We start from the raw sequence: 49,449 nt of genomic DNA, 5'->3' as shown, positions 1-49,449 counted from the left end.
TGACTCATGCCGCAGGACTCAACGGCCACTTCACAGTCATCTGTACGGCTCAGCGTCGCCAGCTTCGCTAACACCTTGTTGCTGCGTAGCTTTTTATTAAACACTTCCTGCTCATTTTCATCCAGCGCCAAAACCTGAATAAAATCCTTTGCCAAATCCAGGGCAATTCTGTTTACAATAGCCATTGGTCCTCTCCACTCTGTTTCTATAGAAGCTTGAACCTCTATATTGGCACATTGCGATGCCGTAAGAGGGAGGGGACCATCTCATCAGGCTACACCATATAACGGAAACGATGGGTTATAGGTAATCGAATAAGCTTAGACGACTTACACGAGTAAATACTTGTTGGGCGGCTGAGTAAATGGTTTCGTTTTTGACTAAATCGGTTACAGCTTCTGAGTAGTCGACGTCGGAAATATCTGCACGCGCTTTTTTATTCACTATTTCTATATCAGCGTTGCTGAGCTTTGCGTTGTCCATAACATTTAATCGAGCGCCGACAGACGCTTGCGTGTCGGTTAAGTCGCTAATGACGGTATTAAAGTCATCTAGCGCAAAAGCAATTTCGCTTTCATGAAAACCTTTGCTTTCAGGACCCGACTCTTCCAGTGCAGTGGCCAAGTCTCGAATTTGCGTTAACAAATTACGCGACACCGGTTCACCAATAGAGTAGCTAAACGAGTCACCAGCAACTGGCATGTTGTCTGGGTTTAATTCTAATGTCATACCGTTATATTCAACTTTGCCATCGGTGACCGTTCCTGCCACTACTGGGTTAACGCCGTCATCAATTTCATAAGTGTCCGGTCCGGTAAAGTTAACCGTGAAGTCAGTCGGGTCACCAGCATCAATACGTGCTTCCGTATCCGCGATTAACGCATCACGATTGGTAACTTCCACTTTCTCAATAAAATTATTACCACCAGTTAATTCAAAGTCGACGCGCTTAGACACATTAGAGAACGCTCGACTGCCCGGGTCATTTGCTGGTAAATATAACGTTGGTGACAACTGAATCGTACGCTGCCCCTGGTCGCCTACATACTCATAAGCTTGGTCTGCGTCATTAAACTCCATGGGCTGAATACGATTTTGGTAGCCAGCAAATATATATTCGCCTGACTCGTCCTGTGCATTGGTTAAATCAAAAATAGAAGTCTCGATATTGCGTAACTCTGATGCTATCGCTTTACGGTTCGTTTGATCATAGCTTGCGTTACCTGCCTGAACAGCCAGCGTCCGGGCCTTTTGAATAGAGTCAGTGATGCTATTTAACACACTCTCCTCACGGCGCAGGTTGTTCTCGAGTGTTACCGAGTTACGATCGAACTGTTCGTTCTGGCCAATTTTTTCATTCAACGCCAGTACCTGCGAATTACCAATAGGGTCATCCGCCGGACTTAGAATTTTTGTCTGCTTGGTCAGCATTAGCTGAATTTTATCCAACCGACTCTGTGAGGTTTGTAAGCTGTCCAGCCCACGCTGGAAAAATAAGTTAGTACTTAGTCGCATAATTCTTACCTCAATGACGTCAGCAAGGTGTCAAAAATAGTCTGTGATGTCGTAATAATTCGGGCCGACGCTGTGTACGCTTGCTGGTACTGAATAAGGTTCGCCGCTTCTTCTTCCAGGTTCACACCGGCTTGCGAGTCATACAACGTTTCTGTTTGTGACTTTATGGCTTCAGCAGAGTCTCGTAATACACGGTTTTGGCTCACTCGGCTGCCCACGTCCGACACTAAACGACCGTAACTTTCGTTAAAGGTCATAGTCGGCTCTGCTTCTTCGCCGCCAGAGCGGCGGACGAGTTGCTGACGCTGCAAGTCAGCCATTGCCTGACCATTGCTGTTATCATCAAAACCATTGGTGTTGTATTCGATAGTATATTCATCACCAACGGCTGGCTCACCATTAATATCGACTTCGTAGTCCGGATCGGTTAAACCCGCCTGACCTAAAATGCCATTAAGATCGGTGGTTCCGGTAATGGAGTTTATAAGATTACCGTCTTTATCGAATACATCCAGGTCATAAGCATTTCCTGTCTGTCCCGTCACCTCGATGCGCGCAGGAGCAGTACCTAGTAAAGTATTATTCGTAGTATCGTAATAGTCGTCAGGGGTATTAATAGCCGCTATTTCAATACCGGCTGCACCTTGGTTATCCATACCATCTTTCACCCGAATAGGATTCGCTAATGCAATGTCTTCTGGGCGGCGAATGGCCAGGCTAATTTCTGAAGCTGCCCGGTCAGCTGGTTTTGCAAGGAACTGGTCACCTGCATTGGCCGCGCCAGTTAAGTCCAAAGAAATACCCAGCTCACTAATATCAATAGTTCCCGGCGACGCTTGCGTCACAGTTATAGTATCGGCTCCGCTAACGACAGTACCGTCTTCGTTCACCGGTACTATTTCGTATTCGTCCGGGTTAGCTGTTTTAGTAATACGTAAGTTTTCCGAAGGGAAAGACTTACTGTCCCCTTCCAAAATACGTACGGTCATTTCACCTGTGCCGGTGTTGTCTGCGTACTGTAACGCTTGCGACTCAGTTTGTGACAAGTCGAATATTTTGCGACCTAGTTGGTTGTCTAAGTCCATGCCTTTCTGGTTTTGAGTATTCATGGAGTCTGCAATACGCACCGCCAGTTGTCCCAAGCGCTTTTGCGTTGGCACTAAAACTTCATCACGGTACTCAAGGTAACCACCTATAGAGCCGCCCAACTCGTCTGTCGGCACATAGAACTCGCTGACACTACCACCGCTGTGCTCTTTTTTTAGCACCATTTCCAAACGTTCGGTATCGGGGTTGCTTTTCATAGCAACAGCGTTGAAACGACCATTCTCAAGCACAATGGGTTGACCGTTTTTTAAATTTACACTTAACGCCCCACTTTTTTGTTCCACGGTGCTGAATTCTACTAACTCGGCTAGCTCTCTTAATTGCTCGTCGCGCTTATTCAACAGCGCATTCAAATCGCCGTTGTCGTTATTTTTCCCAGCCGAATTCTGAATTTTTGAATTCAATTCCGCTAGGTTTTTTGAAATTGAGTTAATTCTGTCTGTTGATAGCGTCAGGCGATCGTTAATAATGCCTTTCTGATCATTTAAGTACTGCGAGAAGTCATTGAACTTAGTGACCATTGCATCAGCCTCTGCCAACACCAGCTGGCGAGCGGTGACTGACCCTGGGTCGTTATTCGCGTCTTGCAGTGTGTTGAAAAAGCTCTCTACTGACGAAGCGACGTTTGTGGTGCTGTCACCTAGCAGGGTGTCTAACTGCTCTGCCTGCTCTAAATTCGCTTCGTAGTAGCTCACATTGGAAATGTCGTTTCGTAACTGGCGATTCGCAAACTCATCGATCATGCGCTGCACACGCAAGCGCTCCAGGCCTCCGTATTCGCTTTCCATATACTCGGTGCGTTCACGAACGTAGCTCGGAGTGTTTGTATTATTAATGTTTTTACCGGTAATTTGCAGGCTCTGTTGATGAGCCAGTATGCCGTTCTTACCGATATTTAATAAGTCAAAACTCATCGATGTTTCTCCAGTAACTCTGTGCCCTTTATCGGCACTGAGTGAATAATGTTTAGTTTAGGCGGCAAATTTTTGCCGCCCGTTGCAGGCGCTTTATATCGCTTTGTCTGCAAATGCCGGGTTATTTAACACCGACTGAATTTTCTGTGCGTATTTAGGGTCTGTCGCGTAGCCTGCTGACTGCAGGGCCTCAGCGTACTGCGCCGGGTCATCGGCCACTTTTAGTGCCTGCTGATAACGCGGATGCCCTTTTATAAAGTCAACATAGTCCTGCAAGCTCTGTTCCACGTTAGAGTAAGAACGGAACGCGGCGCGCTCTTTGCGGGCAACATCACCGTCAAACTCCAGTGTACTGACATGAGATTTATCCCCTGCCCAGCGCTGGTCGGCTTTTATATTGAATAAGTTATTACTTGAGCCGCCATGCCGCCCCGGTACTAATCGCTGACCCCATCCGGTTTCCAAAGCCGCTTGAGCAATAAGTGCATTCGGGTTCAGTCCTTCCTGTTTCGCTATTTTCTCAGCATGCGGCTTAAGCGCCGCTACAAAGCTTTCAGGGCTATTAAAATGGGCTTCGCCGTCACTAAGCTTGGCGGTATTCACCCGCTTATTGCCGTAATAAAGTCCGGCATCGACACCACCGTGTTCACTCAGTCTTTCCGCTCTGTTTTTCATGCGCGGATCATCTAAGTTCGCACCGGAGCGGTTCTGGTGCCCATGTTGATAACTGTCGTCACCACCAAGCTGCTTAACCATAAGCTCAGCCAAGCCTAACGAGCCTTGATTAGACAATTCCGACGTCAGCTGTTGGTCGTACATATCGCGGTACATCTTGGTGTAGCGACTGTCCAGCATGTTGCCTTCTTCGAACACAGCGTTGGCTTTGCGCATACTGCCCATGACCATATTCAGGAAAATGGCTTCGAACTGCTGCGCCGCCTCCATTAAGGCTTGCTTGTCATCCGGGTTAAACGCACGCTCACGCAAGCCATTCAGGCTGTGCGTGTCCATGGCTAATTCAGCTTGTTTGAATTGTGCGTTTGAGCTTGTCATATCAGCCTCGGCTTAAATAACAATGAGTTCGCCGCTAAGCGCGCCAGCTTGTTTCAACGCTTCTAGCACGGCAATAATGTCGCCTGGTGCCGCACCAATTTGATTCACAGCACGAACCAGATCATTCAGCGTTGTGCCGGGCTGGAATACAAACATACGAGCATCGTCTTGGTTTACGTCGATAATCGATTGCGGTGTCACCACAGTTTCACCGTCACCAAACGGATTCGGTTGATCGACGTTCACGTTCTCGGAAATAGTCACCTGCATGTTGCCATGTGCAACGGCAGCTGGTCGTAGCTCAACATTCTGACCAACAACAATAGTGCCAGTGCGCGAATTCACAATAACTTTAGCCGACGCAGACGCTTGCTGCACTTCTAAATTTTCCAGCGTGGACATATAACTAACACGCTGGTTTAGATCCCGCGGTGCACGAACACGAATCGAAGTTGCATCCACAGCCTGCGCAGCGCCTTCACCGACTAAATTATTAATGGTCTGAGCCATACGTTTGGCCGTTGTAAAGTCGGACTGATGCAGGTTAAAGGTAAAATAGTCTGACGAACCAAAAGACGTGCGCACTTCACGTTCCACCGTTGCGCCTCCCGGTATACGACCGACCGTTGGGGTGTTAATAACAATACGAGAGCCGTCGTTACCCTCTGCCCCCAAGCCGCCGACAATCAGGTTGCCTTGAGCGACAGCATAGACTTCACCATTCGCACCTTTTAAGAAGGTTTGAAGCAGGGTACCCCCGGTTAAACTGTCGGCACTGCCCACGGAGGACACCGTCACATCAATTTTCTGACCGGGTTTCGCGAAGGCCGGCAAGTCAGCATGCACCGCAACGGCCGCCACATTATCAATTTTGGGTCGCTCATTAGCGGGGACATTAATACCAAAGTTACCCAGCATAGTGCGGAAAGTTTGGTCAGTAAACGGGGTTTGCTCGCCCGTTCCCGGCAAACCAACAACTAAACCATAACCTATTAGCTGGTTGTCACGAATACCCTGCACCGATGCAATGTCTTTAATACGAGATGCCTGCACGGGCGCTACCAACATCGAGACTAAGCACAGGGTTAAGGTAATTAGTTTTGCTACTTTCATGCCCAACTCCTTAGAACGGCCAAATTGGACTGTTGAAGAAACGTGTTAACCAGCCCTGCTCCTGCACTTGGGCAAGGCTGCCCGTGCCTGAGTATTCAATACGTGCATTGGCAACACGAGTCGATGGAATTTGGTTAGCTGCAGTTATGTCCCGTGGCCGGATCATGCCGGTTAAACGAATGTACTCGTCGCCGGTATTAATGCGCATCCACTTCTCACCACGCACTATTAAGTTGCCATTCGGCAGTACTTTTATCACCGTCACAGTAATTTCACCGGTAAGTTGATTGCTTTGATCCGAACTGGCGTCGCCATTAAAGTCCCGCGTTCCGTTAATGCCAGCAGACAACGGGTTGCCTCCAACGGTAATATCCCGTCCAAACATTGTTGGCGCACCAAGCTCTGCCGTGCTTTCTTTAGAGGTTTCAGTCGTTGCCGTTTTACTGGCGGTTGTCTGCTCCTGCAGGGTCACCGTAATAATGTCGCCTAAGCGACGCGCTTTTATGTCTGAGTACAGGTTGTCTGCGTACGCATCCTGAAATAGAGACCCCGTTGGCACGACCGGCTGTGCACGCTCTTCCGGCAATACCGGTGCGTAGTAAGGGTCATCCGGCATTGGCTTATGCGGTGAGCTTGCACAGCCCGTCACCGCTAAAATTGCTAAAGTTGCTAATAAGTAACGCATCACAGCCACCTGTTATTGATTATTAAAGTTGCTGGGTGACGAAGCTCAGCATTTGGTCAACCGAGGAAATCACTTTTGAGTTCATCTCGTAACCACGCTGACTCTCAATCAGGTTGACCAGCTCTTCAGTCACGTTGACGTTAGAGGTTTCCAGAGCCCCCTGAATGGTGTTACCCATACCGTCAACACCCGGCACAGCCTCAAGTGGTGCGCCGCTGACCGCTGTCTCGCGATACAGGTTTTGACCCATAGGCTCTAAACCCGCTGGGTTAATGAAGTTGACCAGGTTAATTTGGCCGACCACAACGTTATCCGGGTTACCGGGCTGAGTTACCGTCACTTCACCTTCCTGAGAAATGCTGACTGACATAGCGTCTTCAGGAATTTGAATAGCCGGCTCTAACGTATAACCGTTACCCGAAGTCACCATCTCCCCCTCTTCGTTCAGTGAAAACTGACCGTTACGCGTGTAGGAGATAGTTCCGTCCGGCATCAAAATCTGGAAGAAACCTTTTCCGTCAATCATCACATCCAGCGAGTTGTCGGTCGTTTGCACATTACCTTGAGTATGCGATTTTTGCGTCGCGACCACTTTGGTACCGGCGCCGACCATAAGGCCATTCGGTAACTCGGTGTCCTGAGCAGACTGGCCGCCCGGCTGGTTAATGTTTTGATACAGCAAGTCTTCGAATACTGCCCGGCTTTTCTTAAAGCCAACCGTACTTGAGTTCGCCAGGTTATTTGAAATTACCGAGATATCGCGTTGCTGCGCATCCAGTCCGGTTTTACTGATCCATAATGCTGGGTTCATGTTATGTCTCCTCTATACGCCATTAATGAAATTTCGACTAACTGATGCGCATCAGAGACTCTGAGCGCTGTGCGTTTTCATCGGCGGTTTTCATTAATTTGACGTTCATTTCGTATTGGCGCTGCAGAGCAATCATGCTTGTCATTTCTTCGACGCTGTTGACGTTACTGCTTTCCAGAGCACCAATTTGTAATCTAACGTTGGCATCGGCTAGCGCAACTTGGTCATCTTTCAGTTTGAACAAACCATCCGTGCCTTTCTCGATATTGCCGTTTGGCGGGTTCACCAACTTGATACGGCCTATCACTTCCATAACATTTTCTGGTGCGCCCATAGGACGAACAGATACATTACCGTTAGCTCCAATCGTCAGCTTGTCGACAGGCTGGGGTACAAAAATAGGGCCGTTGTCACCAACAATGGTGTTACCTTTTGAGTTTTTCAGAAGGCCGTCGGTACCCACTTCCAGGCTGCCGTTTCGGGTATAGCGTTCATTGCCATTTTGGTCCTGAACGGCTATCCAGCCCTGGTCTTGTATGGCAACATCCATATTGCGGCCGGTGGTTTGCAGCGCACCTGCGGCAAAGTTCTGCCCAGGACTTTCGGTCATGGCAAACACACGGGTTGGCAAGCCTTCGCCAAACGCCTGCATAGATCGGGCTTGTTCCAAATCCGCCTTAAAACCGTCAGTGTTTGCGTTGGCCAGGTTATTTGCCCGCACCGACACCGCGTTCATGTTTTCTTTGGCGCCGCTCATGGCAACCCAGAGCATTTTGTCCATAGCTGACCTCCAGCCAAAATTTTGTCGTTTTCGATCGTTACCCTAGACAATGCAGATTCCGTGCCAAAAACGAAAAAAGACGCCCGAAGGCGTCCTTTTTTACATTTCCCAGCTAATTCAATTATCGAATCTGCAGGATAGTCTGGTTAATGGTGTTGTTCACTTCCAGCGAACGCGAGTTGGCCTGGAAGTTACGTTGCGCGGTAATCAGATCCACCAGCTCTTTAGTGAGGTTTACGTTAGAGTTTTCTAACGCTGATGCTTCTATAGAACCAAAAGTTCCGGTATTCGCTTCACCAGACAATGGTTCGCCGGATGAGATACTCTCACGCCACTTAGTGCCACCTATTTGAGTTAGGCCTTGCTCGTTCGCAAAACGAACCAAAGCAACCTGCCCTAAGTATTGCACATCACCATTAGAATAAGTTGCTGCAATGGAGCCACTTTTACTAATATCAACATTTGTAAGACGACCTACAGTTGTTCCATCCTGGTCAAGCGTTGTTACTTCAAAATCAGAAGCAAACTGTGTGGGCGCTGTTGTGCCCGTTTCATCCTGAAAGTTGAATTGAACGGTTTGCGTATCATCCGCACCATTTGTTAGATAAGGGTCACCATTTGGATCACTGCCGTTTAAATCAATAATTGCTTCCGGAAATGTGATATTCGGAGCCGCTACATTAGGCGTCCCATCAGGGTTAAAGGCAACTCTACGGCCTACCGACCCGGCTGCGGACTCAGCACCTCCATTAGCATTTGCGGCAGTACCCATGTTAATTTCTTTGCCGTCAAACGTCGCATAAACATCCCATTGGTTTGAGCCTCGTTTCACGTAATAAGTTGATAGAATATGTGACTCGCCCAAAGAATCGTAAACTGTCGCAGACGTTGATGCGTTATAAGTCGAAGGCGAATCCGGATCAAAGTTTGACGTCGGAGGTGGGCCACCGCCATTATCAGGAATGTTCGTTAAACGCGCATCAACGTTAAAGCTTGTAAAAATATTTTCGGTTTGTTGAGGAGCTCCTGCCACATCAGGTACACGGATAGGTTGCGTTGTCGCTAAACTCGTCGAAGTGGTTGCTCCGCTATTACGATTAACTTGGTAACCCTGTAAAAAGTTACCTTGGTTATCCACAATAAACTTGTCATCGTTTAGCTTAAATGCACCCGAACGCGTATAAGTCATGTCACGAGAGCCCAAACCGTCTGTCGTTGCAAAGAAACCGTTGCCTGAAATCGCCATATCCAATGAGTTTTCAGTGAGTTCTAGCGCGCCTTGACTAAACTGCTGAGCTACCGATGAGGTCAAAACGCCGTCCCCAACTTTGGTATTACCGGCATTAAAGATGCTTGTCGCATAAACGTCAGCGAATTCAGCTCTAGATTGTTTAAAACCCGACGTCTTGACGTTTGAAATATTATTAGCAGTTACATCTAAATCTTTTTGAGATGCATTGATACCGCTGAGTGCAATACTAAATGACATAAGTCACCTCACTTGTTAACTAATTTCAGAGACATCAGAAAGCTTGATGCCACCTAATCCTTTAAGGTTCAAAACAACGCCTCGCTCACCGCCCGTACTGACGCTCTGGACACGCGCATGCATTTGTAACGGAAGCTCCTCGGCTTGACCTCCAACGGTCGCGTTCACCGAAAATGAGTAATTGCCCGCCGGTGCCTGCTCGCCAGTCGTCATGGTTCCGTCCCACTCAAACTCTTTAGTACCCTCTGGCATGTCACCCAAATTCAGGGTTTTCACCACCGCACCGGTCGAGTCTTTAATACTAATCTTTACATTCTGAGCGGTTTGCGGCGTGGCTATCATGCCCGACACACCAGCCCCCTCTTCCAAGTTAGCTTGATCAGTTGATACTAACACTTTACGCCCAACCATAGTCGAAGCCTGCAATGCCTGGTTTGATGTCATGTCTTCCGCAAACTGGTCAAAACGCTCAGACATTCCGGTAATACCTTCCGCCATGGTGAAGCTGGTCATTTGAGCAATCATCTGATCATTCTCAACCGGCTTGGACGGATCCTGCATATTTAACTGCTGCGTCAACAACTTGAAGAAGTCTTCCTGCTCAAGCTTTTGCTGCTCGTCAGGGTCAGCGTATTTCGCGCCTTCGTCCTTCTTCCATTTCATGCTGTCGATGTAGGAGTTATTGCTTACGCCTTCCATTTGTTATCTCCTGCTTACCCTTGACCCAGGCGAAGTAAACGCTGCGTCATTGTTTTGGCAGTATCCGCCACCTGAACGTTGGTCTGGTATGAGCGGGATGCCGAAATCATGTTGGCCATTTCTTCCATAGTGTTAACGTTCGGCTTATAAATGTAGCCGTTTTCGTCCGCCATGGGATGGTTTGGTGCATATTCAATTTGCAGTGGGTCATCGCTTTCGACAATACCCAGAACTTTTACGCCCGCCGCTTGTCCAGCTTGCGTCTGGTTCGTTAGGCTGTTGCCGCGATAATCACCTTTAGCGTCAGCTAGTGCGGTCGCGAAGACCGGGTTACGCGCTTTGTAGGTTTCATCGATACTGCTACTAACTGAGTTTGCATTGGCCAGATTACTGGCTGTGGTGTTCAGTCGTACTGACTGGGCACTCATTGCCGAACCGGTCACATTGAAAATATTAAATAGGCTCATTGTTTTTCACCTCACCTACTGTCCGCCGCCAAGGGCTTTCTTAACGCCACTAATTTTTCCGTCGAGGAAATTCATGGTCATTTCGTATTCCAGTGCGTTTTGTGCATACAAGTTTTGTTCCAACTGCACATCAACGGTATTACCGTCACCGGTATCCGGTTGATTTGGCACGCGGAATTTTTCCGTACCCTGTGGTTTTATTTCAACGCTAAAGTGCTTCTCGTGGGTGCGCGCCATTTTGTGTGTTTCGATGCCGCGCTGTGCTTGTTGCAACGCTTGCTGAAAATCCAGCCCTTTGGCCTTGTAACCGGGGGTATCTGCGTTAGCGATATTATTGGCAATAAGCTCTGCACGTTGGGTGCGTATACCCAGCGTGTGTTGCTGTATTCCCATAATTTTATCCATGGAAAGTGCCATTTTTTTGTCTCCACAGTGTTCGATGGTGAAGACAATGCAGATATCGTGCCAGAATTTCCGACAGATATTTTTGAAAAGTAGGCTAAGGGGCGTCGTTACTTACGACGGTAGATAATACCGGGGTTGCAGCGAATCATCTCGAAGTCATCGGTTAAGCCTGAAATAGACTCCGATGCGCCAAGAATGAGGTAGCCGCCCGGGTTTAACGATTGCCGGAATTGGGCAATTATTTTCCGCTTTACTTCCGGGGAGAAGTAAATAAGCACGTTGCGGCAAAAAATAACGTCGAATTTGCCGAGTAATGAATAGCTGTCCAGTAAGTTCAGGTGTCGAAAGTGGATATGTGTTTTCAAGTTATCTCTGACCTTCATCGAACCTGGCTTACTGCCGTCAGTGAAATACTTTTGACGACGCTCTGCCGATAAACCGCGTGCTAGTGCCAAACTGTCGTATTCACCAATACCACACTGCTCTAATACCTTATTGGAAATATCCGTGGCGGTCACTTTAATGCCACCTTTTAGAGCACCCGGATTTTTGGCCTTAAATTCGTCATAGGTAATGGCAATAGAGTATGGCTCTTGCCCGGACGAACAGGCCGCTGACCATATTTTTAAAGGTCCGGTGTGGTTTTTGTATTCGGGTAAAATGCGATCGTGCAGAATTTGAAATGGGTAAGTGTCGCGAAACCATAAGGTTTCATTAGTGGTCATGGCGTCAATAACCGCCGCCCTCACTGCGCGTTCACTAATTTTCATAGAGCGCTTTACCAACTCTGACAACGAGTCAATATTAAAGCGCCCCATTAACGGGCTGAGCCGGCTTTTAACCAAGTACAGTTTACTCTCGCCCAGTACAATACCGCACTGGTGCTCCAGGAACTGACGAAACTCTTGGTATTCCGATAAACTTAATTCGCGATTCGACACGTTATATTAACTGCTACTCTTTAAATGGTTACTTCGGTATTAAGCCATTTTTGAACGGCTGTCGCCAGCTCATCGGGATGAAATTTTGCAATAAAATCATCGGCGCCGACTTTCTTCACCATAGCCTGATTAAAGACGCCACTCAATGATGTATGCAAAATAACATGAATATCGCGTAAATCGGGGTCAGCTTTTACCTCAGCGGTTAATGTATAGCCATCCATCACCGGCATCTCTACGTCAGACACCATAACAGGTACGTGGGTATGTACATTGCCGCCCAGCTCTTTTGCTTTCTCTTTTAAATACTCAAGCGCTTCTTTACCGTTTTTCTTCACTTCCAGGTTAATACCCAGCGACTGAAGCGCGCGCTTAATTTGGTTGCGTGCTACTGAAGAGTCATCGGTAATAAGAAGAGTGAGGTCTTCTTTGGCCACATTGACTTCTGCATTGGCCACTTCTTCACTAACGTCCGAGTTAACCGGCACTATGTCAGCCAAAATACGTTCAACGTCAATTATTTCAACCAATTCATTTTCGATTTCGGTTACCGCTGTCAGGTAAGCGTCGCGCCCGGCCCCTTTCGGCGGTGGCATTACGTCTTCCCAATTAATATTCATAATGCGATCAACACCACCCACCAGGAAGCCCTGAACAGTTCGGTTGTATTCGGAAATAATGACGAAGCGGTTTTCAATGTCGGTGATAGCCGGCCCGCCGGTTGCCATGCTCAAATCGATAATGGAAATAGCCTGGCCACGAATATGTGCAACACCTCTGACTAACGGGTTGCGCTGCGGCATTGCCGTTAACTTAGGACAAGGTAAAACTTCTCTGACCTTAAACACATTAATTCCGAAGCGTTGTTTCCCTGTTAACCTGAACAACAATAACTCCAGTCGGTTTTGTCCGACCATTTGTGTGCGCTGATTCACTGAATCGAGAATACTGGCCATGCTTCACTCCTGTAATATGGCAGGCTACCTTTGTTCGGCACGGTATTTGCTTAAACTACTATTAGCAAATATGTATTGGTCGAGCCGCCGAACTTTTGACGTTATACCGTTTTTTTTCGGCAGGCAGCCAGATAACCTTAGTAGATAACGTCAGGATATTTTTATGATAGTACGTAAATCGCTGTTGATCAGTTCGCTTTTTGCAATAACGATTTTGCTCTTGGGCTTTACCCCAAATAATGCGCTGGCACAAAGTAATGACGTACGCCTCGATTATAAGGCATTACAGACTCTGGCGCATGATTTTGTTCGCTCTCAGGTCAGCGCACCTGAAAGTGGTCGCATTGACGTTGTTGCGAATAACCTGGATCCCCGAATGACAGCAAAGCGATGTTCAGCGGCACCAGAGGTTGGCTTAGCGAGCAACGCAAGGTTAGATGGCTACACAACCGTAGAAATTAAGTGTGCTACCGCAAACGGTTGGCGAACCTATGTGCCGGTCAGAATTTACCGTTATAAAAACGTGGTCACCGCATCAGGTCCTATGTCTCCGGGCCAAATGATCAGCGACAGCGACTTAACCTTTGCCGAAGTCGATTTAAACCAAATACGCTCAAACGTTTATACAACAAAGGAACTATTGATTGGCGCCCGCGTCAAAAAGCGCATTGGCGCCGGTCAGGCAATTCGACCAAGCGATACCTGTCTTGTTTGTGAGGACCAAACGGTTACAATAGTTGCTAAAAATAAAGCATTAAGAATTACCGCTGACGGAAAAGCGTTAGCTGACGGCTTAAAAGGCGAATCCGTTGTCGTGAAAAACGCCCGCTCAGGCAAGTCGATAGAAGCGGTTGTGACAGGGCTGAACGAGGTTACCGTCAACCTTTAAAATACTTTACAAAAAAGTGGATTTTTTAGTTAAGTTTTTTCGGATATGGTCGATAAGTAACCGAGACTTACTATCTAGCGAGGCAACACAATGGCTATTAACATCAATAATGCTGGATTGAAAAACACCAGTATCGATAACAAATCAAGCAATCGCCAGGTTCAAAACGGCCAGGCGGGTAATTCTGCATCGGTTTCTCAAAAAGGTGGTGACGCGGTTTCTTTAACCAGCGAAGCGCAACAACTGGGCGGCTTGCAGGAAAAAGCCATGAACAGTAGTGGTATCGACCAAGCTAAAGTGGACAGAATTAAAGCAGAAATTGAAAGCGGCTCATACAAAATTAATGTTGAGCAGTTAGCCTCAAAACTTGCGCAGTTTGAATCTGATCTTTTCGCTGGCGGTAACGACGAATAATGACAGAAGTCGCGTCGGTCAACCAATTGCTTGATGACATGGCGGAGTCGCTAGATAGGCTGGCTTTGCTGCAACAGCGCGAGCTAAATGCCATTGTCGATCGCGAGCATGCAGACGTTCCTGCTATTACTTCCGAAAAAGAAAAAGCTCTGGCCGAAGTGACACGCCTCGACACTTTGTTGTCAGAGCACCCCGATAAAGACACGTTGAAAGAAGACCCTCAGTTAGCCACTGCAGTTGAGTCTATCAAGCAAACCCTTGCCAATATCCAGCACCAAAACCAAGTCAATGAGCGTGTGGTTCAGTCCACTCTGAACAGCATTGATCAGCTCAAGCAAAGTATTTTACAGTCAGCCCGCAAAGACTCTCTTACCTACAACAGTAAAGGCAAAATTCGTTAAAGAATTCTGCGTTTCAGCCGTTATAACGATTAGTACGTTTTAGTCCGTAGGGGTCGTTATGACAAAGCAAATTTTGACACTGGGTATTGTCCTTTCATCAATGCTGTTGAGCGGTTGTGCCGCTTACAACAACTTTGTGTACGATCAAAAGCACGTCGAATGGGAAACTCAAACGCCTGACACCTTTCCGGTATTAAACGCGGTTGGCTATGCGCCTATTGAAAAGCAATCAGGTGATTCGGCTCAAGTGAAAGATCTAAACGCTATGCGCGCCTCGAAACTCGCTGCGTACCGAGAGCTTGCAGAGCAAGTTTACGGACAACGGATTGCCGGTAGCAGTTCGGTGGAAGACTGGGCGTTAAATAACGACAGCTTTCAGGCATCGGTTGACGGTGTTATTCGCGGGGCCGAAGTCGTGAAAACCTACACTGTTGGCGAGTATTACGCGACAGAGTTGCGTTTAGACTTTGAGAAAGTGCACCGCTTGTATCAAAGCACCAACCGCCAGCAAAAAGTAAAACGTGTTGTTTATTATTAAGCGGCGCTTTTAAGTCATAATTTGGCAGGGTTCTTGCAGTTTATTTCAGAGAAAACCACAAAGACCGACAATAAATCGACACTTTGGATAAGACTGGGATACGACACATGAACTGGAAGACCTTGCTTTTACTCGCGTCACTTATTTTTCTTGCGTTTCCAAGCGACGCCCGCTGGATTGAAGCTCAGGGTACGGCGCGTATTGTTAACGGCGATGTCGAAAAGGCGCGCCAGCAAGCCATTGAAAACGCTCTTCAGCAAGCCCTACTCTCCACCGGTGGCAGTATCAGCAGTATTCAGCAAGTTGTCGACGGTGTATTAAGTAACACAGAAACCCAGTGGACCAGTCGTGGCAATGTTGATCAGGTCAGTATTGTTCGTGAAGAGGTTCGTGATGATCGTGTCGTGGTTCTATTACGTGCTGATATCTGGAACCGTGAAGGTGACTGCACCCGCAGTAGCTACAAAAATTCCGTCACTATTGTGCCGTTTGAGCTTCGTGATCGAGCCCATGGCACCTGGGGCCAAATTTGGGACATTGGTGAAGTTGCCGCTGAGCGCTTTTCCCGCACTCTGGGCGGTGTTGGCAGCCAAATTCATATTGCGCATACCTTGCAGCGTCACGCCGGTCTAAACAACGCTTTAAGTGGTCTGAACCTTGAAGAGTTAGGTCGTATGGCACGAAGTCTTGGGCTGGCTAATGACAGTCAGTTTGTGGTGTTTGGATTATTTGACGACCTGGCTATGATGAATACGGATTCAGGCTGGTTATGGTCATCAACGCCTGACCGCCATTACGCACTAACCCTTTATTTATTAGATGCAAGCACTGGCCAGCTGGTGACGCGTGCCCGAGTTGAAGACACTCAACCCTGGACGTTTGACCGCTCGGCAGCCGTTGATGTGGCTACTGCTAACTTCTGGGACGAACCTTTTGGCGCCGCTCTCGACAGTGGCTTAGAAGACCTGGCCGGTGGCGTGAAAGAAAAGCTTGTTTGTAAGCCAGTGCGAGGTCGGGTCATTGCGGTCGATGACAAAACCGTCCAGTTTAATTTGGGCGAACAGCATGGTGTGAACGTCGGCGATAAGTTAAAAGTTCTCCACCCAAGCCACTTTACCGACGACCAGGGCCGCTTCCGCCAAAAATGGGAAGTCAGCCAGTTTGAGGTGGAAGTTCAGCAAGTTCAACAAAGCACAGCTGTCGCTCGGCTAACCAGCGGCAAGATGTTGCATAACGTGCAGGTGAGAGACTGGGTTGTCCCCATTGACTAGGGGATGAAACCGTCTGCCGGTTCTGGCATAATTCGCGGCACGTCCCCGTAGCTCAGCTGGATAGAGCAATTGCCTCCTAAGCAATAGGTCGCAGGTTCGACTCCTGCCGGGGACGCAAGCCAACTCAGCCACGAATAAAAGGTATTTTCAGTAGGCCCCAAATTTTAGTTGTTACTGCCTGGTCACGGTATTCCTTCAGGCCAATATCAATGTTTTCTGAGCCCGCTTTAGGTGCGGGAGTGAAACTTTTGAAGAGGTGGTCCCACCAAGTCACACTAAACCCGTAATTGCTGTTGGTTTCTTCCTTTTCGACACTGTGGTGAATGCGATGCAATTCTTGCGTAATTAGAATTTTTCGCACCGCTTTTTCTAACGGCTTGGGCAGGGCCACATTGCCATGGTTAAACAGCGAACAGGCATTCAGAATAATCTCAAACACAATAACAGCAACACCCGGTGCACCTAGAGCGATAACCGCAGCGGCTTTAATAAAAAAGCTCAAAACAATTTCTACCGGATGGAAGCGCAAACCGGTCGTCACATCGAAGTCAGGGTCCGCATGATGCACCCGATGCAGCCGCCATAACAAAGGCACCCGGTGAAACAGCCGGTGCTGCCAGTAAATAGCAATATCGAGCGCAAGAATGCTTAATGTCACAACCAGCCAAAACGGCGCACCGCTTGCTATTGCGCTATGAAATACGCCCCAGCCGCTGTTTTCAGCCCATACCGCTACGCCAGTTAAACCAATGGGGGCAATAATTCTTAAAAGCACGCTATCAATAACCACAATGCCTAAGTTTGCCGGCCAGCGCTGCTTTCGACTGTAACGCGACCGGCGTTTAGGCAATGCATACTCCCACAACACCATGAGAATAAGCACACCCACAAATACGCTCAGTCGCCAGGCTGTTTCAGACATTGTCAGCTGCTCCCTTTTTTAAGGTTCGGTAACCCGCCACAATGCGGGTTATTGCTGTTATCCAGCAGGCCACCGCAAATATATACGCCAACACAGCAAAATGCTGAGGCCACAGACAAAATGCGACAAATGCCAGTATGGTTTCAAAACCTTCCGTTAAACCGCCCATATAGTGCAGTGACTTATTGGGGTAGGAAGGGTTCTCGATTCCCCGCTTCCCCGCCACGCTGGCAAATGCCAAAAACGTAGACCCCGTGCCCATAAAGGTCACCAGTAGCACTCCGGCTGCTACGGCGTGCTGCTCTGGAGATGCCAGTAAAAAACCAAACACCACCGCACTATAGAAAATAAAGTCGAGCACAATATCGATATAACCACCGGCATCGGTCAGTTGCGTTCGTCTGGCAACTGCCCCGTCGAGGCCGTCGGCCAGCCGGTTCAGTAAAATAGCAATAAGCGCAGCCGTGTAGTGTTCCAAAGCCAATAACGGCACAGCCAGTAACCCAACCACAAACCCGGACACCGTGACTTGGTCAGCCGTTACGCCCAGCCTCACCAACAGTCGGGCCGGAACATCCAGCACAGCACGAGTTATGGGTAATAATTTAGGATCAATCATCCACTATCTCTTTGTCTCCATTCACCGTTAAAATACGCCCATGAGCATCGGTGCGATCATGCGTGACCAACAGCGTGGGTATCTTGTTTTCTTTCAACTGTTGGAAGGTCCAGTCTCTTACTTCTTCCCTCAAATTAGCATCAAGTGCCGAAAACGGCTCGTCCAACAACATGGCTTTTGGCTCTGCCAGTAACGCGCAAAGTAACGAAATTCGGGAATACTGGCCGCCACTTAAGCTATGCGGGTAATGGTCCCATTTGTCGTTTAACCCCAGCGTACTCAGCATGGACATTGCTTTTTCAGCTTGCGCTTTGCGATTGAGGGTTGAGCGAGGCTTTTGTGCGAACAGGCAATTCTCGGCAACCGTCATATGCGGAAACAAGCCGCCTTTTTGAAACATCATGCCCATTCGCCGTTGCGCTATTGATAGCTGACCAATGTCGTTGTTGTTCAGCGTCAGTTCACCCTTTACGCAAAAGTCCGTTAACGGCTCACCGAGAACCCAGCGCAGTAAGGTCGACTTACCCACGCCGCTGGGACCCATTAACGTCACCACTTCTCCAGGTTTTATGTCCAGGCTATTGAGTCGAAGCAACAGCCTGTTTGAGGAGCCTGTCGTTTCGGAAAAAATAACCAAATTACGAATAGTCAGCATAGCGTTTCACTTTTGTTTTTTTGCCTTTTAAGCCTGTACTCAGCAGACCTACACTAATAAACACAATAAGTGGCAATATAGTTTGCAGCAACGCATAAAGGCTGCCAATACGCCAATCCCCGCCGCCGGCAACGCTGACCGCTTCTGTCGTTAATGTCGGTGTCAGCCCCTGCCCCAGCCATTGAGTCGGCAAATACTGCGCAATGCTCACCGAAAAAGCGATCGCAAACGCCGTTGCCAACGGAGTTCTCAACATAGGTAGCATGACTTTCCACCAAGCTTGTCTGGCGGAATACCCTAAGCTTTGCGCTTTTACCAGCCATTGTTCGTCAAACTGCGTATAGGCACCGTGTAACACTAAATACGCATAAGGCACTGTGTATACCGTATGTGACCAAGCGATCCACATAACATTCCAGCCCTGATTTAAGTACTCACCAAGCATCATCTGCCAGCCAAGAACTAACGGCACTTGTGGAACGAACAAAGCAATTAGAACCCAGACGTTTAAGGAGCCTTTCTGTTTTTGTTCGCGTTGATGTTGAAGCAGCACGACCGCAAAAATAACACCCAGTAAAGCACTGGTTAAGGCCAGCCAAATACTATTGAATGAAGGCTCCGTGAGGTAATGCCATTCGCTCTGCCTGCGGTTCAAACTCAGAGTTTCTGGCATGAGTGTCGGATAAAACCAACTTGATGCGAGACTTTGCAGTATGAGCACAGCAATTATCGCGAGTGACAAAAAACCAAAGGTTATCCAAGTGATTTTTGCGGCTTTATCGGAAAATGTCGTTTTCGACCATTGTTTTCTTAGCGCTTTGGTAAGCGCCCACTTACGATACAAACCAGAATGTAATCTATTAAGAAACAGCAGCAGTACCGCGATAACCATAAGGATCCAGGCGCCGGCGACTGCCTTACTTTGACTTTCCGGTGAAAACTGGAACGTCCATTCATAGACGCGCTGCGCCAGCAATGCTTCGGTGTTACTGCCCACCAGCAGTGGAATGTCAACCACCGACAACGAATAAATAATAACGGCAGCCATAGGCAAGGTTAAGCGCTTTAGGAGCTCTGGCGTAACAACCCGCCACCACGCCTGCCGCTGACTGTAGCCGTAGCTTTGTGCCTGAGTCAGCCAGGAACCGGCAGGCACTTGTTTTAGCTGGGCAGCTATCATCAGCAGCAAAAATGGCAGCTCTTTTAATACCAGGACTACCATAACGGTAATCACGGATTTTTCCGGTAAGGGCCAGCCTTGCGGTGGAAACGGCAACAGGCCGGTGACGCTCTCAACCAAACGAATAAGCCAGCCGGAAGGACTGAATAGCAGCATAAGTCCAACGGCAAACGCCACATGCGGTACCGACAATACCGGTGAAAGCAGCTGTTGCAGTCTGGGGCGTTTTAATAGTCCAGGCGCCAGCCACAACGCCAAATAGCAAGCCATTAACGGAGCCACAACAGCGACCAATAGTGTCGACACTAACGTCGCGCGCTCATTCAAAATAGTATAAACAGCGTTGTTGGTTATGCCCGAGTCCGCGCTAAAAGACGAAAGCAACAGCAGCATTAAGCCACCGCCGACCGGTAACACAATGAAGGCAAACTTAATAGCTACTGATAGCGCTCGGACCATTGCTGCTCCAAATACGACTGCCAGCTGGCGTGAAAGTCATCGGTTGACGGTAACAGCTCTGTCTGCTGACTGGCTTCTTGAGTTTGCAGTAATTGCGGCGCTAAAACAGAAGGGTCTCCCCAGCGGTTAGTATCTGCTTTGCGAAGCTGCGCTTGCACAGACAATAAAAACTCAATGACTTGTTTCGCGAGCTTTGGATTCTGTGCTGTTTTGGGAACGGCTAAATAATGCGTGTTGGTCATAGCTCGGTCAGATAAAGTGTACCGCTTAACTCCAGCTGGCAAACGCCCCTGGTTGACCAAAGTTCTGTAGTCATTGGGATTAAAGCTTACCGCCATAACCAGCTGCCCATTCGCTAAATACGACACCTGCTCACCGGCAGATGACGGAAAGTTACCGCCCTGCTGCCACAATAAAGGATGAAGCTTGTTCAGGTAATTCCAGAGCGGTTGAGTGATTTCTTGCGCGTTAACTGACGCTACCGGTTGCTGAAATACTGACCGCCTCTCGGGGTAAAGAGATAATAATAAAGACTTCAGAAATGTTGTACCATGAAATTCCGGCGGTTTTGGGTAACTTATTCGGCCTTTATAGTTCTGTGCGGCACGCAGTAGCTCATGTGCACTCACGGCTTCTGTTTCAAACACTCCGGGCCGAGCTATGAGGTTAAACTGACCTACCCCCCAAGGGACCTCCAGTCCATTAACTGGCTCTCCAAAGTCGGTTCGCCAATTGAGATCTGGGTTAATGTGCTGCATACCTTTAATATCGTCAACAATGGGCAGCAGAGCATTAGCTTTTTTTAGGGCGTGGAAATTCTCACCGTTAATCCAAATAATATCGGCATTGGAATAACCATTAATTAACTGCTTAACCACTTCTGAGGCGTCAGCAATTTTGTTGTGTCTAAGCTGAATACCTTCGGCTTTTAACTCCTGTTGCGCCCAGCGTAAGTAACTGTTTACTTGCGGTGAACCGCCCCAGGCATAAAAGTTCACTACCTCGGCTTTTGCCAGGGGTGTACCAAATAGAGTTGTGCCAAATAAAGTCAAAAGAACAAGAGTAATTAAAGCGAGTACCCGCATATTAACTCCGGCGCCAGCGATGGAACTTCTCCACCCATGCTAACAGCTTCTGCGGCGCATTGGCGCGTTTCCACTCGCCCGCTACATACTTATTAGCTTCCGCCAGTGTCGGGTAACTGTGAATGGTACCCAGTATTTTATTCAGCCCAATGCCGTGTTTCATAGCCAATACGTATTCCGCTAAAAGCTCACCTGCCTGAGGCCCAACAATGTTTACACCTAATATTTCATCTTTGCCCGGTTTGGTTAGTACCTTCACTCGACCATAAGCACTGTCATCAGCAATGGCGCGATCGAGCTCACCAATATCGTACTCCGTCACTTCATACTCTTTATTCGCTTTTTTAGCCTGCTGTTCGGTTAACCCAACGTTAGCAACTTGCGGCGACGTATAAGTCACCCAGGGAATAACGGAATAGTCAGCTCGGAAGGTTTTGAACGGGTCAAACAACGCATTAACTGACGCATACCAGGCTTGGTGCGACGCAACATGAGTAAACTGATAAGGGTCGGCGACATCGCCACAGGCATAGATATTCGGGAAATTCGTTTGCAACAATTGGTTGGTGCTCACTGTTTTATTGGTTTGTACGCCGAGTTCTTCAAGCCCGAAACCGGAAATGTTGGGTCGGCGGCCGAGAGCTATAAGCACTTTGTCGAAGGCTATCGCCACCTCTTTATCGTTATGTTCAGCAATAAGAACAGATTCATTCCCTTTCTTCTCAAAACGAATGGCCTTGTGGTTTAACTTGATATCAATGCCTTCATGAACCAGACGTTGCATTAATAACTCAGCCGTGTCTTCATCTTCCGGTCCCATTAAGCGATCAGTCATTTCCACCTGCGTTACCTGGCTGCCTAGCCGTTGAAAAGCTTGGGAAAGCTCACAACCAATAGGGCCTCCGCCCAATACCAGCAAGCGTTTAGGCAGCTCTTCTAAGTCCCACAAGGTATCCGACGTTAAATAGCTGACTTTATCCAAGCCCTCAAAGTTAGGGACTAACGGCTTGGCCCCAGTAGCAATAATAATGCTGCGAGTGGTTATGCGCTTGGTTTCACCGTCAGCCGTTACTTCAACCTCCCACGGCGAAAGGATTTTTGCAGTGCCTTGTTCGACACTCACCCCAAGCTTGGTATAGCGCTCGACTGAGTCATGCGGTTCTATGTCGTTAATAACTGACTGCACCTGATGCATCACCTGCTTAAAGTCGACACTCACCTCACCCACACTGACCCCCGCATTGCCTGCATTGCGGGCGTTATGCGCCAGCTCTGCAACGTGCAATAACGCTTTAGATGGCACACACCCTGTATTTAAACAGTCGCCCCCCATTTTATGCTTTTCAATAAGGGTCACTTTGGCTTTTACCGCCGCCGCTATGTAAGCACTGACTAACCCAGCCGAGCCCGCACCAATAATCACCAAGTTATTGTCGAATGACTTCGGCTTTTTGTAGCCTTTAAACGCTTTACGACGCTTAAGCAAACTGAGAATAAATTTAGCAAGAATAGGCATTATGCCTAGGAGCACAAAAGCACCAATTAAGTCAGCCGATACCACATCGCCTAAACTGTTGATTTGCGCTAACTGCGTACCGGCATTGATGTAGACTGCCGCGCCTAGCAACATTCCCACCTGACTGACCCAGTAGTAAGTCCAGGCTTTTATCGGGGTAAGTCCCATAACCAGGTTAATGACAAAAAACGGGAAAATAGGCACTAGTCGTAGACTCAGAAGATAAAACGCCCCGTCGCGCTCAATACCGCGGTTTATGGCGTCAAGGCGCTCACCAAACTTATCCTGCACCCAGTCCCGGAGAATAAAGCGAGCACTTAAAAACGACAGAAAAGCACCGAGCGAAGCGGCAAAGCTAGCCAACAACAGGCCCCAGCCAAAACCGAAAATAGCTCCTGCCCCCAAAGTTAAAACGGTCGCCCCCGGCAGAGAAAGCGCCGTAGAAATAACGTAAATGGCGAAGTAAATGGCAAATACTTTGAACGGGTGCTCTGCAAAAAGGTGATTCAGTTGTTGCTGTTTTTCTTTAAGCACATCAAGCGATAAATACTGGGTTAAATCGAACGCAAATGCGCTGATAAACAGCGCAACAATAACCAACAGCAACAACAGCTTTTTCAATGACATAAAAGTTAATCCAATCGCTTACGTGCACTCACGTACACTTGGTTTTTATCCCGTTTGCCAACAGCTACCACCGTAACCACAAGCTCGGAATCTCTTACTTGGTAAACCAGTCTGTACCCTAGTTTGCGTAACTTAATTTTGTAACAGTTATCCATCCCCTTCAGACGAGAGGATAATATGTGTGGCGACTCAAGCCTCTGTTTTAACTTAACTTTAAGTTGTGCCTGAACATCCTTGTTCAACTTCTTCCATTCTTTATAAGCTGAACGTTTAAACGTCAGCTTATAAGTCATCGATATTCACCTCGACTTCATCCTCGTTTTGACGTTTTTTAACCAACTCAGTCAAATATCTGTCATCCAACTCTTCCATTAGAGCCTCATAGGTTGCTGCCGGAATACAGTAAAACGCTGGCTGATTCCTATTTAACACTGCCACCGGCTCGCCATGAGACTCTTCAACCACCGCCATAGGGTTCTTTTTCAATTCGCTAATACTGGTTGAATTACGTGCGTAAATGGGTCTGACCGCTCTCATAAGACCTCCTAAAAGACCATTAACAGGTCTTATTATAGGTCTTCACGTTAATTTTTCCAGTTTTAAAATGTATAATTAACACTCAAACGTGCATGTGCCGGTTGTGATGGAAAGGCCAGCGTTGAGCCAAAATAACCACCTTCAAATACTGGTGACCAGTTGTCTTGATCAGTCGCATTAAATACATCCAGGCGGAGGTTCAGTTGCTCATTAAAACGGTAGCGAGTATTCAGGTTTAATGTGTGCTGATCGCGAATAAAAACGGTCTGAAGATAATCCAATGGATAATGTTTGGTATAGCTTAAATCGCCGCCAACCGACCACTTATCCGTAATATTCCAGCCCGCAACAACCGACACCTGAACTTCTGGTACTCCCTGCAATTGCTGATTCGACGCCGGGAATAACGTAAAGTTTGGCGAGCCTACTCCTGTACCTTCAATAATATCGGGACGCGAATTGTCAAACGCATCCGCCACCTGCCGGGTTCCCTGCGACGCGGCGGAGTCATCCCAACGAGCATCAATATAACTGGCTGCCAAAGTCACCCAGTAGCCAGCTTCGCTCGCGTAATGCAGCTGAGTTTCGACACCCTCCGTTCGAATACCGCTATTCGAACCATCGCGATTACGCAAGCTTCGTTTTTGGTCGAAAAGCACCGCATCCGCATACCAGCGGGCTCCGTCAGGTGCGTACTTAACGCCAACTTCGTAAAGCGTGTTTTCAGTCGCGAAGTTCTGTGCATCAATTTCACCGGCAGCGTTTAATACCGTACCGCCGGCCATGGAATTCGAGGTTGAGTCACTTTCATAAGCCGTTGCGTATAGCGTTAGCTCCGGTGTCCAATCGTATTGCGTGGACAAACTTATGGCGCTTAACCAGTCATTGTAGGTATCGCTTTTAGCTTTTACACCTTGCGGGGCTATAGGGTCCTCAGCCTTAACATCATAATAGTCAGCTCTTACACCGCCGGTTACACGCCACTTGTCGGTAATACGTAGCTCATGCTGAGCGAACATGCCCCACTGATAGCTGGTTGAGTCGGTGGTATCGGATAGGTTGAAATCCCCCGCGCCGTCACCGTCTAAATCGTACTGCGCACCCGGCGAGACAAACAAACCGGGCCGCAACTCTATCAGTCGCGCTTGTTGGCTTTGGTTTAACGGAATTCGGCGATTATCTAAAGGACCCGTTAAGTCGATAGGGTTGTCTGCTTCGGTGGTAAATTGACTGTATCCCAGCACGTCGTTTATACGAAGGTTAACACCAACCACCGTCTTCTTATTGATGTGCAGTTCTGTACGATTCTCGAAGGTGTGCGCGTCATCGATAATTTCTACAAAACTGTTCTGGTTGATTCCGTCACGCGTTAGATATTGATAATAAGTGCGGTTTACCAGGACCAGTTCATCATTTAGCCAATGCTGAAATTTCGCATGCAGAAGCGCTGTTTCTGCGGTGTTGGTATCAAGCGGATCGGTTAAGGTTGTACTACGGTCTATGCGTACTTCACTGGTTGGGCTAATCACCGCACCAGCCCCCGGAACGCGTGAGCCATTCGGTTGCACGCCCTGTCCGGTAATGTATAAGTTATTATCAATCAAATTTTGAGTCGGGCGGTTAATACCAGCGTTGTCTGTCCATTCGACATCGTAATATTCCAAAGAAACATCCAGCTGTGTGTCGTCGTTTGGCGCAAACTTGTAAGCTAACAAAACATCGTCACTGCGATGATGGTGGTAATCGTAGAAACTGTCTTCGTCGACGTATTCGGCGCTAATTCTTAAACCCTGCTCGTTTTCTTTTAATATCCAATTATGGTCAACCTGAAAACGATACTGACTCCACTGGCCTAGCTGCGCTTTTACCTGGGTGTCCATGTCATTCAGGCGCACTGTTTTCGGCTGTAAATTGACGAAACCACCAACACGCTGCGAAGTCCCCAACATAACCGGCGGAGCGCCTTTAACAACCGCCATGCCCTCTATGGCATTAAATGACATAGGAATACCCAAGCCGTTATTACCTGCCTGACGGCGCATACCCGCTTCATACAGCTCACCTAGCTGACCGCGCAACGTTGGCAATGACGGATTCCCAAACCCCGCCGCCGCAAAGCTGTTAGGCGCAAAACGCGCAATGTCATGTAAGTCATTAATCGCAGCTTCTTCCATTAAAGACTCATTAATGACGGTAGCCGCACGCGGAATTTCCTGCAGACTTTCTGCCAGACCGAAAAGGCCTTCTGTCGAGTCCTCAGAAGGCAGCACAACCGCTGAGGAATCGCGGCCAATCACCTCTATGATTTCGATTGGCTTTTCCTGTGCTGAAGCCTGAAAGACAACTAGCGGGAATGCGGCAAACCACCAGGTTTTCATCGGTTTTGTCCTTGTTTTTTATTATTAGCTAGATACTTCATGTTCACTACTACGAAGTTTACTACTTTTTCGTTTAACTAATATCGGTATTTGTTGACCCAAACCGTGGTTAGTGACGTAATAGCAGGCAACATTATTAAGAGGGTTACGTTATGAAAGCGTTACACGGTTTGTTTATTCTTCTTGGTTTTCTGTCAGTTATATTACTAGCAGTGTCCGGACCTTTGTATAAAAATGGTATCGCTGATTTAGGTACCGCATTCTTAATACTGCGCTGGGCGTTTTATATTGGTGCTGCGACGTTCGTACTGAATATTATTTGGTATTTTATTCGTCGTCCCCAGGGGTTAGTCGCAGGTCTGAGTGGTTTAGCCATTGTTGCCGGGGTCATTTCTGTTTACATGCCGTTTAGCCAATATTTGAAGGCTCAAAGCGTACCCCCTATTCACGATATTACTACCGACACACAAAACCCACCGGAGTTTGTCGCCATTGCCCCACTTCGCACTGATGCCCCTAACCCAGTTGAGTACGCCGGCGAAGAGACGGCAAAACAACAGCTGAAAGCTTACCCTGAACTGACCACTTACGAAGCACTGGTGTCACCTGCACAATTGTTCGAAGCCGCCCTGGAAGCTTCTAAAAGCATGGGTTGGGAGATGGTTGAAAGTTCCAAGACAGACGGTCGCATAGAAGCTACCGCAACAACCACTTGGTTTGGCTTTAAAGACGACGTCGTGATACGGATACGACCTAATGCAGACGGCAGTGAGTTAGATATTCGCAGCAAATCTCGCGTCGGTCGTAGCGACGTCGGTAAAAACGCCGAACGTATTCGAGAGTTTATGAGTGAGCTGGAAGCTCAATTGAAGTAGCGCCTTGTGAGTTAAGGCGCTTTTCTAATAACCGGCTTGCCGTGGTCTTCGCTTAATTGATGAACCACGTGAGCCGGAATAAATACCTGAGCCACACTAGCAACATCTTTGGTGTTGATGTCGACCAAGCGAGCGTTTGCCATAATACCATCACGATGATGCGACAAAGTCCCCACCATCACGTGCGTTATTGGCATGATCTCGTCAAGTTCCATATAGTCACGCGTTAATGCAAAATCACCGTTCGATGTAACGCGAATAAAGTCCGTTGTTTTGAAGTCCAATACACTCAGCTCGCGGCGGTGCAGCTCTTGCACTAATTGCTCAGACAGCACCTGGCTGAGAGCGGAGCTTTGATTGTACTGACCCGTTACACCGACAAGGTTGGTAATACCCACTTTAACACCACTGAGTCGAATACTGGCGTTATCAACTAGTTGCTCCGCAAGTTGAGCACTGTATTGTGCGCTGTAGGGCTGCGAATAAGTTTCGGGTGGCTGCTCTTTTGCTACCTGCTGCTTCGCTGGCAAGACGGTACAGGCCGAAACTAAACTTAACGCAGCTGCCGATATAAATACTTTACTTAATACATTCATAATGACTGTCCTATTCCTGCGTTCTTAATGGCGTTGTAGTCGGCCATCGACTATTTCAGTTTGCTTATTGGGCCAATACAAGTGTTTCGGCACGTAGCGATTTGCCGCTGCCAGCACTTCTTGGCTGCGGCGGTCAATAATACGCAAGTTCACAATGGCACCATCGCCTTTACGCGAGAGAGTCCCTACTAGCACCCAGTCAAGCTTTGGTTGCGCTTCTAGTTCATCGACATTACGCGTCATATTAGTAGAGCCTTCAGCTGTCAGTGTCACATAGTCCTTCGCTCGAAACTCGACTAAGTCCAGATTACGCTCCTTCATATGTGCGTAGAGGCTTTCACTAAGCTGATGGCTGAGCTTGTGCATGGAGTCGCCTTGCTCTGGAAGCTCTAACGTTTCAGCTAGCACCCAGCGCGTAACACCAATATTTGAATAACCGTAATGCTGGTTAACTCGCTGTAGTTGACTCGCAAGCTGTGCAGCTAAATCATCGCCAATTTTTTCATGAGGGTTACTAACGTGAGCTAATGCTGAGCTACTGAGCAGCAAAGCTATTATTACAAAAAGAGTCGAGCGAAGAGCCATAAACGCACCTGTATTTAAAACGCTGATGCTTTTGTATCGGCAGGTGTTGGGGAAGGTTTAGGGGAAATAAAAAGCCCTCCACAGAGGAGGGCTTTGAATCGCTTATTTAAATGAACTTAAGTTCCAGGGTAAGCCCATTTAATTAAAAGCGGTGAGTAAGCTCTAATGAATAGCTTGCTCCGCGCGATGCTCCCGGATATGCGAACACGTTATAGAACGGCCACGAAGTTTCCGTTTCATCATATGGAGGACGCTTATCAGTGATGTTTACACCAGAAAACGTGATTTGAGTATCATCTGTTATCTGATATTGCGCTGATAAGTTAAAGCGAACCCATGGATGAAGGCGAGCAACATTTTCGTATTGTTCGCTATCTGGATCTGAGAACTCAGCCGGCTGAATATTGCGTGGTACAGAGCCAGTTCTCAACGCTGTTAAATAGACTGAAAAGTCTTGATAATTATATCCAACAACCGCTGTTAGGTTCGTTCTTGGATCTCCAAAACTAGCCAAGTTACGGTAGTCGATATAATCGTCTTCAGGGACAGACTGATACTTATACTCTAAAGTGTTTGTGTACTCCAAACGACCTGTGAAGTCACCGAATTCAGTAGAAGTACGGTAATTCAACGTAGCATCGATACCAGAAATTTTCTGTTTAGATGCGTTTGTTGGAGTGATGTTTACAGAGTTGATTTCTCCAGCATTTGGTTCGCCAGGACCTGCACGGTTAATTTTACTGTAAACATTTTGGCAGAATGCACTGTCAGAATCTCGACCGTCTAGACCAAAGTTACAATCATACTCGTCAGCAATCAGTCCAGTGATACTCTCGTCAGTTACGATGTTTTCAAGTTCAATTTCATAGTAATCAAGAGAGAAGTTCAAACCATCAATGACTTCGTAAACCAAACCTAAACCGATATTGGTTCCTTCTTCTTCCTCAAGAGAGGTTGAGCCCGCTCTTAAGCCATTAATATTAGTAGTGTCACAATTAGCAGGGCTTGGAATGAAGTCATCTGCGTTGCCACCGCCAGCAACGAAGTCATTGCGGCAAGTTGTGTAATCTCGCACGTTAGTAAAGAACCCACTAGAATCTGCAAATACATAGTGCATATCAGGCGCTCGGAAACTCTTACCATACGTAGCTCGAACGAGTAGTTCTTCAAATGGTCGGTATTCTAAACCAGCCATTGGAGAAATTCGCCCACCGACATCAGTCGTGTCATCATCGTAGCGGTCATAGCGAGCAGCCAAGGTACCAGTAAGAGTCTCGGCTAAAGGAATAGAAGTTTCTAAACCAAGAGCCCAGCGATCTCGATCGCCACCACCTTCAGTACCGGTCAAGCCATACCAGCTGACATCAGATGTACTTAATGTGCGCTCATCTTGCAGTAAGTCATAACCTTGCTTGTTATATTCAGCAACGGCTGCGAACTGTACCATTCCTGCCGGCATTTCAAATAAATCGCCAGAAATAGAACTGAACAAAGTTCTAGAGTATGAGTCAGCATTAATAACTTGAGTACCTAGCAAGTCATTTGCTATCTCATCAGTGATTGGATCATATAAACCAATCGAGCCTAAACCAGACGGTAAGCCAAATGCAAAAGATTCAGTGCCTAAAAAGTATTCGTTCACTTTCTCATTTTTTAACCAAGAACGTTTACTCGTAAAGTCTGCAGTGCTGTGACTATATGATACCTCCCACTCATAAAGATTTGGAAGCGTTCCGCGAGCACCAGCAGTAACGTTCATATTCTTTTCATCAAAGCGAGATGACTTAGGGCCTAACTCGTCAAACGAGAACAAACGTTGGTAAAGTTGATAATCTAAACTAGGTGCCCCTAAAGAAGCCAGGTTACCAGTATTGTCTGCGTTAGGGGTCACTACATAATCTGATACAAAATGTCTAAACCCTCTGTTTTCAGCTTCTTGGTCTGCAATTAGTGCGTCCACAAATAGCTCTACATCTCGATTCAGTTCATATGCCCCGCTTACGAAGCCAGATATTTTTGTTCGACCATTTTGGATAGAATAGTCACCGGTAGTATCTGTTCCACAATAGTACCCAGAACCAGGTCTGAACGTCCGCTCATAACCACTTCCTGAAGCTTCACAGGTTCCTTCACCTGGATCTATATACGCAGCAGAGAAAGCATCAAGTTTTAAAATACCTCTAGCCAAGACTGCATCTTCACCTTCGGGACCATCATCGTAAGAATCTAGCCACTCTCTGTCTGTCGCGTAAATAGGATCAATTTTTTGATACTCAAGCCCGTAAGTAAAAGAGTAATTTTTCTCAGTCACACCAGAAGTTATCTGAACTCGATACTCGTCACCACCACCATCTTTGGTCGTACCACCAAGAACAGAGACAGTTGTATCATCTACATCATTTTTCAAAATGATATTAATAACACCTGCAACGGCATCAGAGCCATAAATTGCAGATGCCCCATTGGTCAGTACCTCAATACGCTCAATTGCCGCAACAGGAATTGATGACAAATTAACGAAGTTACTCTGACCATTATAAGGGGTTGGGTTTTCCGACAAACGGCGACCATTTAAAAGAATCAACGCTTGCCCAGGTGCTAAGCCGCGTAAGCTGATAGTTTGAGCATTAGGTGTAAAGCCACCTTGCGAACCAAACTCATCGCCTTGAATAGTACCGGTGTTTTGACTTAAGTTTTTCAAAGCATCGAATGCTGTAGTAAAGCCCCGATTTTTAATATCTTCAGCACCAATAACCACGACTGGTGCTGCACCCTCAACATCAGTTCGTTTAATACGCGAACCAGTCACTGCTATACGTTCAACTTCTTCCTCTGCAGCTTCTTGCTCTTGCTGCTCTTCTTGCTGTTGTTCTTCCTGCTGGAAGGCATACGCGTGATTACTCACTACCGCTGCTGACGTCAGCATCGCAAGCATCATCGCTTTATAAACTTTTGACTTTTCCATGAAAGCTCCCTGAACAAAGTTATTATTTTTATCCCTTCTGAATTAACGGGTTGATTTTCAAACAACCATAGTTGTATAACCGCTCAAAAGGACTAAAAAATTTAACATGTAACATTTATTTTAACAATATTTATGATTAAAATGGCTGGTAAATCCTTACTCAAATAAAAATACTCTTTTAAATCAAACAATTAAATAATTTTACTCTTAACATAATAATAAAGTAGGTTAATAATGATAAAGCCAATGAAAATTTGTATAGCGTTTGTCGCGTTATCCTTATTGAGTCCGCTCACTTTTGCAGACCAAAGTCAGGTCCCTTTGTCTGCATTCGCAGCTAACCCCAGTTTCAGTCAAATGAAAATTTCACCTAATGGAGACTTTTATGCAGCCACGTTCCCGGTTGAAGACCAAGTCCGTTTGGCTGTTTTAAAGTCAGATACCTTTGAGTTAGTTCATCAATACTACTTCGGAGAGGAAGATAAGATAGCTCAGTTTTGGTGGGCTAATAATGACCGTTTGCTTATGCGTACGACTCAGAAGTCCGGGCAATATGCGCAGTCCTTTCTAGACCCTAGACTTTACGCTGCAGATATCGGTGGCAAAGTAGAGATGATCTTCAAAGAATATGCAAACCTATCCATTGCAAGCATGCTTCGGGAAGACAAAGAGCATATATTAATTCGTTCTAATCATGAGAAGAAGCAGTTTCAGAACATATATAAACTGAATGTTTACACTGGCCGTATGCAAACTATTGCCCAAAGCCCTTTTAAATATTCGAATATTATTCTGGATAACGACGATGAGCCAAGAGTTGCTTTAGAGCAAGACGAAGATACCGGTGAAACTCGTGTTTGGCTTAAAGAAGATGATGACTGGACAATGATAGATAGCTTTCCGCCTTTCAAAGGGAAGTCTTACAAAGGAAGTATTAGACCAATAAGCATTGCAGAGGATAATAAAACCCTTTACTTATTATCAGATGAGGAAACATCGACACTGTCTTTGTATGAATATGATTTAACGACAAAGAAAAAAACTTTAGTTTATGAAAATCCAACTGTCGATATTTCACCAGTTTACGAAAAAATGCCAGGCTGGAGTGCAAAGCGTCTCGTAGCTGTCACCTATGATGATGGCAAGCGCCGTAGAGAGTATATCGATGCAGACGGAAAAGCGGCTATAGAATTCCAACGACTCTCAAGCGCTTTTAACGGTGAATATCCATCTGTAACTAGTCAAACTAAAGATGCTGATATAGTAGTAATTAAAGCTTCATCAGACAAAAACCCTGGTACATTCTACGAGTTCAACAGAAAGACAAATGAATTAAAGTTTTTGGCTAAAGTCCGCCCTGAAATTGATCCCAGTAAAATGGCCAACGTTAAACCAATTGAGTTCGAAGCTCGGGATGGTCTTAAAATCCATGGGTACCTTACTATCCCCCCGGGTAAAGAAGCCAAAGACTTACCATTGGTTGTTTACGTGCACGGAGGACCGCACGGCCCGAGAGATTACTGGACGTTTGACCCATACGCACAGGCAATAGCAAGCCGAGGCTATGCCTTACTTCAAATTAACTACAGAGGTTCTGGGGGCTACGGCAAAGAATTTGAGCAAATGGGATTCGGTAAATGGGGTCAGGAAATGCAGAATGACCTAACAGATGGAACAAAATGGGCCATTGAACATGGCATTGCGGACGCTGATCGAATTTGCATATTCGGTGGTAGTTACGGCGGTTACGCGTCACTTATGGGGGTAGTAAAAGAGCCTGACCTTTACCAATGCGCTGTCGGCTATGTTGGAGTTTACGACCTGCTACTTATGAAAGACACCGGCAATGTTGCGGAAAGACTTGATTGGGGGCTCGATTACCTAAACGAAGCTTTAGGCGAAAGCGAGGAAAAATTGAAAGCGATATCACCTCACTACCACGTGGATAAGATAAAAGCCGACGTATTTATTGTTCACGGTGGACGCGATGAGCAAGCTCACTACGATAATGCACTTAATATTCGCGAGCAGTTTAAAAAACATAACAAACCACTTAAGTGGATGTGGAAAGAGACGGAAGGACACGGTTTCGCAGCCCCAGAAAACCGTCTGGATTTAATGGAAGCTATGATTGAGTTTTTTGATAAAAATCTTAAGTGAAATAGCGGAGCCCAAGCCAAGGTATGTGGCTTGGGCCTTTGCGTATTTCGGTCTATCCGGAAAGCGATTCCGGCATCACTCGGACAAGCGGAGACTGTAAAAATATCTGTGTAAATGGCATTCTTATCAACTCCTTAGAAGGATATCAGAATGCCAATATCAGACAAACTCATCGATCAGCTGCTTGATGGCTGTGATTCTCCAGAAGACATTTTAGGCGAAGCAGGCCTGCTCAAACAGCTAACCAAGAAAGTGGCTGAGCGGGCGTTAGAAGCCGAAATGGAAGCCCACTTAGGCTATGGCCCTAACGAGGTTGCCGGCAACAACAGCGGTAACTCCCGCAACGGCAAAACGAAGAAAAACGTTCGCAGCACCAACGGTGATGTTGAGCTCGATATTCCCCGCGATCGCAACGGCAGCTTTGACCCGAAATTAGTGCGCAAAGGCGAACGTCAGCTAAACGGCTTTGATGAGCGCATTGTCGCGCTGTATGCAGCGCGGCATGACCACTCGTGACATTCAGGCATACCTTGAGGAGGCCTACGGTGTTGGGGTGTCACCCACCTTCATCTCGCAGGTGACCAACGCCGTGATGAACGAGGTCAAAGCGTGGCAGCATCGGCCGCTGGCAAAGCTATACCCGGTTGTTTACCTCGATTGCCTGGTGGTTCGTAGCCGTGACTCTGGCGTCGTGCAGAACAAATCGGTGTATTTGGCGCTGGGCATTAACACTGACGGCGAGAAAGAGCTTCTAGGTCTGTGGATGGCTCAAACGGAAGGCGCTAAATTCTGGCTGTCGGTGATGAACGAGCTTAAGAACCGTGGTGTTGAGGACATCTTCATCGCCTGCTGCGATGGTCTCAAAGGCTTCCCGGAAGCCATTGAGGCGGTTTACCCAAAGACTCAGGTGCAGTTGTGCATTGTGCATCAAATTCGCCACTCGCTGCGTTACGTGAACTGGAAGCAGCGCAAGACCATCGCGGCCGACTTAAAGCTGATTTACGGTGCGGCCACTCGCGCTGAAGCCGAGCAAGCGCTGGAAGACTTCGCTGCGAAGTGGGACGCCGAGCATCCCACCATCAGCCGCTCATGGCGGGCAAACTGGGAGCGTTTAAGCGTGTTCTTCGAATACCCGGTCGAGATACGCAAAGCTATCTACACCACCAATGCCATTGAGTCGTTGAACGCCTCACTGCGTAAAATCACCAAGACCCGCCGGTCGTTCCCGAACGATGAAGCGGTCATGAAGGTGCTGTACTTAGCCTTGCACCAGGCATCGAAAAAGTGGACGATGCCCATACGCAACTGGAAACCGGCCATGGCACAATTCGAAATCATGTACCAGGATCGGATTTAATAGTGCAAACAGCCATTTACACAAAATATTTTACAGTCTCAGATTTATGGCTTGGGCCTTTGACCTTTTTCGAAATTAATAATTTGTCTCTCTAAGCCCAGCCTCTAAAAAGGCTATTTGCTTTCTCAATAACCTTTATTGCAAGCGTTAATCGGCTCTGCTCTTCTTCAGTTAGAATAGGATTCCAAAAGTCACAAATTAAGACTATTCGCTCCTCTTCACTATCATTTCTCGCCGAATGTAAAAAGGAATCATCGAAAATTAACCACTCATTTGCGCGCCAAGTTCGAGTTTCATCCCCAACAGTAATGGATAGTTTTTCTGATTCAGGCAATATCACAGGAAGATGAGCTGTAACTTTCAAATTCGAAAGTCCATAATGAGGAGGTAAGCAAACTCCCGGCTTTAAACGTGACAGAAATACTTCTGGCGCCATTGGACTTAACTCTGCCAAAGGAAGGCTTTTAATTAGACTGTCTGTCTCAGGAAGTCTACCTAAAACCTTAGATTTTCCTTGCCCATTAACTAGCGGCAAAGCTCCCCAATCATCACTATTAACTAACGTGCTCCAAGCATCATCCTTCATCTCACCTTTTACGTAAGCTTCAAAACCTGCCCCCTCGTTAATAAGTTCTGTTAGTTCACGTATGGTTTTTTCTCGTTGAGTTTTGTTTTTCTCTAAACTTTTGAAATCACTCTCATCAAACCAAGGCTTCGGTTCAAGCTCTGGATAGTACATATATTTGGCTTGTTGCCTGCTATCTGCAAACCTCGCTTCGACCTGACCAAAGTAAGTCGCTAACCAGTTTCTGTATCGAGGATGAGCGTTCGGTTCGTCGAGAAACATCAGTAAACAGTTACCTAAAGCTCCTTTGAATCGTTCTAACGAACTCTTATTCAACTGTTGACTAAGCTTTAGCTTATCGAGTGAGTCTATTGCTTGCTCAACCTGTTCCGCCGATTTACTTTCAGCTATGGTTTCCAAATTTTTATTTATATTTTCTTTTAATGACATATTTTTAATTAGCTATTTTTATAATAAGGAAAAGACTTCTCTGCTATAGCGAGTAGTTTTAGTGCGAAACCACTGACTCAAAATAATTTTTTCACCTTCAATTACAGCGTCTCCTGCGTGAAGGGATTTCTTCAGTATTTTTTCATTTTCATCACAGTTCCGAAAACAGCATATATTCCCGACGGCGGGAAGGAAAGAGTAATCTATTTTAGGGAAATGAGTACTTCCTCCTTTCCCAGGAGACTTCACAACTCCCAACGCAGTAATATCACGCTGTCCCTCATCACTATGCATCTCAAGCTGAGCTTTTGTATAAGCATCAAAATGGGGGCGATATTCTTGACCGATGTCATAACGAATAACGTTGAGCATTTCTAAACAGCTAAAGGGCTTACCAACGAGGTCCCCAATTTGCCTTTGCAAAAGCAAAAAGATCAAGGTCAAATCACTTGGTGAAATTTGTACTACGTCAGCTTTCCTGATTTCATCCCTAATAAATTTTCCAGTTCTGGGTTCTACAACAGCTGCAGGTCGAAACTGACCTCGAGTGAGCTCCAATATATACATTATTAGTATAGGGGACAATTGACTTTCAAGTATCTTTAAATCAATACTCTCATCAATTAGCTTACTAGCATTTGTAGTTATTACTAGGTCGCTCACTATTCCCTTTTTATTATTTTTTCGCCAACTCTGGAAGTCATCTAAAGCGCTAGAGTCACCATTTATAAAACGAAGGTGCAAGTAAAATAGGTATGCTTCATCGTCTCCAAGTGCCGCACATTTTGCCAATGGCTCATATATTGGGAGGTTGTTCACGCATACATACCAAAGCCCTAATTTATTTAAAGTTAGGTTATTGGTATTAAGTAAGCTCCCTATAAGCTTTTCTGGTTTGCATTTTTTTGCATCGTACTCAGAAAGTACTTCAAACACACTCTCAAGAGCCGGTTCAATAGAAACTGCTTTTTTTCTATGGTCATCAAACTTCTTTTTCCAACCTAACTTTCTGTAGTAAAGCGCTGAACTAATGTAATCCATTCTTTTACTCAATAAACCGAAAAACACTATTAAATGCAACACATATACGTGTACCCGCGCCTTCATAAGGTGTTGCTTCATGCTGCAGGTATGAGGGAAATAAGACAAGCCGCCCCGGTTTCGGGTGAAAGTTTACCGAACCGAAGCCGAATGGCGATTTTAAATTCATATTTGCTGGATCAAGGTAAGCATTTGCATTTCTCGTATCAATGAACCTCAAAACCCCGTTATCACTTTTATCACTCTCAATTTCACGCCCAGCATCCACATAATACACCCCGCTCCAAGCAGATACCGGATGATTATGTGTAGAGATATAACCACCATCTCTGGTTATATGAAACCATGCGTTGGTTCTGACTCTTAGTTTTTGTAACTGTGAAGGCGAATAACCATTTAACTCACCTATAAACTGATACAAGTTATTCATAATGTAATGATGCAGCTTTTGAATATCTGGCTGAGGATCATCAAATAAGTTCATCTCACTATCAAAAATATTTTTCCTAACGGTCGGAGGCGGATTAGCATTCTTATATTGCTCTTTATTCTTTTCTCTTTCTAAAAAAAGCTTCTTTAGTGAAGCATTGATACTTGATGATTGCTCATTATCGATAACCGCTATAGGAGATGGAAATAAGTTTTGAATCATCATACTACTCATAATCCTAACCTCAACTTTCATTTGTCGATAAAAAAAGCCAGCACGAGGCTGGCTTTTAAGTTCATTAACGCCAAGCTAACTTTAGAAGTTAACTGACAATCTCGCGTAAGGGAACATACCCGGTACTTCATACATTGAAGGGTCGAAACTGTTCGCAAAAGCGCTGTAAGAAACAGCTGGCTCTTTGTCAAACACGTTATTAACACCAAATGTTACACGTAGGTTATCTGTTACGCTGTAGACTGCCTGAACGTCATGGTACATAGTGCTACCAAGGTCCTTAGTCCAGCTACCGTCTTCTAACTGGTCAAAACAAAGGTCTGAATTCAACGCTTCGTCGCCAAAGTCACAACTTTCAGTTGTGCTGTGGATGTAACGACCAATCCAGTTAATGCTTAAGTCACCTTGTGACCAAGTCAACTGAGTGTTAGAGCGCACACGAGGTACAACAAAGCCATCATACGCTTGACCTGCGTAGTTAATTGTTTCTAAATCACCAGAAACCTGATCTTCAATGATAGCTTGGTTCTCGTCCACATAAGAGCCATCGTGCTGGATAGCGAAAGTACCATAGTCCGTATCAAACTGGTATTGTACTGACCAGTCAAAACCTTTCGCTGTGCGGCTGTTAGCATTGATATTGAAGTTACGTAAATCAGATACTGCACCACTGCTGCCACGGTCGATTAAGTTACACAGTGTATTATTCTCTGCACACGCATCAAGAATAGTTTGTGCACCAACCGTAGTAACGGTGTTGTCAATCTCAATATCGTAAACATCAAGAGTCATTGACAGGTTATCAATTGCACTTGGGTTATATACGAAACCTAAGGTTTGTGACTCTGCTTCTTCTGGTAATAAGTCAGGGTTACCACCGATAGTAGTACGGATTTGCGGGTTTGCTTGCTCATAACTTGCTGGGATTCCAGCACAGCCTGGCTTATCTGGGTTTGCTGCCGCACCACCATTACATGGATCGGTCAAGGTGTTAAAGCTATCAGACTGTCCACGGAATAGTTCCAAAACAGATGGAGCTCTGAATGCCTCCGAATAAGTACCACGTACCATTAAGTCACTGAATGGCTTCCACGTAAAACCTACTTTACTATTAGTGGTATCACCAAAGTTGCTGTACTCAGAATAACGACTAGCCACTTCTAAAGTTAGCTCTTCAGCTAGCGGCGCATCAGCTAAAAGCGGCACTACAAATTCTGCGTAGTATTCATCAACATCATACGCACCATCGGTAGGTTGACGAGCGTTACCAGAAGTAATTCCTGCAGCTTTTAATGCATCTGGTTGGTCAAAACCTGAAACCCAGCGCTTTTCAGCTCCCACCGCAAAGCCTAAAGTACCAGCAGGAAGATATGCCAAGTCACCTGACAAGTTAGCTGTATAACCTTTTAACTCTGTTTCCAACGTGTCTTGAGCCGTGAATTCAATGTAGTCGACCATTTCTTGAGTGATTGCACCTTCACCGCCGAACAGGTCAAGATAAGCACATTCTTCATCGCCACCACAATCCGCTGATAACGCATTGCGAACACGTTGCATATTCAACTCACCAGTACCCAAAGTGTTTTGCTGGATACGTGAGTAAATATAGTTCACATCCCAATCGAAATAGCGTCCCATAGCTTCGAAGTCGCCTTCGATGCCGGTTGAGAATTGATAGTGATCAACATCTTGATTAAAGATACGAGGACCAGCCTCAACCATGCGGCGACCAAGTAAGAATAGATGGCCAGGGTCACCGAATTCACTTTGAGCACTCAGATCATAGTCAAATGGGTTAAATGGGTTACCTGCTTCAATAACAGTCTCTGAATCGCCGCCACCTGGACCTAAGAATAGAGGAGTAGGAGCTAGCAACTGTGAAGATTGTCTGTTACCAAAGAAAGTTTCTGCACGTACACGAAGATTATTATCAATATTATACGTACCTTGGCCGTAGAAATTGGTGCGTTCCTGAGGCGTTAACAAGTAGTTCATCGGCGCGAAGTTAAACGCATCACTTCCTTCCCAAGGCTGGGTATTACCACGATCACCAGTTACTATTTTGTGGTTTAAAGCATTACCGTCTTCATCAAAATAGTACAAGCGACCAAATGGCGTACCTGACGAACCACCATAGCCCTCTGGAGCACCAAAGGTTGGAACTGCAGAGATTTCTCTATCGCCAGCCCATACTGGTTCTTGTTTAGTATAAGAAGCGTTAATGAATACGCTACCGCGGCTGTCGGCAGTACCGATGCTTAAGTCGTGCTGTTCTGTTTGACCATCACCTTCATCATACTGACCGTAGTAAGAATTGAACTCAATTCCGTTAAAGTCTTTGCGCGTAATGATGTTAACAACGGCTGAAATCGCATCAGAACCATATACAGCTGAGGCCCCATCTTTTAGAACTTCAATACGTTCAATAATAGTTGTCGGAATGTTATTTAGATCAACAGCACCGCCAAGCGTAGGAGCCCAACGACGTCCGTTAACCAATACTAGCGTCCGGTTAGCACCTAAGTTACGAATATCCAACTGAACTGAACCATCACCACCATTATTAACAGTTGTGTTGATTGCAGAACCAGCAGAAGGGATGTTCTGAAGAATGTCACCAACAGAAGCAATACCTACTTTTTCTAAGTCTTCACGGCTTAATACTTGAACAGGGTTCGCACCTTCCATATCCGTACGACGGATACGAGAACCTGTAACTTGAATGCGCTCAACTTGTTCTTCTGCACCCGTTTCATCTTGCGCGTCTTGCGCAACTGCTAATGCAGGAAAACCTAAAGACGCAGCTACTGCTGCTGCCGTTAAGCTTTTACGAAATGTCATATTTTTCATGAGTAAAAACTCCCTGGAACGTTTTTATTATCTCGCTTCTTTTATAGAAGCTGTTTAGAATCTAACAGGAAGTTAAAGAGTTGTAAACTTTTCGTGTTAATTTTGTTGATAGTGTTTTGAAGCTGTTAAAAAGCCGCATACTGCGGCTTTGCAAGGAAGAGTTGTACAATTATTTTGCCGCCACAATACAATGACCAAAAACGCCGCTTTCGGGAAATTCAACCTCCTGAATTACAACATTTTTAAAGCCTGCGTTTTCAAACTCTTTTTTTGTCTCTTCGATGCCACTGAGCTGTTCCACGGCTTTCAATAAAGTCTGAGTTCTCGCCTTATGTGCGTTTATCGAGTTTAAGTAACCTGCATACACTTGACGTGATTCAACTTCATTACCTTTTGCAGCGGCTTGCAACACATGCTTTGTTGCCGGTACAAAGCTCATTGCATGAAAAGCTGGGTTACGCTCATGTTTTCGCGCAAATTGATTAAGTGCCTGTTGTGCCTGCAACGCTGAACGTGGCAAATTGTTGGGTCCGTGTTTCAGTAACGCATCTTGCAGTGGCGCTACGGACTTCTTCAAGTGCTTTACTGCCGAAGGGATTAAGTCATAAATAGCTTGGCTTTTCTTATAAATTACTGACGATTCAGAATGCACCAGTGCTATTAATACTCCACCTCTTTTTAGCTGAGTATGCAAATTCTTCAACCCCTCAGCCATGTCACCGTATTCAAGACCATAATGTGACACGAACATACCCACTTTTTTATTGGAGGGCAGCTTGAAAGTTTCATAGGGCGTATTACCAGAGAGCTTAAGTTCTTTATTTGGCGGGTTAATATCAGCAGAGTCGATGCCTCGAACATCTAACTTTTTACTCTTTTCTTCTGAAAACTCCGCCAACCATTGCACAACAATGCCATTACCAGTGCCAATATCAACTATCGGTTGTTTTATCTCAGCTTCGTCGAAACGTTCAAACCAAAATTTACGCATTTGGTAGGCTTGCAAGCGTGACTTTTCATCCAGGAAACTTGCTTTCGCACCGCGCTGCCAATACTCAGTCCATGGATTTTTTGTTGTTTTCATTATTGTTCACTCCAGTACTACTACGACAGTATTTTCATGCTACCACAAAAAAGCCCGACTCAAAGAGCCGGGCTAATATACAGATCACTTTTAAAAAAGTGCTTTTTAGAAGCGCATTGTTACACCAGCAAAGTAATAACGACCTGTAACATCGTATGCTTCAGAAGCAGTATTGATACCTGTCCCACCACTTACTGTCCCCTGAGGCAACATTGGAGGCTTCTTGTCAAACGCATTACGAACGCCAAAAGTGAACTCGTAGTTATCGTTCATGACATAACCAGCAGAAATATCGTGGTAAGTCACTGAGCCTACGTTGTTGAACTCTTCTAATGGTGCAAAGTTCGTAAAGTTATAGTTGTAGCCATTTGTTGAGTCTTTAGCGCTGTCCCAATAACGCATTCTCCAAGAGAATGTCAGATCATTGAGAGCATAGCTCAAGTTTAAGTTTGCACGATGATTTGGCGTTGTAATTGAACCTTCATAAGTTTCAACGCTTCCGTCGTAAATTGACTCAATTGAATACTCGTCAATGTAGTTCCAGATTAAATCCGCAGCAAACTGACCATCCGCAACTTGAGTGCGATAGTTCAACTCAAGGTCAACACCTGAAGTGCTAATGATGTTTTCATTTGATGAGCTGCTATCTACGTCTACAAGCACACCATCAGAGCTACGGAAGACTTGATCGTTACAGCTAGCATCAAAGTTTTCAGGACTAACTGAGTAGCAACGCTGAAGGACAGTTGAGCGACCGGTAATTGCAATCGCGTCTTCTACTTTTATGTCATAGTAGTCAACAGTTGCTGAAAGGTCGTCAGTAATCTGCCAGATAGCACCTACGCTGTAAGTATCTGCTGTCTCTTCCTGTACATTCGGGTTGCCGCCGATCATACCACCGGTACCTTGCGCTTCAGCTTGCGTAAGCGTAAACGAGCCATCTGCCTGAATACGATTATTTACTGAAGCAATTGAGCGACAGTTTTCTGCGATATTGCCCGTTGTCGTTGCAGTTACGTCAACACACGGGTCTGTAACACCCGCAAATGTTTCGCCGGCTCCAGAGTATAAATCCGAAATGTTAGGCGTACGGATAGCAGTTGCCGCTGATGCACGTAATTTAACGCCATCGATTGGCTCATATTCAGTACCAAGGTTCCAGGTCGTCGCAGAACCAGAAGCTGAGTGATCAGAGTAGCGCGCAGCCAAATCTACAGACAGATCCATTAATACTGGAAGACGTGTTTCAAAGAAAATATCTTTAGTATCGAAACGGCCATCAGTTGGCTCAGAGCGGTTTGTGCTAGAAGCGCCAGTTTGAGCTAAATCGCCTGGACTATAAGTACCTTTTTCTTCACGGTACTCAAGACCACCCGCTAAACCTACAAAGCCGCCAGCTAATTCAATTGGCAGATCACCTGAAACAACACTCTGCACAACGAATTGCTCTGCGGTACCTGTTGCTTTTGCTGGAGTTGAAATATAATCAACTGCAGCTGCTGAAACACTGTTTTCTCCAAACAAGTTCAGAGGCGCACAGCCTTGCATACGAGCAATAGGATCGGCACAAACTAAGTTCCCATTTGCGTCTTCCACTACATCCAGAGCCAAACGTGCGCGGTCAGTATTGATTTGACCACCATTTAACTGCTCTTGGTTAGTACGACCCCAGGTCATGTATGTGTCCCAAGTCCAGTTGTAGTTAATGTCGTAAGTGAAGCCAGAAGCAATACGTAGTGTGTCGCGCGTAACGTCTGTAGAACGCGTTCCGAACTCGCTCATACGGCGCACAAACGTAGTTTCATTTAGGTTATCAATACCTTCAGCTAATAAGTTCTGACGCAATAACTCAGGTACTAGCGGAGAGTATACGCTCATTCCATCAATAGGCTGTTCGACACGATGGTTCATCCAAAGGTCTTCGCCAATATTAAATGGTGTTGGCTCAATTGTAGAACCTTGAGTTTCTGCAGAGTTCCAATGCACAGAGCCGAACACACTAAAGTCACTTGCCAGACTCTGACGAATTTCAGCAGCAACATAACGGCGTTCTAGTGGAGTTACTAGCTGTCGAGCGCTTGCGCGATTAAAACCGCCTGAATACTCAGTTCCGTCACCGTTGTAACTATTATTTGCTGTTGTGATGCGGCCTTGAGGAGGATATGAAGAAAGCACTTCGCCAACATATTCACTTCCGTTTTCATCCAAGAGGATTGCACGGTCTACCGCTGAGAATTCACGATCCGTAGACTTCAAGCCTTCGTCGTTGTCAATACCGAATGAGAACCAAGCGTTACCACCGTTCCAATCCTTACCCGTTGTGAAGTTGATGTTCTGAGTTTGGCGATCATGCTCACCTGAAATACCGGCTTGAGCGTTAACCTCAACACCTTCGAAATCTTTACGGGTAATAATGTTCACAACACCAGCAACGGCATCAGAACCATAAACTGCCGAAGACGCACTTTTCAGGATTTCAATACGCTCTATCATCGCTGTTGGAATCGCGTTTAAATCAACTGCATAACCAGTTGAAGGATCAACACCCGAGACAAAACGTTGGCCATTCACAAGAACTAGAGTGCGCGCCGCACCCATGTTACGCAGTTCAGTTGTGTTCAAGCCAACGGTTGTTGTACTAAATGCGGAGTTAGACTGATCTGAGCCAGCGATTGCTACTGGCGACATATTCAAAACCTGTGCAACGTTGATTGCGCCCGTTTGAACAATATCATCGCGACCAATAACCGTAACTGGAACTGGCGTTTCCATGTTAGTGCGGCTTAGACGAGAACCTGTCACTTCAATTTTTTCAATATTATTATCAGCTGCATTGTCTTGAGCTACCGCAGGAAACGATAACGTAGACGCAACTGCAAGCGCAGTCATGCTGCGACGAAACAGTTTGTTATTCATGAGATTACTCCCTGGAACATTTATTTTTTAACGTTGCTTGATTGGCGAAAAGCAACCTGATCCCTTAACAGGGGGTTAACCTTTTAACTCTCGCTGGAAATCTTTTCAAGGGGTTGGGAAGGGTTTTATAGAGAGCGCGAGTTTGTTCGATTATTAAACAACCAGAATGCTTATTAAGCACTCAGATATATTAATGGATTCAACATTAGTTACTTTTTAAGTAACAGATGTTTTGCAGTTAATTCAGTTTCATTAACAGAATATCCCTGCGCCAAAAACAACTCCCCACATGCAATTGCATCGGTGAGTGCATGATGTGAATGATAATCAGGTAACCCGTATCGCTTACGGCAGGCTGACAAGGTAAGTGAATCTTTTCGCACAGCCCCTTCCGTTTTTTCTAACTGTTTTTTCTCGAATGCCAAAGTGTCAAATACAGTGAGCGGCTTCATAGGAATTCCGTACACTTTTTCAACTTGCTTTAAGAACCCCCAGTCCATGCCCTTGTGGTGACACACCATCACTGCATCGTTTAGCGCACGGCTCAACATTGCAAAGGTCTGTTTCGGGTCTGAACTGTGAATAAAGTCGTCTTTTGTCAGGCCATGAATGGTTGGGCTCTGCCCTAAGTCAATTTCTTGACCATGAGCAAATACATGATACTGAGCATTACCAAGTTGTATTGCCGGTGGCTGAATGCTCACCCATGCAATTGACAATATGTCATGCTTAGTCGGACTCAAGCCAGTACTTTCAATGTCCAAAGCAACATACGTAAGCTGCTGCCAAGGCTGCTTCAATTGTTGCCGACGGTCATACCAATTCACGAGTTGTTGTAACCAACTGGCCATTAATAGCCCTGCCTACTGAACTTTAATCCAACGCCTTGCTGTGCTTCTTTTATAATACGAAAAGCGCTTTTCAGTTGTCGTCTTGAAAGCGTGCTCAGCTCATCAGGATCAATCGCGTTTTTAGGCTTGTCGGTTCCCCACACTTTCAGTTGATGATTGAGTCGTAGCTGGGTCAAAAACTCCCATGCTTCGAGCAATGACTGATTGTCTTTTGAATTTAGCAGACGACTTTTTTGCAAGGCTTTTAAACGCGCTACAGTACCTGGAACTATCAGTCCTTCTTTTAATGAATAAATTCTCGCAATATCGTTAATTAACGCGATTCCATAGCGTTTTATATCAATGGTGTCTTCACCATCCGCATCTGAGGTCCGTAGTCGGTTAAACAGACCTAAGGGCACTTGTATCTTATTCACTAAAATAGCCAGGTTTCCTAAGAACATATCATTATTCGCTAACTTAGCTATTTCTTCTCTGTAAGTTTGATAAAAGCGACCTTCACCCATAACGGGTCGGCTATCGAAGAATATCTGACAGTACATGAGCGCTTTGGGAGTTGGGCTCGTTATCCAGCCGTTAAACTTTTCCTTCCACTCATCGATAGTACCTCGGCACTCGGGGTTCGATGCCATAATATTGCCTGGACATAAAGGAATACCGCACTCACACAAGCCTTCACACACATATTCGCCCAGACCGGCAAACCACTCTTTTTGCGATTTTGAGAGACCGTTACTCAGCAGTAGCCCGTTGTCCTGATCGGAACTTAAAGTTTGGTCTTCCCTTCCCTGAGATCCGAATGCCAGCCAGCTGTATGCCGCAGGTGCGGCGCCGTGATCTTGCTCATAAAGCTTAATTAATTGACGCGTCATGCCGTCTGTCACTGAAGCCATCAGCCGACCTAATACCGAGGTTTGTTTTACTCGGCTGGCAAAAGTTTGCAGGTAATCGGGTAACTTCGCAGCTTCCTCTATTAACTGCTTTTTGCTCGTCGCCTTGCGAATAGCGCTTATAAGGAACACAGGATCACTACGCTGCTGACGTATTAAGTCAGTTGCGGTTATCATTCCAACTGGCTGATTATTGTCATTTACCACCGGTAGATGGTGGATATTACTCGACGTCATAACCGTCAGTGCATCCATTAAGGAGCGGTTTTCGTTTACAGACTCAGGCAATTGAGTCATCACCGCTGAAACTCTTATGTCTAAAGGCAGCCCCTCTGCAATAACACGGTTTCGTAAATCCCTGTCGGTTAAAATTCCAACCAATTGATTATCGTCTACAACTAGGACGGACGAAATTCCGCTTTGCGACATGAGTTTAGCGGCATCCTGAACGGGAGTTTCACTATTTAAGCTAATCGGCGCTTTGGAAACAATAGAACGCACCGTTTGCTGATTCCAGTCTGAGTCAGTGGTGGTGTTCGCTTTTCGTTCAGTTAATAAACGTTGCCCGTGGGCTTTGATAAAATACTGCTCAAATGATTTTGAGGTTTTTCGAAGACGATCGAACGCGTGCTCTGGTAATACGTAAACTATTCCGTCTTTTAATGTCTTTAGACGGTTAGTAATTTCTCGACCAGTTAACAACGATGGGTAACCAAATAAGTCCCCACTTTCCAGACGCTCGATAAGTTCACCGTCGGCATCACGCAGATCAAAAATTCCCGACCGCACTATAAATAATGCAGGTCTCATTGAGGTCATAACGTCATTGCAGTTCTCTTCGTTCAAATAAACCGACTGCAACTGCGAAATAACCCAACTCAGGTGCTCGCCTTTTAACTCATCAAATGGTGGGCATTGCTTTAAAAATTCAGACGCTTCCATAATGGTTTTCGTCCTTACTTACAGTTAAAAAAGCCCAGCACTGAGGCTGGGCTTAATCTTAGTTAAAAGCACTTAGTGTGACTGAGCTTCACCGGATCCTTTCGGATACCGTATTGACTCAACCAATTCCTGAATGTCTTCAGGAGCGTCACCTGTTGCTTTGTGTACGATTGTTGCAACTACAAAGTTGATAATCATACCCAGAGTACCTATGCCTTCTGGCGAGATACCAAACAGCCAGTATTCAGGCGTGTTCAGTTCTGGCGATACAAACTTAAAGAATACAATGTAGCAGAAGGTGAATAGAATACCCACAACCATACCTGCGACAGCACCTTGACGGTTCATGCGCTTATGGAAGATACCCAGAATTATCGCAGGGAAGAAGCTTGCTGCGGCTAAGCCGAACGCAAAGGCGACCACCTGCGCCACGAAGCCGGGCGGGTAAATACCAAAGTAAACAGAGATAATAATAGCTGTTGCAGCCGCAACCCTCGCATAGAGGAGCTCTTTCTTATCGGTAATGTTTGGCATCAAATTTCGCTTCAATAAGTCATGCGAAACCGATGTCGATATTACCAACAATAAGCCTGCGGAGGTCGATAGAGCTGCAGCCACACCACCAGCGGCTACGAGCGCCACAACCCATGCCGGTAAGTCTGCAATTTCCGGGTTAGCCAAAACCATAATGTCACGGTCGATAGTCATCTCGTTGCGTTCATCGCCCGAGTAGAACATCTTGCCATCTTCATTTTTGTCTTCCCAGGTAATTAGACCGGTTTTTTCCCAATTCTTAACCCAGCTTGGTGCGTTTTCATACTCAACACCTTGTAAGTCAGGTCCGTTGACTGTGTTGAAGATATTCACTTTCGCAAAAGATGCGATAGCAGGAGCTGTTAGGTAAACAATTGAGATGAAAGTCAGAGCCCAAAATGCTGAACGACGTGCATCGCGTACCTTTGGTACTGTGAAGAAACGAACGATCACGTGTGGCAAGCCTGCGGTACCAACCATTAATGCTGCTGTAATAAAGAATACGTCTATTTTACTGCGTACACCTTCTGTATATGCAGCAAAACCCAGCTCTTGGGAGAGACCGTCTAGCCTTTCCAGAAGATATTGCCCTTCTCCGGGAACACCTCCGGCTATTGTTCCTCCGAAACCTGTTTGAGGTAAGAAATGGTCGGTCATTAATAGTGAAATAAATACCGCCGGTACAACATAAGCGAACATCAATACAACGTATTGAGCAACCTGTGTATAGGTAATACCTTTCATTCCACCTAAAACGGTGTAAAAGAACACAATGATCGCACCAATAATAACGCCAGTCGCGATATCAACTTCCAGGAAGCGTGAAAATACGACTCCAACGCCACGCATCTGACCTGCGATATAAGTGAAGCAGATAAGAATAGCGCACAATACCGCAATAGTACGTGCAGTTTGTGAGTAGTAACGATCACCAATAAAATCCGGGACAGTGAACTTACCGAATTTACGTAGGTATGGAGCAAGACACATTGCAAGCAGTACATAACCGCCTGTCCAACCCATTAAATAGACTGAGCCATCGTAACCTGCGAAGGCGACAATACCAGCCATTGATATGAAAGATGCTGCTGACATCCAGTCAGCGGCTGTTGCCATGCCGTTAGCAACAGGGTGTACACCACCGCTTGCAACGTAAAAGTCGTTTGTCGATCCGGCACGAGACCAAATTGCGATACCGATATATAACGCGAAGGTCAGGCCGACAATAATAAATGTTAGCGTTTGAATATCCATAGCGCACTAGTCCTCGTGAACTGCGTATTTGTTATCGAGTTTGGCCATGCCTCTTACATAAATGAAGATAAGCACGATGAAGGTAAGAATGGAGCCTTGCTGAGCGAACCAGAATCCAAGCTTAAAGCCGAAAAAGGTTATCTCGTTAAGTACATCCACCAGTATGATTCCAAAGCCGTAAGAAACGATAAACCAGACCACTAATAGCTTTAACATTAAGCCTAGGTTTTCTTTCCAGTACGCTTTGGCATGATCTTCACTTTCAAATGCCATAAACGTCCCCTCCAGTTGTTCAAATTAGTATTGTTATTGGGTCGCTAACAAATGTAGGAGGGTTTGTTAAATGAGGGAATTGGACTTTGGTCGTAGCTTGAAATTTAAATACAAAAAAACCCCGATGCACTTGCACCGGGGTTATTTATTTGAAGTCTGGCGGTGTCCTA

42 protein-coding genes, 1 tRNA gene and 2 pseudogenes are annotated in these 49,449 nt (G+C 46.1%); 9 read left to right on the top strand and 36 right to left on the bottom strand.

The window, feature by feature from the left end:
* The 14 genes and pseudogenes from B3850_RS07290 to B3850_RS07225 form a co-directional block, all read right to left on the bottom strand.
* A pseudogene (locus B3850_RS07290) lies at positions 1 to 185 on the bottom strand (IS110 family transposase); the annotation flags it as partial.
* Between the two features lie 115 nt (positions 186 to 300).
* Entirely contained in the window at positions 301 to 1,515 is a 1,215-nt protein-coding gene (gene flgL / locus B3850_RS07285) for a flagellar hook-associated protein FlgL (RefSeq protein WP_286911585.1), read from the bottom strand.
* A 5-nt stretch (positions 1,516 to 1,520) separates the two neighbouring features.
* A complete protein-coding gene (flgK, locus tag B3850_RS07280; protein ID WP_286911584.1) occupies positions 1,521 to 3,536 on the bottom strand; it encodes a flagellar hook-associated protein FlgK in 2,016 nt (671 codons plus the stop codon).
* 93 nt (positions 3,537 to 3,629) lie between these two features.
* Positions 3,630 to 4,589, bottom strand: coding sequence for a flagellar assembly peptidoglycan hydrolase FlgJ (flgJ, locus tag B3850_RS07275; RefSeq protein ID WP_286872663.1), 960 nt, complete (start codon positions 4,587 to 4,589; stop codon positions 3,630 to 3,632).
* A 12-nt stretch (positions 4,590 to 4,601) separates the two neighbouring features.
* A complete protein-coding gene (locus tag B3850_RS07270) occupies positions 4,602 to 5,657 on the bottom strand; it encodes a flagellar basal body P-ring protein FlgI (protein ID WP_414654242.1) in 1,056 nt (351 codons plus the stop codon).
* Positions 5,658 to 5,712: 55 nt separating this feature from the next.
* Positions 5,713 to 6,387, bottom strand: a complete 675-nt coding sequence (gene flgH / locus B3850_RS07265) for a flagellar basal body L-ring protein FlgH (protein ID WP_053952969.1) — start codon at positions 6,385 to 6,387, stop codon at positions 5,713 to 5,715.
* Between the two features lie 22 nt (positions 6,388 to 6,409).
* Positions 6,410 to 7,198: a flagellar basal-body rod protein FlgG gene (gene flgG, locus B3850_RS07260; protein ID WP_053952970.1), complete on the bottom strand. Its 789-nt coding sequence runs from the start codon at positions 7,196 to 7,198 to the stop codon at positions 6,410 to 6,412.
* Positions 7,199 to 7,235: 37 nt separating this feature from the next.
* Entirely contained in the window at positions 7,236 to 7,979 is a 744-nt protein-coding gene (gene flgF / locus B3850_RS07255; RefSeq protein WP_286872654.1) for a flagellar basal-body rod protein FlgF, read from the bottom strand.
* 121 nt (positions 7,980 to 8,100) lie between these two features.
* The gene (flgE, locus tag B3850_RS07250) at positions 8,101 to 9,468 is read right to left on the bottom strand and encodes a flagellar hook protein FlgE (protein WP_286872651.1); all 1,368 of its coding nucleotides are present in this window, start codon (positions 9,466 to 9,468) and stop codon (positions 8,101 to 8,103) included.
* Positions 9,469 to 9,483: 15 nt separating this feature from the next.
* A complete protein-coding gene (locus tag B3850_RS07245; RefSeq protein ID WP_286872647.1) occupies positions 9,484 to 10,167 on the bottom strand; it encodes a flagellar hook assembly protein FlgD in 684 nt (227 codons plus the stop codon).
* Between the two features lie 14 nt (positions 10,168 to 10,181).
* Complete coding sequence (gene flgC / locus B3850_RS07240; RefSeq protein ID WP_126752966.1) at positions 10,182 to 10,634, bottom strand: flagellar basal body rod protein FlgC; 453 nt, start codon at positions 10,632 to 10,634, stop codon at positions 10,182 to 10,184.
* A 15-nt stretch (positions 10,635 to 10,649) separates the two neighbouring features.
* Positions 10,650 to 11,051, bottom strand: a complete 402-nt coding sequence (gene flgB / locus B3850_RS07235) for a flagellar basal body rod protein FlgB (protein ID WP_286872643.1) — start codon at positions 11,049 to 11,051, stop codon at positions 10,650 to 10,652.
* A gap of 95 nt (positions 11,052 to 11,146) precedes the next feature.
* Positions 11,147 to 11,980: a CheR family methyltransferase gene (locus B3850_RS07230; RefSeq protein WP_286872640.1), complete on the bottom strand. Its 834-nt coding sequence runs from the start codon at positions 11,978 to 11,980 to the stop codon at positions 11,147 to 11,149.
* 20 nt (positions 11,981 to 12,000) lie between these two features.
* Positions 12,001 to 12,936 (bottom strand): chemotaxis protein CheV, encoded by a 936-nt coding sequence (locus tag B3850_RS07225; RefSeq protein WP_286872637.1) that lies wholly within the window; start codon positions 12,934 to 12,936, stop codon positions 12,001 to 12,003.
* Between the two features lie 163 nt (positions 12,937 to 13,099).
* Between B3850_RS07225 and flgA the strand changes: the two genes are divergently transcribed.
* The 6 genes from flgA to B3850_RS07195 all read left to right on the top strand — a co-directional run bounded on the left by flgA (position 13,100) and on the right by B3850_RS07195 (position 16,564).
* Complete coding sequence (gene flgA, locus B3850_RS07220; protein WP_286872635.1) at positions 13,100 to 13,825, top strand: flagellar basal body P-ring formation chaperone FlgA; 726 nt, start codon at positions 13,100 to 13,102, stop codon at positions 13,823 to 13,825.
* Between the two features lie 90 nt (positions 13,826 to 13,915).
* Positions 13,916 to 14,239 carry a flagellar biosynthesis anti-sigma factor FlgM gene (gene flgM / locus B3850_RS07215; RefSeq protein ID WP_286872632.1) on the top strand — a complete coding sequence of 108 codons (324 nt, stop codon included), beginning with the start codon at positions 13,916 to 13,918 and terminating at the stop codon, positions 14,237 to 14,239.
* Positions 14,239 to 14,640 (top strand): flagellar protein FlgN, encoded by a 402-nt coding sequence (locus tag B3850_RS07210; protein WP_088768682.1) that lies wholly within the window; start codon positions 14,239 to 14,241, stop codon positions 14,638 to 14,640. The genes flgM and B3850_RS07210 overlap by 1 nt, the downstream gene beginning before the upstream one ends.
* 58 nt (positions 14,641 to 14,698) lie before the next feature.
* The gene (locus tag B3850_RS07205) at positions 14,699 to 15,178 is read left to right on the top strand and encodes an LPP20 family lipoprotein (protein ID WP_286872627.1); all 480 of its coding nucleotides are present in this window, start codon (positions 14,699 to 14,701) and stop codon (positions 15,176 to 15,178) included.
* A gap of 107 nt (positions 15,179 to 15,285) precedes the next feature.
* Complete coding sequence (locus tag B3850_RS07200) at positions 15,286 to 16,449, top strand: flagellar assembly protein FlgT (RefSeq protein WP_286911583.1); 1,164 nt, start codon at positions 15,286 to 15,288, stop codon at positions 16,447 to 16,449.
* A gap of 41 nt (positions 16,450 to 16,490) precedes the next feature.
* Positions 16,491 to 16,564, top strand: a tRNA-Arg gene (locus B3850_RS07195).
* A gap of 9 nt (positions 16,565 to 16,573) precedes the next feature.
* Here the strand turns inward: B3850_RS07195 and B3850_RS07190 are convergent.
* The 9 genes from B3850_RS07190 to B3850_RS07150 all read right to left on the bottom strand — a co-directional run bounded on the left by B3850_RS07190 (position 16,574) and on the right by B3850_RS07150 (position 26,427).
* Positions 16,574 to 17,371: a sterol desaturase family protein gene (locus B3850_RS07190; protein ID WP_286875349.1), complete on the bottom strand. Its 798-nt coding sequence runs from the start codon at positions 17,369 to 17,371 to the stop codon at positions 16,574 to 16,576.
* Positions 17,364 to 17,990, bottom strand: a complete 627-nt coding sequence (locus B3850_RS07185) for a CDP-alcohol phosphatidyltransferase family protein (RefSeq protein ID WP_286911582.1) — start codon at positions 17,988 to 17,990, stop codon at positions 17,364 to 17,366. Before B3850_RS07185 ends, B3850_RS07190 begins: the two co-directional genes overlap by 8 nt.
* Positions 17,983 to 18,645: an ATP-binding cassette domain-containing protein gene (locus B3850_RS07180; RefSeq protein WP_286911581.1), complete on the bottom strand. Its 663-nt coding sequence runs from the start codon at positions 18,643 to 18,645 to the stop codon at positions 17,983 to 17,985. Before B3850_RS07180 ends, B3850_RS07185 begins: the two co-directional genes overlap by 8 nt.
* Positions 18,629 to 20,284: an ABC transporter permease gene (locus B3850_RS07175; protein WP_286911580.1), complete on the bottom strand. Its 1,656-nt coding sequence runs from the start codon at positions 20,282 to 20,284 to the stop codon at positions 18,629 to 18,631. The genes B3850_RS07180 and B3850_RS07175 overlap by 17 nt, the downstream gene beginning before the upstream one ends.
* Positions 20,263 to 21,369 (bottom strand): ABC transporter substrate-binding protein, encoded by a 1,107-nt coding sequence (locus tag B3850_RS07170; protein ID WP_286875342.1) that lies wholly within the window; start codon positions 21,367 to 21,369, stop codon positions 20,263 to 20,265. The genes B3850_RS07175 and B3850_RS07170 overlap by 22 nt, the downstream gene beginning before the upstream one ends.
* A 1-nt stretch (position 21,370) precedes the next feature.
* Positions 21,371 to 23,512 (bottom strand): dihydrolipoyl dehydrogenase, encoded by a 2,142-nt coding sequence (gene lpdA, locus B3850_RS07165; protein ID WP_286875341.1) that lies wholly within the window; start codon positions 23,510 to 23,512, stop codon positions 21,371 to 21,373.
* A 5-nt stretch (positions 23,513 to 23,517) separates the two neighbouring features.
* Positions 23,518 to 23,805, bottom strand: a complete 288-nt coding sequence (locus B3850_RS07160) for a type II toxin-antitoxin system RelE family toxin (protein WP_286875339.1) — start codon at positions 23,803 to 23,805, stop codon at positions 23,518 to 23,520.
* Positions 23,795 to 24,049: a type II toxin-antitoxin system Phd/YefM family antitoxin gene (locus tag B3850_RS07155; protein WP_286911579.1), complete on the bottom strand. Its 255-nt coding sequence runs from the start codon at positions 24,047 to 24,049 to the stop codon at positions 23,795 to 23,797. Before B3850_RS07155 ends, B3850_RS07160 begins: the two co-directional genes overlap by 11 nt.
* 62 nt (positions 24,050 to 24,111) lie before the next feature.
* Positions 24,112 to 26,427, bottom strand: coding sequence for a TonB-dependent receptor (locus tag B3850_RS07150; protein ID WP_286875335.1), 2,316 nt, complete (start codon positions 26,425 to 26,427; stop codon positions 24,112 to 24,114).
* 152 nt (positions 26,428 to 26,579) lie between these two features.
* Here B3850_RS07150 and B3850_RS07145 point away from each other — a divergent pair, with 152 nt between their 5' ends.
* Positions 26,580 to 27,302: a DUF1499 domain-containing protein gene (locus B3850_RS07145; protein ID WP_286875333.1), complete on the top strand. Its 723-nt coding sequence runs from the start codon at positions 26,580 to 26,582 to the stop codon at positions 27,300 to 27,302.
* Between the two features lie 11 nt (positions 27,303 to 27,313).
* Here the strand turns inward: B3850_RS07145 and B3850_RS07140 are convergent, their stop codons facing one another.
* From B3850_RS07140 to B3850_RS07130, 3 genes are all read right to left on the bottom strand, one after another.
* Positions 27,314 to 27,898 carry a FlgO family outer membrane protein gene (locus tag B3850_RS07140; RefSeq protein WP_286875330.1) on the bottom strand — a complete coding sequence of 195 codons (585 nt, stop codon included), beginning with the start codon at positions 27,896 to 27,898 and terminating at the stop codon, positions 27,314 to 27,316.
* Positions 27,899 to 27,922: 24 nt separating this feature from the next.
* Complete coding sequence (locus B3850_RS07135; protein WP_286875328.1) at positions 27,923 to 28,483, bottom strand: FlgO family outer membrane protein; 561 nt, start codon at positions 28,481 to 28,483, stop codon at positions 27,923 to 27,925.
* A 142-nt stretch (positions 28,484 to 28,625) separates the two neighbouring features.
* Positions 28,626 to 31,448: a TonB-dependent receptor domain-containing protein gene (locus tag B3850_RS07130; RefSeq protein ID WP_286911578.1), complete on the bottom strand. Its 2,823-nt coding sequence runs from the start codon at positions 31,446 to 31,448 to the stop codon at positions 28,626 to 28,628.
* A gap of 234 nt (positions 31,449 to 31,682) precedes the next feature.
* Between B3850_RS07130 and B3850_RS07125 the strand changes: the two genes are divergently transcribed.
* A complete protein-coding gene (locus B3850_RS07125) occupies positions 31,683 to 33,608 on the top strand; it encodes a S9 family peptidase (RefSeq protein ID WP_286911577.1) in 1,926 nt (641 codons plus the stop codon).
* Between the two features lie 150 nt (positions 33,609 to 33,758).
* Positions 33,759 to 34,965, top strand: a pseudogene (locus B3850_RS07120) (IS256 family transposase).
* Positions 34,966 to 35,056: 91 nt separating this feature from the next.
* On the opposite strand, the gene B3850_RS07115 reads toward B3850_RS07120, so the two are convergent.
* The 10 genes from B3850_RS07115 to B3850_RS07070 form a co-directional block, all read right to left on the bottom strand.
* Positions 35,057 to 35,980, bottom strand: a complete 924-nt coding sequence (locus B3850_RS07115) for an aspartyl/asparaginyl beta-hydroxylase domain-containing protein (RefSeq protein ID WP_286873658.1) — start codon at positions 35,978 to 35,980, stop codon at positions 35,057 to 35,059.
* Between the two features lie 18 nt (positions 35,981 to 35,998).
* Complete coding sequence (locus tag B3850_RS07110) at positions 35,999 to 37,021, bottom strand: 2OG-Fe(II) oxygenase (RefSeq protein ID WP_286873660.1); 1,023 nt, start codon at positions 37,019 to 37,021, stop codon at positions 35,999 to 36,001.
* Positions 37,022 to 37,025: 4 nt separating this feature from the next.
* Positions 37,026 to 37,685 (bottom strand): TIGR02466 family protein, encoded by a 660-nt coding sequence (locus B3850_RS07105; RefSeq protein WP_286873662.1) that lies wholly within the window; start codon positions 37,683 to 37,685, stop codon positions 37,026 to 37,028.
* A gap of 81 nt (positions 37,686 to 37,766) precedes the next feature.
* Positions 37,767 to 40,535 (bottom strand): TonB-dependent receptor plug domain-containing protein, encoded by a 2,769-nt coding sequence (locus tag B3850_RS07100; RefSeq protein WP_286911576.1) that lies wholly within the window; start codon positions 40,533 to 40,535, stop codon positions 37,767 to 37,769.
* Between the two features lie 169 nt (positions 40,536 to 40,704).
* Positions 40,705 to 41,619 (bottom strand): SAM-dependent methyltransferase, encoded by a 915-nt coding sequence (locus B3850_RS07095; protein ID WP_286873668.1) that lies wholly within the window; start codon positions 41,617 to 41,619, stop codon positions 40,705 to 40,707.
* Positions 41,620 to 41,724: 105 nt separating this feature from the next.
* A complete protein-coding gene (locus B3850_RS07090; RefSeq protein WP_286911575.1) occupies positions 41,725 to 44,535 on the bottom strand; it encodes a TonB-dependent receptor domain-containing protein in 2,811 nt (936 codons plus the stop codon).
* A 209-nt stretch (positions 44,536 to 44,744) separates the two neighbouring features.
* Positions 44,745 to 45,386, bottom strand: coding sequence for a 3'-5' exonuclease (locus B3850_RS07085; RefSeq protein ID WP_286873672.1), 642 nt, complete (start codon positions 45,384 to 45,386; stop codon positions 44,745 to 44,747).
* Positions 45,386 to 47,218 carry a DUF294 nucleotidyltransferase-like domain-containing protein gene (locus B3850_RS07080; RefSeq protein WP_286873674.1) on the bottom strand — a complete coding sequence of 611 codons (1,833 nt, stop codon included), beginning with the start codon at positions 47,216 to 47,218 and terminating at the stop codon, positions 45,386 to 45,388. The genes B3850_RS07085 and B3850_RS07080 overlap by 1 nt, the downstream gene beginning before the upstream one ends.
* A 72-nt stretch (positions 47,219 to 47,290) precedes the next feature.
* Positions 47,291 to 49,006, bottom strand: coding sequence for a sodium:solute symporter family protein (locus tag B3850_RS07075; RefSeq protein ID WP_058579555.1), 1,716 nt, complete (start codon positions 49,004 to 49,006; stop codon positions 47,291 to 47,293).
* 6 nt (positions 49,007 to 49,012) lie between these two features.
* Positions 49,013 to 49,279: a DUF4212 domain-containing protein gene (locus tag B3850_RS07070; protein ID WP_058579556.1), complete on the bottom strand. Its 267-nt coding sequence runs from the start codon at positions 49,277 to 49,279 to the stop codon at positions 49,013 to 49,015.
* Between the last annotated feature and the right edge of the window lie 170 nt (positions 49,280 to 49,449).

Source organism: Idiomarina sp. UBA4520 (assembly GCF_002388365.1).
GTDB classification, from domain to species: Bacteria; Pseudomonadota; Gammaproteobacteria; order Enterobacterales; family Alteromonadaceae; genus Idiomarina; species Idiomarina zobellii.
The sequence above is the reverse complement of the archived record's forward strand: the minus strand, read 5'-3'. Positions and strand labels throughout refer to the sequence as shown.

Bases quoted from the DNA above. Each gene is read 5' to 3' on its own strand.
- B3850_RS07185 (WP_286911582.1), bottom strand. From the start codon at position 17,990: ATGATTGATCCTAAATTATTACCCATAACTCGTGCTGTGCTGGATGTT.
- B3850_RS07125 (WP_286911577.1), top strand. From the start codon at position 31,683: ATGATAAAGCCAATGAAAATTTGTATAGCGTTTGTCGCGTTATCCTTA.
- flgJ (WP_286872663.1), bottom strand. From the start codon at position 4,589: ATGACAAGCTCAAACGCACAATTCAAACAAGCTGAATTAGCCATGGAC.
- B3850_RS07270 (WP_414654242.1), bottom strand. From the start codon at position 5,657: ATGTTGGTAGCGCCCGTGCAGGCATCTCGTATTAAAGACATTGCATCG.
- B3850_RS07245 (WP_286872647.1), bottom strand. From the start codon at position 10,167: ATGGAAGGCGTAAGCAATAACTCCTACATCGACAGCATGAAATGGAAG.
- flgE (WP_286872651.1), bottom strand. From the start codon at position 9,468: ATGTCATTTAGTATTGCACTCAGCGGTATCAATGCATCTCAAAAAGAT.
- B3850_RS07105 (WP_286873662.1), bottom strand. From the start codon at position 37,685: ATGAGTAGTATGATGATTCAAAACTTATTTCCATCTCCTATAGCGGTT.
- B3850_RS07085 (WP_286873672.1), bottom strand. From the start codon at position 45,386: ATGGCCAGTTGGTTACAACAACTCGTGAATTGGTATGACCGTCGGCAA.
- B3850_RS07180 (WP_286911581.1), bottom strand. From the start codon at position 18,645: ATGCTGACTATTCGTAATTTGGTTATTTTTTCCGAAACGACAGGCTCC.
- B3850_RS07200 (WP_286911583.1), top strand. From the start codon at position 15,286: ATGAACTGGAAGACCTTGCTTTTACTCGCGTCACTTATTTTTCTTGCG.
- B3850_RS07160 (WP_286875339.1), bottom strand. From the start codon at position 23,805: ATGACTTATAAGCTGACGTTTAAACGTTCAGCTTATAAAGAATGGAAG.
- B3850_RS07130 (WP_286911578.1), bottom strand. From the start codon at position 31,448: ATGGAAAAGTCAAAAGTTTATAAAGCGATGATGCTTGCGATGCTGACG.
- flgK (WP_286911584.1), bottom strand. From the start codon at position 3,536: ATGAGTTTTGACTTATTAAATATCGGTAAGAACGGCATACTGGCTCAT.
- flgL (WP_286911585.1), bottom strand. From the start codon at position 1,515: ATGCGACTAAGTACTAACTTATTTTTCCAGCGTGGGCTGGACAGCTTA.
- B3850_RS07175 (WP_286911580.1), bottom strand. From the start codon at position 20,284: ATGGTCCGAGCGCTATCAGTAGCTATTAAGTTTGCCTTCATTGTGTTA.
- B3850_RS07115 (WP_286873658.1), bottom strand. From the start codon at position 35,980: ATGTCATTAAAAGAAAATATAAATAAAAATTTGGAAACCATAGCTGAA.
- B3850_RS07090 (WP_286911575.1), bottom strand. From the start codon at position 44,535: ATGAATAACAAACTGTTTCGTCGCAGCATGACTGCGCTTGCAGTTGCG.
- B3850_RS07145 (WP_286875333.1), top strand. From the start codon at position 26,580: ATGAAAGCGTTACACGGTTTGTTTATTCTTCTTGGTTTTCTGTCAGTT.
- flgC (WP_126752966.1), bottom strand. From the start codon at position 10,634: ATGAGCCTATTTAATATTTTCAATGTGACCGGTTCGGCAATGAGTGCC.
- B3850_RS07100 (WP_286911576.1), bottom strand. From the start codon at position 40,535: ATGAAAAATATGACATTTCGTAAAAGCTTAACGGCAGCAGCAGTAGCT.
- B3850_RS07140 (WP_286875330.1), bottom strand. From the start codon at position 27,898: ATGAATGTATTAAGTAAAGTATTTATATCGGCAGCTGCGTTAAGTTTA.
- B3850_RS07150 (WP_286875335.1), bottom strand. From the start codon at position 26,427: ATGAAAACCTGGTGGTTTGCCGCATTCCCGCTAGTTGTCTTTCAGGCT.
- flgB (WP_286872643.1), bottom strand. From the start codon at position 11,051: ATGGCACTTTCCATGGATAAAATTATGGGAATACAGCAACACACGCTG.
- B3850_RS07080 (WP_286873674.1), bottom strand. From the start codon at position 47,218: ATGGAAGCGTCTGAATTTTTAAAGCAATGCCCACCATTTGATGAGTTA.
- flgF (WP_286872654.1), bottom strand. From the start codon at position 7,979: ATGGACAAAATGCTCTGGGTTGCCATGAGCGGCGCCAAAGAAAACATG.
- B3850_RS07135 (WP_286875328.1), bottom strand. From the start codon at position 28,483: ATGGCTCTTCGCTCGACTCTTTTTGTAATAATAGCTTTGCTGCTCAGT.
- flgM (WP_286872632.1), top strand. From the start codon at position 13,916: ATGGCTATTAACATCAATAATGCTGGATTGAAAAACACCAGTATCGAT.
- B3850_RS07210 (WP_088768682.1), top strand. From the start codon at position 14,239: ATGACAGAAGTCGCGTCGGTCAACCAATTGCTTGATGACATGGCGGAG.
- B3850_RS07225 (WP_286872637.1), bottom strand. From the start codon at position 12,936: ATGGCCAGTATTCTCGATTCAGTGAATCAGCGCACACAAATGGTCGGA.
- B3850_RS07170 (WP_286875342.1), bottom strand. From the start codon at position 21,369: ATGCGGGTACTCGCTTTAATTACTCTTGTTCTTTTGACTTTATTTGGC.
- B3850_RS07070 (WP_058579556.1), bottom strand. From the start codon at position 49,279: ATGGCATTTGAAAGTGAAGATCATGCCAAAGCGTACTGGAAAGAAAAC.
- flgG (WP_053952970.1), bottom strand. From the start codon at position 7,198: ATGAACCCAGCATTATGGATCAGTAAAACCGGACTGGATGCGCAGCAA.
- B3850_RS07075 (WP_058579555.1), bottom strand. From the start codon at position 49,006: ATGGATATTCAAACGCTAACATTTATTATTGTCGGCCTGACCTTCGCG.
- B3850_RS07095 (WP_286873668.1), bottom strand. From the start codon at position 41,619: ATGAAAACAACAAAAAATCCATGGACTGAGTATTGGCAGCGCGGTGCG.
- lpdA (WP_286875341.1), bottom strand. From the start codon at position 23,512: ATGTCATTGAAAAAGCTGTTGTTGCTGTTGGTTATTGTTGCGCTGTTT.
- B3850_RS07155 (WP_286911579.1), bottom strand. From the start codon at position 24,049: ATGAGAGCGGTCAGACCCATTTACGCACGTAATTCAACCAGTATTAGC.
- B3850_RS07110 (WP_286873660.1), bottom strand. From the start codon at position 37,021: ATGGATTACATTAGTTCAGCGCTTTACTACAGAAAGTTAGGTTGGAAA.
- B3850_RS07205 (WP_286872627.1), top strand. From the start codon at position 14,699: ATGACAAAGCAAATTTTGACACTGGGTATTGTCCTTTCATCAATGCTG.
- flgA (WP_286872635.1), top strand. From the start codon at position 13,100: ATGATAGTACGTAAATCGCTGTTGATCAGTTCGCTTTTTGCAATAACG.
- B3850_RS07190 (WP_286875349.1), bottom strand. From the start codon at position 17,371: ATGTCTGAAACAGCCTGGCGACTGAGCGTATTTGTGGGTGTGCTTATT.
- flgH (WP_053952969.1), bottom strand. From the start codon at position 6,387: ATGCGTTACTTATTAGCAACTTTAGCAATTTTAGCGGTGACGGGCTGT.